Annotated in this window: 53 protein-coding genes (2 of these 53 running past the window's edge); 31 read left to right on the forward strand and 22 right to left on the reverse strand. The window is 70.4% G+C overall.

All coding sequences use genetic code 11. From position 1 onward, the window contains the following. The 4 genes in view from ACFYWS_RS05535 to ACFYWS_RS05550 are tightly spaced (at most 39 nt apart) and all read left to right on the forward strand, a layout consistent with a single transcriptional unit that may run on beyond the window. Window positions 1-540, forward strand: the 3' portion of a protein-coding gene (locus tag ACFYWS_RS05535; RefSeq protein WP_389269852.1) for a DUF1028 domain-containing protein. It extends 138 nt beyond the left edge of the window; 540 of the gene's 678 nt are visible here — the last part of the coding sequence; its start codon lies off the left edge, out of view; the stop codon is at window positions 538-540. Then, the gene (locus tag ACFYWS_RS05540) at window positions 537-1,682 is read left to right on the forward strand and encodes a M20 family metallopeptidase (RefSeq protein ID WP_389269854.1); all 1,146 of its coding nucleotides are present in this window, start codon (window positions 537-539) and stop codon (window positions 1,680-1,682) included. The genes ACFYWS_RS05535 and ACFYWS_RS05540 overlap by 4 nt, the downstream gene beginning before the upstream one ends. Continuing rightward, window positions 1,679-3,025 carry an MFS transporter gene (locus ACFYWS_RS05545; RefSeq protein ID WP_389269856.1) on the forward strand — a complete coding sequence of 449 codons (1,347 nt, stop codon included), beginning with the start codon at window positions 1,679-1,681 and terminating at the stop codon, window positions 3,023-3,025. The genes ACFYWS_RS05540 and ACFYWS_RS05545 overlap by 4 nt, the downstream gene beginning before the upstream one ends. A 39-nt stretch (window positions 3,026-3,064) precedes the next feature. Then, window positions 3,065-3,982, forward strand: coding sequence for a LysR substrate-binding domain-containing protein (locus tag ACFYWS_RS05550; protein WP_389269858.1), 918 nt, complete (start codon window positions 3,065-3,067; stop codon window positions 3,980-3,982). Between the two features lie 24 nt (window positions 3,983-4,006). Here the strand turns inward: ACFYWS_RS05550 and ACFYWS_RS05555 are convergent, their stop codons facing one another. Next, window positions 4,007-4,618: a TetR/AcrR family transcriptional regulator gene (locus ACFYWS_RS05555; protein ID WP_389269860.1), complete on the reverse strand. Its 612-nt coding sequence runs from the start codon at window positions 4,616-4,618 to the stop codon at window positions 4,007-4,009. A gap of 142 nt (window positions 4,619-4,760) precedes the next feature. Here ACFYWS_RS05555 and ACFYWS_RS05560 point away from each other — a divergent pair, with 142 nt between their 5' ends. The 5 genes from ACFYWS_RS05560 (at window position 4,761) to ACFYWS_RS05580 (ending at window position 11,952) form a co-directional block, all read left to right on the forward strand. Continuing rightward, the gene (locus tag ACFYWS_RS05560; RefSeq protein WP_389269862.1) at window positions 4,761-6,200 is read left to right on the forward strand and encodes a purine-cytosine permease family protein; all 1,440 of its coding nucleotides are present in this window, start codon (window positions 4,761-4,763) and stop codon (window positions 6,198-6,200) included. Further along, window positions 6,197-7,672 carry an aldehyde dehydrogenase gene (locus ACFYWS_RS05565; protein ID WP_389269864.1) on the forward strand — a complete coding sequence of 492 codons (1,476 nt, stop codon included), beginning with the start codon at window positions 6,197-6,199 and terminating at the stop codon, window positions 7,670-7,672. Before ACFYWS_RS05560 ends, ACFYWS_RS05565 begins: the two co-directional genes overlap by 4 nt. After that, on the forward strand, window positions 7,665-9,011 hold the full coding sequence (locus ACFYWS_RS05570; protein WP_389269866.1) for an ArgE/DapE family deacylase: 1,347 nt from the start codon (window positions 7,665-7,667) through the stop codon (window positions 9,009-9,011). The genes ACFYWS_RS05565 and ACFYWS_RS05570 overlap by 8 nt, the downstream gene beginning before the upstream one ends. Then, a complete protein-coding gene (locus ACFYWS_RS05575) occupies window positions 9,008-10,363 on the forward strand; it encodes an aspartate aminotransferase family protein (protein WP_389269868.1) in 1,356 nt (451 codons plus the stop codon). Before ACFYWS_RS05570 ends, ACFYWS_RS05575 begins: the two co-directional genes overlap by 4 nt. A 77-nt stretch (window positions 10,364-10,440) precedes the next feature. After that, the gene (locus ACFYWS_RS05580) at window positions 10,441-11,952 is read left to right on the forward strand and encodes an APC family permease (protein ID WP_389269870.1); all 1,512 of its coding nucleotides are present in this window, start codon (window positions 10,441-10,443) and stop codon (window positions 11,950-11,952) included. A gap of 64 nt (window positions 11,953-12,016) precedes the next feature. Here ACFYWS_RS05580 and ychF read toward each other — a convergent pair whose 3' ends face one another. Further along, the gene (gene ychF, locus ACFYWS_RS05585; protein WP_389269872.1) at window positions 12,017-13,105 is read right to left on the reverse strand and encodes a redox-regulated ATPase YchF; all 1,089 of its coding nucleotides are present in this window, start codon (window positions 13,103-13,105) and stop codon (window positions 12,017-12,019) included. A 160-nt stretch (window positions 13,106-13,265) separates the two neighbouring features. On the opposite strand from ychF, the gene ACFYWS_RS05590 reads away from it, so the two are divergent. Then, window positions 13,266-13,895, forward strand: coding sequence for a DUF6542 domain-containing protein (locus tag ACFYWS_RS05590; protein ID WP_389269874.1), 630 nt, complete (start codon window positions 13,266-13,268; stop codon window positions 13,893-13,895). Between the two features lie 19 nt (window positions 13,896-13,914). Here ACFYWS_RS05590 and ppgK read toward each other — a convergent pair whose 3' ends face one another. Then, window positions 13,915-14,664 (reverse strand): polyphosphate--glucose phosphotransferase, encoded by a 750-nt coding sequence (ppgK, locus tag ACFYWS_RS05595; protein ID WP_389269876.1) that lies wholly within the window; start codon window positions 14,662-14,664, stop codon window positions 13,915-13,917. Window positions 14,665-14,693: 29 nt separating this feature from the next. Next, complete coding sequence (locus tag ACFYWS_RS05600) at window positions 14,694-15,710, reverse strand: 4-hydroxy-3-methylbut-2-enyl diphosphate reductase (RefSeq protein WP_389269878.1); 1,017 nt, start codon at window positions 15,708-15,710, stop codon at window positions 14,694-14,696. Window positions 15,711-15,793: 83 nt separating this feature from the next. Here ACFYWS_RS05600 and ACFYWS_RS05605 point away from each other — a divergent pair, with 83 nt between their 5' ends. The 4 genes from ACFYWS_RS05605 to ACFYWS_RS05620 all read left to right on the forward strand — a co-directional run bounded on the left by ACFYWS_RS05605 (window position 15,794) and on the right by ACFYWS_RS05620 (window position 19,446). Continuing rightward, window positions 15,794-17,176, forward strand: coding sequence for an APC family permease (locus ACFYWS_RS05605; protein WP_389269880.1), 1,383 nt, complete (start codon window positions 15,794-15,796; stop codon window positions 17,174-17,176). A 50-nt stretch (window positions 17,177-17,226) separates the two neighbouring features. Next, a complete protein-coding gene (xseA, locus tag ACFYWS_RS05610; RefSeq protein WP_389269882.1) occupies window positions 17,227-18,444 on the forward strand; it encodes an exodeoxyribonuclease VII large subunit in 1,218 nt (405 codons plus the stop codon). 14 nt (window positions 18,445-18,458) lie between these two features. Beyond that, window positions 18,459-18,716, forward strand: coding sequence for an exodeoxyribonuclease VII small subunit (locus tag ACFYWS_RS05615; RefSeq protein WP_389269884.1), 258 nt, complete (start codon window positions 18,459-18,461; stop codon window positions 18,714-18,716). 139 nt (window positions 18,717-18,855) lie between these two features. Then, window positions 18,856-19,446, forward strand: coding sequence for a malonic semialdehyde reductase (locus tag ACFYWS_RS05620; protein WP_389269886.1), 591 nt, complete (start codon window positions 18,856-18,858; stop codon window positions 19,444-19,446). Between the two features lie 87 nt (window positions 19,447-19,533). Here the strand turns inward: ACFYWS_RS05620 and ACFYWS_RS05625 are convergent, their stop codons facing one another. After that, entirely contained in the window at window positions 19,534-20,076 is a 543-nt protein-coding gene (locus tag ACFYWS_RS05625; RefSeq protein WP_389269887.1) for a DUF4245 domain-containing protein, read from the reverse strand. A gap of 256 nt (window positions 20,077-20,332) precedes the next feature. On the opposite strand from ACFYWS_RS05625, the gene glpX reads away from it, so the two are divergent. Further along, window positions 20,333-21,367: a class II fructose-bisphosphatase gene (gene glpX, locus ACFYWS_RS05630; RefSeq protein WP_389269889.1), complete on the forward strand. Its 1,035-nt coding sequence runs from the start codon at window positions 20,333-20,335 to the stop codon at window positions 21,365-21,367. Window positions 21,368-21,440: 73 nt separating this feature from the next. Here glpX and ACFYWS_RS05635 read toward each other — a convergent pair whose 3' ends face one another. Then, a complete protein-coding gene (locus ACFYWS_RS05635) occupies window positions 21,441-21,806 on the reverse strand; it encodes a WhiB family transcriptional regulator (protein ID WP_389269891.1) in 366 nt (121 codons plus the stop codon). 158 nt (window positions 21,807-21,964) lie between these two features. Then, window positions 21,965-22,651 carry a DUF1707 domain-containing protein gene (locus tag ACFYWS_RS05640; protein WP_389269893.1) on the reverse strand — a complete coding sequence of 229 codons (687 nt, stop codon included), beginning with the start codon at window positions 22,649-22,651 and terminating at the stop codon, window positions 21,965-21,967. A 164-nt stretch (window positions 22,652-22,815) separates the two neighbouring features. Here ACFYWS_RS05640 and ACFYWS_RS05645 point away from each other — a divergent pair, with 164 nt between their 5' ends. The 5 genes from ACFYWS_RS05645 to ACFYWS_RS05665 all read left to right on the forward strand — a co-directional run bounded on the left by ACFYWS_RS05645 (window position 22,816) and on the right by ACFYWS_RS05665 (window position 29,621). Continuing rightward, on the forward strand, window positions 22,816-24,486 hold the full coding sequence (locus ACFYWS_RS05645; protein ID WP_389269895.1) for a fumarate hydratase: 1,671 nt from the start codon (window positions 22,816-22,818) through the stop codon (window positions 24,484-24,486). Window positions 24,487-24,569: 83 nt separating this feature from the next. Beyond that, the gene (locus ACFYWS_RS05650; protein ID WP_389269897.1) at window positions 24,570-25,967 is read left to right on the forward strand and encodes a class II fumarate hydratase; all 1,398 of its coding nucleotides are present in this window, start codon (window positions 24,570-24,572) and stop codon (window positions 25,965-25,967) included. Window positions 25,968-26,040: 73 nt separating this feature from the next. Further along, window positions 26,041-26,718, forward strand: a complete 678-nt coding sequence (locus ACFYWS_RS05655) for a DUF402 domain-containing protein (RefSeq protein ID WP_389269899.1) — start codon at window positions 26,041-26,043, stop codon at window positions 26,716-26,718. Between the two features lie 418 nt (window positions 26,719-27,136). Next, complete coding sequence (locus tag ACFYWS_RS05660; protein WP_389269901.1) at window positions 27,137-29,149, forward strand: SpoIIE family protein phosphatase; 2,013 nt, start codon at window positions 27,137-27,139, stop codon at window positions 29,147-29,149. A gap of 10 nt (window positions 29,150-29,159) precedes the next feature. Next, window positions 29,160-29,621, forward strand: a complete 462-nt coding sequence (locus ACFYWS_RS05665; protein WP_389269903.1) for a hemerythrin domain-containing protein — start codon at window positions 29,160-29,162, stop codon at window positions 29,619-29,621. Window positions 29,622-29,631: 10 nt separating this feature from the next. Here the strand turns inward: ACFYWS_RS05665 and ACFYWS_RS05670 are convergent, their stop codons facing one another. Continuing rightward, a complete protein-coding gene (locus ACFYWS_RS05670) occupies window positions 29,632-31,878 on the reverse strand; it encodes a transglycosylase domain-containing protein (RefSeq protein WP_389269905.1) in 2,247 nt (748 codons plus the stop codon). A gap of 287 nt (window positions 31,879-32,165) precedes the next feature. Between ACFYWS_RS05670 and ACFYWS_RS05675 the strand changes: the two genes are divergently transcribed. Genes ACFYWS_RS05675 through ACFYWS_RS05695 form a run of 5 tightly spaced genes read left to right on the forward strand, consistent with a single transcriptional unit; the run spans window position 32,166 to window position 36,995 of the window. Further along, the gene (locus ACFYWS_RS05675) at window positions 32,166-33,104 is read left to right on the forward strand and encodes an SPFH domain-containing protein (protein WP_389269907.1); all 939 of its coding nucleotides are present in this window, start codon (window positions 32,166-32,168) and stop codon (window positions 33,102-33,104) included. Continuing rightward, entirely contained in the window at window positions 33,101-33,331 is a 231-nt protein-coding gene (locus ACFYWS_RS05680) for a hypothetical protein (protein WP_389269909.1), read from the forward strand. The genes ACFYWS_RS05675 and ACFYWS_RS05680 overlap by 4 nt, the downstream gene beginning before the upstream one ends. Window positions 33,332-33,379: 48 nt before the next feature. After that, on the forward strand, window positions 33,380-33,907 hold the full coding sequence (locus ACFYWS_RS05685; protein ID WP_389269911.1) for a PadR family transcriptional regulator: 528 nt from the start codon (window positions 33,380-33,382) through the stop codon (window positions 33,905-33,907). Then, a complete protein-coding gene (locus ACFYWS_RS05690; RefSeq protein ID WP_389269913.1) occupies window positions 33,904-34,602 on the forward strand; it encodes an ABC transporter ATP-binding protein in 699 nt (232 codons plus the stop codon). The genes ACFYWS_RS05685 and ACFYWS_RS05690 overlap by 4 nt, the downstream gene beginning before the upstream one ends. Then, entirely contained in the window at window positions 34,599-36,995 is a 2,397-nt protein-coding gene (locus ACFYWS_RS05695; RefSeq protein WP_389269915.1) for an FtsX-like permease family protein, read from the forward strand. Before ACFYWS_RS05690 ends, ACFYWS_RS05695 begins: the two co-directional genes overlap by 4 nt. Window positions 36,996-36,998: 3 nt before the next feature. On the opposite strand, the gene ACFYWS_RS05700 is transcribed toward ACFYWS_RS05695, so the two are convergent. Next, complete coding sequence (locus ACFYWS_RS05700; RefSeq protein WP_389269917.1) at window positions 36,999-37,979, reverse strand: LysR substrate-binding domain-containing protein; 981 nt, start codon at window positions 37,977-37,979, stop codon at window positions 36,999-37,001. Window positions 37,980-38,111: 132 nt separating this feature from the next. On the opposite strand from ACFYWS_RS05700, the gene ACFYWS_RS05705 reads away from it, so the two are divergent. Next, window positions 38,112-38,666, forward strand: coding sequence for a peroxiredoxin (locus ACFYWS_RS05705; RefSeq protein WP_389269919.1), 555 nt, complete (start codon window positions 38,112-38,114; stop codon window positions 38,664-38,666). 2 nt (window positions 38,667-38,668) lie between these two features. Next, window positions 38,669-39,199 carry an alkyl hydroperoxide reductase gene (locus ACFYWS_RS05710; protein WP_389269921.1) on the forward strand — a complete coding sequence of 177 codons (531 nt, stop codon included), beginning with the start codon at window positions 38,669-38,671 and terminating at the stop codon, window positions 39,197-39,199. Window positions 39,200-39,296: 97 nt separating this feature from the next. On the opposite strand, the gene ACFYWS_RS05715 is transcribed toward ACFYWS_RS05710, so the two are convergent. The 4 genes from ACFYWS_RS05715 to ACFYWS_RS05730 form a co-directional block, all read right to left on the reverse strand. Next, the gene (locus tag ACFYWS_RS05715) at window positions 39,297-40,619 is read right to left on the reverse strand and encodes an AI-2E family transporter (RefSeq protein ID WP_389269923.1); all 1,323 of its coding nucleotides are present in this window, start codon (window positions 40,617-40,619) and stop codon (window positions 39,297-39,299) included. Window positions 40,620-40,726: 107 nt separating this feature from the next. Continuing rightward, entirely contained in the window at window positions 40,727-41,467 is a 741-nt protein-coding gene (locus tag ACFYWS_RS05720) for a lytic transglycosylase domain-containing protein (protein ID WP_389269925.1), read from the reverse strand. Between the two features lie 399 nt (window positions 41,468-41,866). Further along, a complete protein-coding gene (locus ACFYWS_RS05725; RefSeq protein WP_389269927.1) occupies window positions 41,867-43,192 on the reverse strand; it encodes a PhoH family protein in 1,326 nt (441 codons plus the stop codon). A gap of 304 nt (window positions 43,193-43,496) precedes the next feature. Next, entirely contained in the window at window positions 43,497-44,270 is a 774-nt protein-coding gene (locus tag ACFYWS_RS05730) for an isoprenyl transferase (protein WP_389269929.1), read from the reverse strand. Between the two features lie 108 nt (window positions 44,271-44,378). Here ACFYWS_RS05730 and mgrA point away from each other — a divergent pair, with 108 nt between their 5' ends. Beyond that, a complete protein-coding gene (gene mgrA / locus ACFYWS_RS05735) occupies window positions 44,379-45,416 on the forward strand; it encodes an L-glyceraldehyde 3-phosphate reductase (RefSeq protein WP_389269931.1) in 1,038 nt (345 codons plus the stop codon). A gap of 474 nt (window positions 45,417-45,890) precedes the next feature. Here mgrA and ACFYWS_RS05740 read toward each other — a convergent pair whose 3' ends face one another. Next, window positions 45,891-47,903, reverse strand: coding sequence for a heavy metal translocating P-type ATPase (locus ACFYWS_RS05740; protein ID WP_389269933.1), 2,013 nt, complete (start codon window positions 47,901-47,903; stop codon window positions 45,891-45,893). Between the two features lie 80 nt (window positions 47,904-47,983). Between ACFYWS_RS05740 and ACFYWS_RS05745 the strand changes: the two genes are divergently transcribed. Next, window positions 47,984-48,334 (forward strand): ArsR/SmtB family transcription factor, encoded by a 351-nt coding sequence (locus ACFYWS_RS05745; protein ID WP_389269935.1) that lies wholly within the window; start codon window positions 47,984-47,986, stop codon window positions 48,332-48,334. A 21-nt stretch (window positions 48,335-48,355) separates the two neighbouring features. Here the strand turns inward: ACFYWS_RS05745 and ACFYWS_RS05750 are convergent, their stop codons facing one another. Both ACFYWS_RS05750 and ACFYWS_RS05755 read right to left on the reverse strand, forming a co-directional pair. Beyond that, on the reverse strand, window positions 48,356-49,048 hold the full coding sequence (locus ACFYWS_RS05750) for a DUF6882 domain-containing protein (RefSeq protein ID WP_389269937.1): 693 nt from the start codon (window positions 49,046-49,048) through the stop codon (window positions 48,356-48,358). A 64-nt stretch (window positions 49,049-49,112) separates the two neighbouring features. After that, on the reverse strand, window positions 49,113-49,904 hold the full coding sequence (locus ACFYWS_RS05755) for a methyltransferase domain-containing protein (protein WP_389269939.1): 792 nt from the start codon (window positions 49,902-49,904) through the stop codon (window positions 49,113-49,115). 206 nt (window positions 49,905-50,110) lie between these two features. Between ACFYWS_RS05755 and ACFYWS_RS05760 the strand changes: the two genes are divergently transcribed. Beyond that, entirely contained in the window at window positions 50,111-51,421 is a 1,311-nt protein-coding gene (locus ACFYWS_RS05760) for a cytochrome P450 (protein WP_389269941.1), read from the forward strand. 96 nt (window positions 51,422-51,517) lie between these two features. Further along, window positions 51,518-51,712, forward strand: a complete 195-nt coding sequence (locus ACFYWS_RS05765; protein ID WP_389269943.1) for a hypothetical protein — start codon at window positions 51,518-51,520, stop codon at window positions 51,710-51,712. A 100-nt stretch (window positions 51,713-51,812) separates the two neighbouring features. Here the strand turns inward: ACFYWS_RS05765 and ACFYWS_RS05770 are convergent, their stop codons facing one another. The 6 genes from ACFYWS_RS05770 to ACFYWS_RS05795 form a co-directional block, all read right to left on the reverse strand. Further along, the gene (locus tag ACFYWS_RS05770) at window positions 51,813-52,430 is read right to left on the reverse strand and encodes an OmpA family protein (protein ID WP_389269945.1); all 618 of its coding nucleotides are present in this window, start codon (window positions 52,428-52,430) and stop codon (window positions 51,813-51,815) included. Between the two features lies 1 nt (window position 52,431). Then, on the reverse strand, window positions 52,432-53,019 hold the full coding sequence (locus ACFYWS_RS05775; protein ID WP_389269947.1) for a hypothetical protein: 588 nt from the start codon (window positions 53,017-53,019) through the stop codon (window positions 52,432-52,434). Window positions 53,020-53,040: 21 nt separating this feature from the next. After that, window positions 53,041-53,652 carry a pilus assembly protein TadG-related protein gene (locus ACFYWS_RS05780; RefSeq protein WP_389269949.1) on the reverse strand — a complete coding sequence of 204 codons (612 nt, stop codon included), beginning with the start codon at window positions 53,650-53,652 and terminating at the stop codon, window positions 53,041-53,043. Then, window positions 53,649-53,867 carry a hypothetical protein gene (locus tag ACFYWS_RS05785; RefSeq protein ID WP_389269951.1) on the reverse strand — a complete coding sequence of 73 codons (219 nt, stop codon included), beginning with the start codon at window positions 53,865-53,867 and terminating at the stop codon, window positions 53,649-53,651. Before ACFYWS_RS05785 ends, ACFYWS_RS05780 begins: the two co-directional genes overlap by 4 nt. Window positions 53,868-54,015: 148 nt before the next feature. After that, window positions 54,016-54,918, reverse strand: coding sequence for a DUF5936 domain-containing protein (locus ACFYWS_RS05790; protein WP_389269953.1), 903 nt, complete (start codon window positions 54,916-54,918; stop codon window positions 54,016-54,018). 7 nt (window positions 54,919-54,925) lie between these two features. Next, window positions 54,926-55,575: the 3' portion of a type II secretion system F family protein gene (locus ACFYWS_RS05795; RefSeq protein ID WP_389271714.1), read on the reverse strand. Its footprint extends 301 nt past the window's final position; the window shows 650 of its 951 coding nt (coding positions 302-951); its start codon lies off the right edge, out of view — the gene reads right to left on this strand; the stop codon is at window positions 54,926-54,928.

The raw sequence follows: 55,575 nt of genomic DNA on the forward strand, positions 1-55,575 counted from the left end.
ACGCTCGGCACCAGCCTGCTCGACGCCCTCGCCGGGCACGGTGACGCGGAGCGCGCGCTGGCCGAGGTCACGGGCGCGGCGCGCAACGAAAAGACCATCGCCTACCGGCAGTTGACGGTCCTCGGCCGCGAGGGTCCGGGCTTCGCTTACAGCGGCCCGCACACCCTCGGCACGTACGCGACGGCCACCGCCGAAGGCGCCGTCGCGGCCGGCAACATGCTGTGCGGGACGCACATCCCCGGCGTGCTCCTGGAGGCGTACCGGGAAGCCACCGGTGAGCTGGAGGAGCGGCTGCTCGCCGCCATGAAGGCCGCCGTCGCGGCGGGCGGCGAGGAGGGCCCCGTGTACTCGGCGGGGATGTCGGTCGTCGCCGACGTCGACTGGCGGGTCACCGACCTGCGCATCGACTGGGCGGACGACCCGATCGACCGGCTCGGCGAGCTCCTCGACGTCTGGCTGCCGCAGCGCGACAACTACGTGACGCGCGGCCTCGACCCCGCGAGCTCGCCCTCGTACGGCGTCCCGGGAGACGACCGATGAGTGCCCTCAAGGAGGCCGCCCGCAAGGAGGTCGACCGGCACGCCGAGCAACTGATCGCCCTGTCCGAGCAGTTGCACGCCGACCCGGAGACCGCCTGGGAGGAGCACCGGGCGGCCGCCGCCGTGCCGCAACTCCTCGACCGGGCCGGGTTCACCGTCACCTCGTCGTACCTGGGCCTGGACACCGCGTTCCACGCCTCCTTCGGCAGCGGGCCGCGGCGGATCGCGCTGTGCGCCGAGTACGACGCGCTGCCCGGCCTCGGCCACGCCTGCGGGCACAACCTCATCGCGGCCTCGTCCATCGGCGCCGCCCTCGGGCTCGCCGCGGTCGCCGACGACCTGGGGCTCACCGTGGAGGTCTACGGCACTCCGGCCGAGGAGGGCGGCGGCGGCAAGATCGAGCTGCTCGACCGGGGCGCCTTCGCCGGGGTCGACCTCGCGATGATGGCGCACCCGGCGCCGGTCGACGTCGCCGAGGCACAGCCGTTCGCGGTCAGCCACTCCAAGGTCGCCTACACGGGCAAGTCCGCGCACGCCGCCGCCTACCCGGAGGCCGGGATCAACGCGGCCGACGCCTTCACCATCGCCCAGGTCGCCATCGGCCTGCTGCGCCAGCAACTACCGTCCTCCGCACGGGTGCACGGCGTCGTGACACATGCCGGCGACGCGCCCAACGCCATCCCGGAGCGCACGACGGGCCGCTGGTACGTACGGGCCGAAACGCTCGCCGAACTCGCCGAGTTGGAACCACGCGTCATGCGCGCCTTCGAGGCGGGCGCCCTCGCGACCGGCTGCGACCTGGAGATCGAACCGGAGAGCAAGCCGTACGCGGAGTTCCGCGCGGACGAGACAGCGCTCGCGCACTACCGCGCCAACGCCCTGGACCTCGGGCGGGAGTTCGCGCCGCCCGGACAGGCAGCGCGCATGAACCGCGCCTCCACCGACATGGGCAACGTGTCGCAGGTGGTGCCCGCCATCCACCCCTACATCGGCATCGGTTCCCTGCCCGCCACCAACCACCAGCACGAGTTCGCCGCGTACTGCGTGGGAGCGACCGCGGAGCGGGCGCTGCTCGACGCGGCGGTCGCGCTCGCGTGGACGGGTGTGGACCGCGCAGGACCATCCGAGGAGGCGACGACATGACGGTGACCGATCCCCAGGACCTCGCGACCGACGTGCCCACCGATGTCGCGACGCTGCGCAGGAGCGTCGCGGCCGGGGCCGTCGGCGTCTTCGTGCACTGGTTCGACTGGGCGGCGTACGCGTATCTCGCGGGCACCGTCGCGACCGTGTTCTTCCCCGCCGGTGACGCCACGACCGGACTGCTCGCCGTGTTCGGCGTGTTCGCGGTCTCCTTCGGCGTCCGGCCGATCGGCGCCCTCGTCTTCGGGCCGCTCGGCGACAAGATCGGCCGCAAGCGCACGCTGACCCTGGTCATCTTCATGATGTCCGGCGCGACCCTGGCGATCGGCCTGCTCCCCGGCTACGACTCGATCGGTATCGCGGCCCCGATCCTCCTGGTGGTGCTCCGCCTCGTCCAGGGGTTCGCGGCGGGCGGCGAGTTCGGCAGCGCGGCGAGCTTCCTCGCCGAGAGCGCGCCGCGCCGCCGCCGCGGTTTCGGTGTGAGCTGGCTGGAGGTCGGCTCGCTGCTCGGCTTCCTGGCCGGCTCGTTCGTCTTCCTGCTGCTGTCCTCGGGGCTCGACGAGGCGCAGCTCACCTCCTGGGGCTGGCGGATCCCGTTCCTGATCGCGGCGCCGCTCGGCATCATCGGCGTCGTCATCCGCAACAAGATCGAGGACACCCCGGAGTACCGGGCCCTCGAAGCCAACGACACGGTTCCGCGCAGCCCCGCCCGCGAACTGCTGCGCACCCACAAGCGCCAGCTGCTCCAGGCGGCGGGCCTGATGACGGCCATGCACGTGCCGTTCTACGCGGTCCTCACCTACCTGGTCACGTACGAGACCGACCACCTCGGTCACTCCGCCGACAGCGCCGCCCTGTTGTCCACCGTGATCTCCCTGGTCGGCCTGGTGCTCGTGCCGCTGTTCGGCGCGCTGTCCGACCGGGTGGGGCGCAAGCCGGTGTTCATCGGCGCGACGGCGGCCCTCCTGGTCTTCTCCACTCCGGCGTTCTGGCTGATGCGGACCGGGATGACCGGCACCTGGATCGGCGGGCTCACGCTCGGCGCGATCCTGGCGGCGATCCTCGGCACGTACGCGGTGTGGTCCGCGGAGGTCTTCCCCACGCGCACCCGGCAGAGCGGGCTCTCCATCTCGTACAACGTGACGGCGGCGCTGTTCGCGGGCACCGTGCCGTACCTGATGACGCTGCTCATCTCGGCGACCGGGAGCACGCTGGTGCCGGGGCCGTACCTGATGGTGTTCGCCGTGGGCGGTCTTGTCGCGGCACTGTCCCTGAAGGAGACGGCGGGCTCCGCGCTGCTGCACGCGGAGGACGTGGGCGAGAACCCTTCGAAGGCGGCATAAGGTCGGGCCCGTAACCGGATCACCTGGCAAGGGCCCCGTATGACGTCACCGCTCGGTTTCACCCTCGTTCAGCTGCGCTACTTCCTGGTCGCCGCCGAGCGCGGCTCGATGACGGAGGCGTCGGCGGAGCTGCACATCGCGCAGTCCGCCGTGTCCGCCGCCATCCACAACCTGGAGCGCGACCTCCAGGTGCAGCTGTTCATCCGCCGCAGGGGCCGGGGCCTGACGCTGACCCCCGCAGGGGAGCGGCTGCGGGCGCAGGGCCGGGATCTGCTCGCCCGCGCGCGCGAGGTCGAGCGGGAGGCGCGCGGGGACGGGGCCGAGCTGTCCGGTCCCGTGACGGTCGGCTGTTTCGTGACCCTGGCGCCGTACTACCTGCCGCGGCTGTTCAGCGAGTGCACGCGCCGCCACCCGGGCATCGAGATCGACGTGGTGGAGGCGGAGGCCGACGAGCTCGTCGGGGCCCTGACGACGGGCCGCATCGACTTCGCCCTCACCTACGACCTGGGCCTGTCCACCGAGCCGGAACTGCGCAGCGAGACGATCGCCCGCGCCCCCGCCTATGTGATCGTCGCGGCCGACCACCCGCTGGCCGGCCGGGGCAGCGTGTCCCTCACCGACCTGTCCGCGGAACCGCTCGTCCTCCTCGACCTCCCGCACAGCCGCGACTACTTCCGCTCCCTCGTCGCCGCCACCGGCACCGCCCCCGACGTCCGCTACCGCACGCGCAGCTACGAGACGGTGCGCTCCATGGTGGCCCGCGGCCTCGGCTACTCCGTGCTCAACCAGCGCCCCGCGACGGGCCTGACCTACGGCGGGGGCGAGATCGCGGAGCTCGAACTCCGGGACGCCGGGCGCCCGTTGGAGGTCAGGATCGCCTCGCTGGGCGGCATGACGCAGTCGGCGCGCGCCCGAGCGGTGATGGACGTACTCCGGGAGGTCGCCGGCGGGCGCTGACCGAGGTGTGGTGCCCGGAAACCGTTACAGTTCCGCGCAATCTGTAACGCTCCGCGCGTGCACACGTATCAGGCGCTGCGCCTCGACCCGCGTCAGGGCGGCGTTGCGGCTCACGATGTGCAGTCCGTAGCCGTCCTCCAGCGCGACCAGGTTCCTGGCCAGGTCCCCCACGGACGCCGCCAGCGTGAACTTCCCTGTCGCGGCGCCGACTTCGAGCACGGTGGCGTAGAGGCCCACCTCGCCGGCGAACAGGGAGGCCATCAGCTCCGCGTGCCCAGGGCTGCGGTCGGCCCTGCCGTGCAGTTCGTAGAGCAGCCCGTGCGTCGCGTCGTCGGGGGCGGTGGGCAGCCCGGAGGCGATCAGCGCGCGCAGCCGCGCCACCGGGTCGGCCACCTCGTCGGTGACCTCGTGCCGCGCGGCCAGGAAGCGCTCGACGGCGCCCCGGTGCACCTCGAGGACCAGCTCGTCCAGCTCCGGGTAGTAGTACAGGACAGACCCCGCGGACATGCCGGCCTCCGCCGCGATGTCCTTGATGCGCAGGCCTTCGAGCCCGCGCTCCGTGATGGCCCGCCCCGCGGCGTCCACGAGCGCCTCGCGCCGCGCGGTCTGGTTCTTCGGTCTCCCCGGTTTACCCATGCGGTTAATTCTCTGTTACCGGCTTCAAAGAAATCAACCCGATCGCGCCGAACCCATTGACGGGCCTCTGACGCATTGTTTGAATCCTGGCTCAAAGAACTCGCGCAGCCGGGGCGGTCCCGCCCGGCGTCACGGAGGCGACATGGACGGCCAGCCAGCGCGTACGCCCGGCGACACGGCGTCCCCGGCGCCCGAGCGCATCGAACACCGCACGATCGACGTGGTCCCCGCGGACGAACGCCACGGCCGCACCCGGGACCTGTTCACCATCTGGTTCAGCGCCAACCTCGGCCCGCTCACCGTCGTCACCGGCGCCCTGGCACCCACCGCGTTCGGGCTCTCCTTCTTCTGGAGCCTGGCCGCACTGCTCGTGGGGCACCTGGGCGGCGGCTTCCTGATGGCGCTGCACTCGGCGCAGGGCCCGCAGCTCGGCGTGCCCCAAATGATCCAGAGCCGCGGCCAGTTCGGCAGCGTCGGCGCCCTCGCCGTGGTCCTCGTGGTGATCGTCATGTACCAGGGCTTCTTCGCGTCGAACCTGGTCGTGGGCGCGCAGTCGCTCGGCCAGGTCACTCCCATCGGGGAGAGCACGGGCGTGCTGCTGTGCGCGGCGGTCAGCCTCGTCGTCGCGGTCGTCGGCTACCGCCTGATGCACCGCATCGGCGCGTGGACGACGTGGGCGTTCGGCGCGATCCAGGTCATCGGCGCCGTCCACCTGTTCACGGGCGGACTGCCCTCGGACTTCCTGACCACGGGCGGCTTCAGCCTCGCCGGGTTCCTCGGGATGGTGTCCGTCGGCGCGCTCTGGCAGATCGCGTACGCGCCGTACGTCTCGGACTACTCCCGCTACATGCCCGCCCACCGGGCCGGCATCCGCTCCACCCTCTGGTGCACGTACGCGGGGTGTGTTCTCGGCAGCGTCATCCCGATGGTGGTCGGCGCGGCGATCGGCATCGCGGGCGACGGCGACCCGATCGCGGCGCTCAACCACCTCCTGGGTTCCACCCTCGGCCAACTCACGCTCTGGAGCTTCGCGTTGGTCACGATGCTGACCAACGCGATGAACCTGTACGGCGCGGTGCTCTGCGCCGTCACCGCGGTGCAGACCTTCGCCCACCGCTGGCTGCCGCGCGCGACCGGGCGGGCGGTGATCGGCGCGGCCCTGACGGCCCTCTCGGTCGCCCTCGCCCTGGCGCTCGCCGACAGCTTCATGACGAACTACCTGAACCTGATCTACGTACTGCAGTACGTCCTGATCCCCTGGACGGCGATCAACCTCGTCGACTTCTATCTGATCCGCCACGGCGAGTACGACGTCCCGTCCTTCTTCGCCCGCGACGGCGGGGTCTACGGCCGCTGGAACACCACCGCCCTCATGGTCTACGCGATCGGCATCCTCGCCGAGATCCCGTTCATGGCGCAGTCCCTCTACACGGGACCGCTGGCCCACGCCCTCGGGGACACCGACCTCGGCTGGATCGCCGGCCTGGTCGCCACCGTCCCCCTCTACTGGCTGCTCGCAGCCCGTGGCACGAGCCGCCGCACGCCCGCCCCCGCACCGACCACAGGAGTGCCCGCAGCATGACGTACACGCACCAGGACTGGGCAAATCTCGCCGCTCAACTCGCCCCGCACACCCGGGCGTTCATCGACGGCGAGTGGCGCGACGCGGTCTCAGGCGCCACCTTCGCCACCGTCGACCCCGCCACCGGCCGCACCGTCGCCGAGGTCGCCTCCTGCGACACCGCGGACGTCGACGCCGCCGTCTCGGCCGCGCGCCGCAGCTTCGAGGCCGGCGACTGGTCACGGGCGGACGCCGCGACCCGCAAGCGCGTCCTCCTCCGGCTCGCCGCGCTCATCGAGGAGCACGGCCGCGAGCTGGCCCTCCTCGACACCCTCGACATGGGCAAGCCGATCGCCGAGACGTACGGCACCGATGTGCCCGGCGCGGCCGGTGTCTTCGCCTGGTACGCCGAGGCCGCCGACAAGCTGTACGACGAGGTGGCCCCGGCGCCGCCCGGCAACCTGGCGCTCGTGCGGCGCGTCCCGCTCGGTGTCGTCGGCGCGGTCGTGCCATGGAACTTCCCGCTGGACATGGCGACGTGGAAGCTCGCGCCCGCCCTCGCGGCAGGCAACAGCGTCGTCCTCAAGCCCGCCGAGCAGTCCCCGCTGTCCGCCCTGCGCCTGGCCGAACTCGCGGTGGAGGCCGGGCTCCCGGCCGGTGTCCTCAACGTCGTCCCCGGCCTCGGCGAGCGCGCGGGCCAGGCCCTCGGCCGCCACGACGACGTGGACACCCTCGCCTTCACCGGATCCACAGCGACCGCCCGCCGCTTCCTCGCCTACGCCGCCGAGTCCAACCTCAAGCAGGTGTGGCCGGAAGCGGGCGGCAAGAGCCCGAACATCGTGTTCGCCGACGCCGACCTGGACGCGGCCGCCGAGGCCGCCGCCGCGGGCTTCGCCTACAACTCGGGCCAGGTCTGCTCGGCCAACACCCGCCTCCTGGTGGAGAGTTCGGTGGCGGAGGAGTTCACGGCGCGCGTCGCCGAGCACGCAGCGGCGTTCGCTCCCGGCGACCCGCTCGACCCCGCCACCACGTTCGGCCCGCTCGTCGACGAGGCGCAGGCGGTCCGTGTGATCAAGGCGGTCGCCGAGTCCGGCGGCACCGTGGTGTGCGGCGGCACCCGCCCCGAGCGCCCCGGCGCCTACGTCCACCCGACGATCGTCACAGGCCTCGCCCCGGGCGCCCCGCTGGCCCGCGAGGAGGTCTTCGGCCCGGTCCTCACCGTGCACTCCTTCGACTCCGAGGCGGAGGCGGTCCGCCTCGCCAACGACTCCCCGTACGGGCTCGCGGCCTCCGTCTGGACCCGGGACCTGTCCCGCGCCCACCGCACCGCGGAGGCCCTCCAGGCGGGCACCGTCTCGGTCAACACCGTCGACGCCCTCTCCCCCGCCACCCCCTTCGGCGGCTTCAAGCAGTCCGGCTACGGCCGCGACCTCTCGCTGCACGCCTTCGACAAGTACACGGGGCTGAAGACGACATGGGTGACGTATGGCTGACGTACAGATGACGGGTCCTGACACCGAGAAAGTACTCGCCGAACTCGACCGCCGCCGCGACGACCTGGTGACCCTCACGGCGGAGCTCGTCGCCTTCGACACCACGGTGCGCGGCTCCGCCGACGAACGGCACCGGTCCGAGCACGACCTCCAGGACCACCTCGCCGGCCGACTGCGCGCGGCGGGCGCCACCGTCGACGTCTTCACGCCGAAGCCGTCCGACCTGCCGCGCTCCCCGCAGACCCCTCAGGGCGTCGGCTTCGACGGCCGGCCGCAGCTGATCGCCCGTTTCCCCGGCACGGGCGGCGGCCGTTCCCTGCTCTTCAACGGGCACATCGACGTCGTGTCGGCGGAGCCGAAGAAGGCGTGGAGCAGCGACCCGTTCCGCGCCGAGGTCCGCGAGGGCCGCCTCTACGGGCGCGGCACCTGCGACATGAAGGGCGGCATCGCCGCCATGGTGATCGCGGCCGAGACCCTCGCGGCCCTCGGCATCCGGCTCCCCGGCGACCTGCTGATCAACACCGCCACCGACGAGGAGTGGAACGGCGCGGGCACCCTCGCCTCCCTCGCGTACGGGGTGAAGGCGGACGCGGCGATCGTCCCCGAGCCCACCGACCTGGACGTGGTGACCGCCCAACGGGGCATCCTGGGCGGCACGTTGACCGTCGACGGGCGACCGGGGCACGCCGAGTACCCGCCAGGCGACTGGCGCACCGGCGGCGCGGTCAACGCCATCGAGAAGACCCTCCCGGCGCTCACCGCGCTCCAGGCCCTGCGCGAGCGCTGGGCCGACGACCCGGCCCACACCCATCCACTGCTGCCCCCGCCGTCGATCGTGCCGACCACCATCAAGGGCGGCGAGTGGTGGGTGACCTACCCCGCCTCGTGCGAGGTCTGCCTGGACGTCACGTACCTCCCGGTGCAGGCGGACGCCGGCGGCTGGGCGAGCGGGGTGCGGGCCGAGATCGAGGCGGCCGTACGGGACGCGTGCGCCGCCGACGGCTGGCTCACCGCGCACCCGCCCCGCCTGACCTGGGACACCGAACTGCCGCCCGCCGAAGTCGACCGAACCCACCGCGTCGTCACGGCACTTGAAGGCGCGGCCGGAGCCCTCGGCCGTACGCCCCGCATCCTCGGCGAACCGTCCTGGACGGACGCGGCCACCCTGACCCGCCTCGCCGACACCCCCGCCGTCTGCCTGGGCCCGACCGCGACCCGGCCCGACGGCTCCCCGACCCTCCACACCATCGACGAGTACATCGAGATCGACGACCTGCTGGCCACGGCGAAGGCGCTGGCCCTCGCCGCCCTCGACCTCACGGAAGGACTTCCCTCATGAAGCACCAGAACCACCAGGGCCTGCTGGCGGCCGACCGCGCCCACATCATCCACCCCTACCTCCCCGGCAGCGCCGAGGAGCGGGTGATCATGACGTCCGGTGAGGGCTGCCGCCTGACCGACTCCGAGGGCCGCGGCTACCTCGACGCCACCGGCGGCCTGTGGCTCGCCCAGGTCGGCCACGGCCGCGAGGACCTGGCGGACGTCGCCCACGAGCAGATGAAGAAGCTGGAGTACTTCACCAGCTTCTGGGAGTTCTCCAACGACCGCGCGATCGAACTCGCCACGCGGCTCGCCGAGTTGGCCCCGGACCCGCTGAACCACGTCTACTTCACGTCCGGCGGCTCGGAGGGCAACGAGGCGGCCATCAAGATGGCCCGCTACTACCACCACCGCCGCGGCGACACCGACCGCACCTGGATCCTGGCGCGCGACAAGGCGTACCACGGCATCGGCTACGGCGGCGGCTCGGCCACCGGCTTCCCGCTGTACCACGAGGGCTTCGCCCCGATGATGCCGCACGTCTCGCACCTGACGCCGCCGTGGCCGTACCGCACGGAGCTGTACGGCGGCGAAGACCCGACCGACTTCCTCATCCGCGAACTGGAGGAGCGCATCGCGGAGATCGGCCCCGGCAACATCGCCGCGATGATCGGCGAGCCCATCATGGGCGTCGGCGGCATGCTCGTCCCGCCGGCCGACTACTGGCCGCGCGTGCGCGAGACCCTGGACCGCCACGGCATCCTGCTCATCTTCGACGAGGTCGTCACCGCGTACGGCCGCGTGGGCGAGTGGTTCGCCGCCCAGTACTTCGGCGTCACCCCGGACATCATCGTCACGGCCAAGGGCATCACCTCCGGCTACGTACCGCTGGGCGCGCTGATGGTCGCCGACCAGGTCGCGGAGGTCCTGCTCCGCGACCACGGCTTCCCGATGGGCTACACGTACAACGGCCACCCGGTCGCGACCGCCGTCGCCCTCGCCAACCTCGACGTCATCGAGAAGGAGGGCCTGCTGGCCCGGGCGAAGACAATCGGCGCGACACTGCACGCCGAACTCGCTTCCCAGCTCGGCGACTTGCCCATCGTCGGCGAGATCCGCTCGGTGGGCATGATGCTCGCGGTGGAACTGGTGGCGGACCGCACCACCCGTACGCCCCTGCCCCTGAACCCCGACCGCATGCCGCACGACGTGATCCGCCGCGAGACCGGCGTCATCGTCCGCGACTCCGCGCACAGCCTGGTCCTGTCCCCGCCGCTGATCATGACGGAGGGCGAGACCAAGGAGGTGGCCTCGGCGCTGCGCGGCGTTCTGGAACGCACGGACGCCTCCGGCGAGATCCGGGAGGCGTGACAGTACGGGGCCCGGCGGTGCGCACCGCCGGGCCCCGGCCCACTCGCAGTCCCCAACTCCCTCCCTAGGAACTGCCCGTGCCAACGAACCACCCCTCAGCAGAGCCACAGACACCACGGACGGCGCACGCCACCACATCCGACTCCAACTCGAACCTGAAGCGCAGCCTGAGACGCTTCGACATCACGGCCATGGCCGTGGCCGCGGTGATCTCCTTCGACACCATCGGCCAGATCGCCACCGGCGGCGGCGAGGCGGCCACCTGGACCGCCGCCATCGCCCTGTTCTTCCTGCTGCCCTACGCCCTGCTGTTCGCGGAGACCGGCGCCGCGTTCCCGCAGGAGGGCGGCCCGTACGTCTGGGTAAAACTGGCCCTCGGCCGCCCGGCGGCGGCCCTCACCACACTCTTCTACTGGGTCACGAACCCGATCTGGCTGGGCGGCTCGCTGGTCTTCCTGGCCGCCGAGACCTGGGACGGCTTCGTCTTCCACCTGGGCTCGGGGACGTATCTCGACTACACGTTCAAGCTGCTCTTCGTGTGGATCGCCATCCTCACCGCGATCGTCTCGCTCAGCCGCGGCAAGTGGATCACGACGGCGGGCGCGGCGGTGAAGGTCCTCTCGCTGGCCCTCTTCACGGTCACAGCGGTCCTGTACGGGGCGGAGCACGGCTTCCAGGGCCTGGCGACCGCCCACTTCGCGCCCACGACGGCCGGCTTCCTCGCTCTCGTCCCCATCCTGCTCTTCGCCTACGTGGGGTTCGAGGCGCCGAACGCGGCGGGCGAGGAGATGCACGACCCGCAGCGCGACGTCCCCGCGGCGCTCGGCCGTTCGGCGACGGTCGCGGCGGCCTGCTACCTGCTCCCGGTCCTGGCCCTGCTGGCCGTGGTCCCGGCGAGCAAGGTCACCGGCATCGGCGGCTTCATGGAGGGCGTCCGCCTGGTCTTCGGCGTCTACGGCCCCGCGGCAGGACCCCTCCTGACGCTCACCGCGGTCATGTTCGTCTTCGCGCTCCTCACGCAGGGCAGCGCGTGGATGATCGTCAGCGACCGTATGCAGGCGATGGCGGCGGCCGACGGCGGCTTCTTCAGCCGCGCGCTCGGCGCCTTCCACCCGAAGCTCGGCACCCCGGTCCGCACGAACCTGCTCTCCGGCGCGGTGGCCACGGTGTTCATGCTCGCGGCGATGCAACTGGTGAAGGGCGACACGGGCGCGATCTTCAGCGTGGTCCTGACGGTGGCGGTGACGACACTCCTCCTGTCGTACCTCCTGGTCGTCCCCTCACTGGTGGTCCTGCGCCTGCGCCGCCCGGAGGTCCCCCGCCCCTTCCAAGTCCCCTTCGGCAACCGGGGGTTCATGGCCTGCGCGATCCTCGTCTACGCCTGGATCCTGGTCGGCTCCTGGGCGGCGCTCTTCCCCGGCGTCCTGGAATCCGCCTTCGGCATCGACTACGACTTCATGGCCGTCTGGGGCGTCTCCCGCACCACATTCGAGACGTTCACCCTCGGCACGATCGTGGTGCTGCTCCTCGTGGGAGCGGCAGGCCTCGCGGCGGCCCGCCGCTCGGTCCGCGACAGGCCCGCCACCTGAGCCCCCGTGGTGAGGGGACTGTGACGCAGGACTACGGCCAGGTCGAAGTCAGCCGTCACAGTCCTCAGACGTTGAAGCGGAACTCCACGACGTCCCCGTCCTGCATCACATAGTCCTTGCCCTCCATGCGCGCCTTGCCGGCCGCGCGGGCGTCGGCGACCGAGCCCGTCTCGACCAGGTCGGCGAAGGAGATGACCTCGGCCTTGATGAAGCCCTTCTGGAAGTCGGTGTGGATGACACCGGCCGCCTCGGGAGCCGTGGCGCCCTTCTTGATCGTCCAGGCGCGGGACTCCTTGGGGCCTGCCGTCAGGTACGTCTGCAGGCCCAGGGTGTCGAAGCCGACGCGGGCGAGCGTCGCGAGGCCCGGCTCGTCCTGGCCGACGGACTGGAGGAGTTCGAGGGCCTCCTCCTCGTCGAGCTCGGCGAGGTCCGCCTCCAGCTTGGCGTTGAGGAAGATCGCCTCGGCGGGGGCGACGAGGGCGCGCTGCTCGTCCTTGAAGGCCTCGTCCGTGAGCTCGTCCTCGTCGACGTTGAAGACGTAGAGGAAGGGCTTCGTCGTGAGGAGGTGCAGGTCGTGAAGGAGTTCCTCGGCGTCGGAGTTCTGGACGATGCCCGCGGAGGACAGCGTCTCGCCCTTCTCCAGGATCTCCTTGGCCGCCTCGACCGCCTTGACCTTCGGGCCGATGTCCTTCTTGATGCGCGACTCCTTCTGGAGGCGCGGCAGGACCTTCTCGATGGTCTGGAGGTCGGCGAGGATCAGCTCGGTGTTGATCGTCTCGATGTCGCTCTTGGGCGCGACCTTGCCGTCGACGTGCACGACGTTCTCGTCCTGGAAGGCGCGGATGACCTGGCAGATCGCGTCGGACTCGCGGATGTTCGCCAGGAACTTGTTGCCCAGGCCCTCACCCTCGCTCGCGCCGCGCACGATGCCCGCGATGTCGACGAAGTCGACGGTGGCCGGGAGCGTCTTCTGCGAGGAGAAGATCTCCGACAGCTTGGTGAGGCGGGGGTCCGGGACACCGACCACACCGACGTTCGGCTCGATCGTGGCGAACGGGTAGTTGGCCGCGAGCACGTCGTTCTTGGTCAGGGCGTTGAACAGGGTCGACTTGCCGACATTCGGCAGACCGACGATTCCGATCGTGAGCGACACGTTGCGACTTCCCGTACGTGATGGGGTGGGTGTGGGGTTGGGCGATCCACCAGTCTACGGCCTCGTCCGACCCGCCCGACTTCCGCCAAGCGCGGTCAAGCTCTGCCAAAGTGCGTGTCCCTTGGGCTATTGGGCACATAAGCGCATCTATGTTGGGCTTGTGGAGCAACCCAGGACGCGTCCCCCGCAGGCCCGGCCCCGCCGCACGGCCCCGCTACCGCCTCAGGCGCAGGGCGGCCAGGACGGCACAGTGCCGTCCGGTGAGTCCGCCACCGTGTACCGCGCGGCCCGTGGGGTCCGGTCGACTCCCGGGCGCCGGCCCCCGCGCTTCCCGAACCCACGGCTCACGGGACGGGGCAGCGCCCTGTTCTGCCTCACCGCGATGCTGGTCTTCGGGTCCGTCGACCGGCTGTTGTTCGCGGGCTCCCCCGCTGTCTACGGAGTGCTGTTCCTGCTCGTCAGCGGGCTCACGGCGGTGTGGGTGCGCGGCGCGGACCTGGTGACGGCGCCGGTCGTGGTGCCGATCGCGTTCGCCGTCGGCATGGTGCCGATCTCCGAGGGCACGGGCGGCTTCGGGCAGCAGGTCATGGGGCTCGCGACGACGCTCGCCATGAACGCGATCTGGCTGTACGTCGGGACGCTCGTCACCGGTGTGCTCGTGACCGTACGGAAGGTGCGGCTCATGGCCCGGCGGGCCGCGGTGCGCCGGGCGGGCGGCCGTCAGTCCGCCGCCCAGTCCACCGCCCAGCCCTCGTCCCAGGCGCCGGGCCCACGGCGCCGTACCGCGTAGCCCCCCGGCCCCGGAAGCACTACGCGCGCGATGCCGCCATCGCCGCGCCCACGATCCCCGCGTTGTTCTGCAGCTCGGCCGGGACGATCTCGGCCTTGATGCCCTTGATCAGCGGCAGGAACTTGTGCGCCTTGCGGCTGATGCCGCCGCCGATGATGAACAGCTCGGGCGAGCAGAGCATCTCCACGTGCGCCAGGTACTTCTGCACGCGGTGCGCCCACTGCTCCCAGCTGAGGTCGTGGTCCTCGCGCGCCTTCGTGGAGGCGTGCTTCTCCGCGTCGTGCCCGTTCAGCTCCAGGTGGCCCAGTTCCGTGTTCGGCACGAGGACGCCTTCGGAGAACAGGGCGCTGCCGATGCCCGTACCGAAGGTGAGCAGCAGCACCGTGCCCTTGTGGCCGCGGCCCGCGCCGAAGTGCATCTCGGCGACGCCCGCGGCGTCCGCGTCATTGAGCACCGTGACCGGGAGCCCGCCGAGCTTCTCGCTCAGCAGGGCCCGCGCGTCCACGTCGATCCAGCTCTTGTCGACGTTGGCCGCCGTACGCACCGTGGCGCCGCCGGTGACGACACCGGGGAACGTGATGCCGACCCGGTCGGGCCGCACGTCGGCGAAGTGGTCGATGACCTGCTTGACCCCGTCGGCCACGCCCTCGGGCGTGGCCGGGTGCGGGGTCAGCACCTTGTGCCGCTCCTGGGCGAGATCGCCGCGCTCCAGATCGACCGGGGCGCCCTTGATCCCGGATCCGCCGATGTCCACACCGAAGATCTGCATGACTCCACGTTACGACGAGGGGCCGACAGTCACTCCTTGGAAGCGGACTCCCCGGCCTCCCCGGCCTCGCCGACCAGCGACCGAGCCTCCTCGCGCAGGTCGCGGCGGAGCTCCTTGGGCAGCGAGAACGTGATCGATTCCTCGGCCGCCTTCACGATCTCCACGTCCGCGTAGTCGCGCTTCGACAGGTACTCAAGGACCTCCTCGACGAGCACGTCCGGCACGGAGGCACCGGAGGTGACGCCGATGGTCGTGACGCCGTCCAGCCACGACTCGTCGATCTCGGAGGCGTAGTCCACGAGGTACGCCTCGCGCGCGCCGGCCTGCTTGGCGACCTCGACGAGCCGCACGGAGTTCGAGGAGTTGCGCGAGCCGACGACGATGACGAGGTCGGACTCGGCGCCCATCTGCTTCACGGCGAGCTGGCGGTTCTGGGTCGCGTAGCAGATGTCGTCGCTGGGCGGCGAGATGAGGTTCGGGAACTTGCCCTTGATGGCGTCGACGGTCTCCATCGTCTCGTCGACGGAGAGCGTGGTCTGGGACAGCCAGACGACCTTCTCCGGGTCGCGGACCTCGACGTTGGCGACGTCCTCGGGGCCGTCGACGAGCGTGATGTGCTCGGGGGCCTCGCCGGACGTGCCGATGACCTCTTCGTGGCCCTCGTGCCCGATCAGGAGGATGTCGAAGTCGTCCTGGGCGTAGCGGATCGCCTCCTTGTGGACCTTGGTCACCAGGGGGCAGGTGGCGTCGATGGTGGCGAGCTTGCCGCGCTCGGCCTCCGCGTGGACGGTCGGTGCGACACCGTGCGCCGAGAACATCACGATGGAGCCCTCGGGCACCTCCTCCGTCTGCTCGACGAAGACGGCGCCCTTCCGCTCCAGGGTCTGCACGACGTACTTGTTGTGCACGATCTCGTGGCGGACATAGATGGGGGCCCCGTACTGCTCGAGGGCCTTCTCGACGGCGATCACGGCACGGTCCACACCGGCGCAGTAACCCCGGGGGGCGGCGAGCAGGACGCGGCGGGAGCCAGGCGTAGCAGTCATGCCCCCATCGTAAGGGCGACCCCGGGGAGCCAAAGATCGTCCCGGTGGGGAGACTGGGAGTCTGCAAGCACTACGGAGGCACGATGTCCGCCGACACCCCCCACGTCACACATGAAGAGGCGTCACTGCGGCGCAGTCTCACCTTCCGGGACCTCGTGGTCTACGGGCTCCTCTTCATCGCCCCCATGGCGCCCGTCGGCGTCTTCGGCACCCTGGACGCGAAGTCGCACGGCGCGGTCGCCCTCGTCTACATCGTCGCGACGATCGCGATGGCGTTCACCGCTTTCAGCTACGCACAGATGGTGCAGGTGGCCCCGCAGGCGGGCTCGGTCTTCGCCTACGCGCGCGCGGGTCTCGGAAAGGGCCCCGGGTTCATCGCGGGCTGGATGGCACTGCTCGACTACGTACTGATCCCCGCGGTCGCGTATCTCTTCGCCGGCATCGCGATGAACGCGCTCGTCCCCTCGGTCTCCCAGTGGGTGTGGACGGCGCTCGCGGTAGTGATCACGACGCTGCTCAACCTGTGGGGTGTGCGGGCCGCGGCGCGGGTCGGGTTCGCGGTCCTGGCGCTTGAGATCGTGGTGCTGCTGGTCTTCGTGGTCTCGGCGGTCGTGGTCCTGGCCACGGACGGGCCGCAGCGCGACTGGCTGTCGCCGCTGACCGGCGACGGCACGCAGGGCGCGTTCGCGCTGTCGGCGGTGATCGGCGCGGTGTCCGTGGCGGTCCTGTCGTACCTGGGCTTCGACGCCATCGCGTCGTTCGCCGAAGAGGTCACCGGGGGCTCGGCGAAGGTCGCGCGGGCGGTGCTGTTCTGCCTCGTCTTCACCGGTGTGCTGTTCGTCGCGCAGACCTACTTGGTCGCACTGCTCGAACCCACCACGTCGGCGCAGCTCGCCGCCGACCCCGGAAAGCAGGGCAGCGCCTTCTACGACGCGGTGGACGCGTCCGTGGGCTCGTGGCTGCACGACCTGGTGGCGGTGAGCAAGGCGATCGGCGCGGCGTTCGCGGCGCTCGCCGGGCAGGCGGCGGCCGGGCGGCTGCTCTTCGCGATGGCCCGCGACCGGCGCCTGCCGAAGGCGCTCTCGCGGACGTACGCCGGGGTGCCGCGGGTGGCGCTGCTGTTCGCCGCGGTCGTCACGCTCGTCGCGGCGGTGTGGGCGGCCAGCCGGGACGACGGCATGGACCACCTGGTCTCGGTCGTCGACATCGGCGCCCTGACGGCCTTCACGCTGCTGCACGCGAGCGTGGTGGGGTATTTCGCGGTACGCCGCCGTGGTGGCGCGGTGAGCTGGTGGCGCCACATCGTGATCCCGGTCCTCGGCGCGGCGATCACCGTCGCGGTGATCGTGGAGGCGTCGGGGACGGCGCAGGTGGTCGGCGCGATCTGGCTGGTCATCGGGCTCGTGGTGCTCGCGGCGCAGCGGGGCAGGGAGCCGTCCGTGCCATCGCCGCACGCAGCGCCGTGACCATCTGAGTGACCACCTGAGTTGTCAGTGTCTGCGACTACGCTCACGGCATGGCTGTCAACACGTCCGCGGACGCCCCGCTGCCCGTGGGGCAGGTGTCGCGGCTCATCGGGGGATGGATCGACCGGCTCGGCGCCGTGTGGGTCGAGGGGCAGATCACGCAGCTGTCCCGCAGACCGGGCGCGGGCGTCGTGTTCCTGACGCTGCGCGACCCTTCGCACGAGATCTCGGTGTCGGTGACCTGCTACCGGCAGGTGTTCGACGCGGTGGCGGACGTGGTGCGCGAGGGCTCCCGCGTGGTCGTGCACGCGAAGCCGGAGTGGTACGCGCCGCGCGGCCAGCTCTCGCTGCGGGCCGCCGAGATCCGCCCGGTCGGTGTCGGTGAACTGCTCGCGCGCCTGGAACAGTTGAAGAAGGCGCTGGGCGCGGAGGGCCTCTTCGCGGACGACCGCAAGAAGCCGCTGCCGTTCCTGCCGCAGCTCATCGGCCTGGTCTGCGGCCGTGCGTCGGCCGCGGAGCGCGACGTGCTGGAGAACGCGCGGCACCGCTGGCCCGCCGTCCGCTTCGAGGTGCGCAACGTACCGGTGCAGGGCGTGCACGCGGTGCCGCAAGTGGTCCAGGCCGTCAAGGAACTGGACGCGATCGACGACGTCGACGTGATCATCGTGGCGCGCGGCGGCGGCAGCGTGGAGGACCTGCTCCCGTTCTCCGACGAACAGCTGGTGCGGACGGTGTCCTCCTGCCGTACGCCCGTCGTCTCCGCGATCGGCCACGAGCCGGACAATCCGCTGCTCGACTACGTGGCCGACCTGCGCGCCTCGACGCCGACGGACGCGGCGAAGAAGGTCGTGCCGGACGTCGGCGAGGAGTACGAGCGGGTGCGCTGGCTGCGGGACCGGGCCAGGCGCAGCGTCGAGGCGTTCCTGGAGCGGGAGGAGCGGGGCCTGGCCGCGGCGCTCAGCCGGCCCTCGATAGAGGACCCGCACCGCATGGTCGACGAGCGCGAGGAGCAGATCGCGGCGCTGACCGAGCGCTCCCGCCGCACCCTCGGCCATCTCCTCGACCGCGCCGAGTCGGAGCTGACGCACACGCACGCGCGCGTGGTGGCGCTCTCCCCCGCGGCCACCCTGAAGCGGGGTTACGCGGTGCTGCAGAAGCCGGACGGGCACGTGGTGCGCGCGCCGGACCAGGTGGCGGGGGGCGAGGAGCTGCGGGCCCGCGTCGCCGAGGGCGAATTCACCGTACGAGTATCGGAAGACGAAGCGTGAGGACGGGCAACAGCATGACGACGAAGGCGGCCGACGAGGCGCTCGGCTACGAGCAGGCGCGGGACGAACTGATCGATGTCGTACGGCGGCTGGAGGCCGGTGGCACGTCGCTGGAGGAGTCCCTCGCGCTGTGGGAGCGCGGCGAGGAGCTGGCGAAGGTGTGCCGCCGCTGGCTGGACGGCGCGCGTGCCCGCCTGGACGCGGCGCTCGCGGAGGAGGGCGAGGAAGGGGCCGGGGAGGCCGGAGACACCGAGGGCGCCGAAGAGGAGTGACGCCCGTGGCTCCTTGTGAACAGCGTCACGAAGCGTTTGGTTGAAGGTTGAACCTCATCGGCGTACGGTCTTTCATGCGGGCCGATCCGGACAGAACGGATCGCCGCAGCCGTGACCGTCGCACCGAGAAGGTTGATCCATGTCTCTCGTTCTTGACCCCGCCGCGCAGGACCTGCTGTTCCGCGAGGCCCGCACCGCGAACACGTTCTCGTCGGAGCCCGTGACCGACGAGCAGATCGCGGCGATCTACGACCTGGTCAAGTACGGCCCGACCGCCTTCAACCAGTCGCCGCTGCGCATCACGCTGGTCCGCTCCCCCGAGGCCCGCGAGCGCCTCGTCAAGCACATGGCCGAGGGCAACCAGCCGAAGACCGCCGCCGCACCGCTGGTCGCGATCCTCTCCACGGACCACGAGTTCCACGAGGAGCTGCCGCAGCTCTTCCCGCACGCCCCGGGGATCGCGGACATGTTCTTCTCCGAGCGCCCGGTCCGCGAGCAGGCCGGCACGCTGAACGCGACGCTGCAGGCCGCCTACTTCATCATCGGCGTCCGCGCCGCGGGCCTCGCCGCGGGCCCGATGACCGGCCTCGACTTCGCCGGCGTCCAGAAGGAGTTCCTGGACGACGACCACACCCCGCTGATGGTCATCAACATCGGCAAGCCGGGCGAGGACGCCTGGTTCCCGCGCTCCCCGCGCTTGGAGCAGGAGCAGGTCATCACGACCGTCTGAGTGTCACGCATCGCGCACATCGCGTACGAGGAAGGGCCCCGGCTTCGGCCGGGGCCCTTCCTCGTACGTTCGGGGTGAACCGAGCGGTCACAACTTCTCGCGCTTCATCTCCAGCGCCTCGGCCATCTTCCTCAGCTGGGCGAAGTCGGCCGTGCCGGTCACCACCGTGGTGGAACCCTTCTGCTTCAGCACCAGGGCGTCGTACTTCTCACCCTTGTAGCGCTCCCAGGTCTCGCCGCCGATCCGCTCCGTGCGACCGGTCGCCGAGGCACCCTGGCTCACCTTGTTGATGAACCCCTTCGCCCGCCCCGTCGCCTGCTCGACGGCGACGTACTGCCCCTCCGGGTCGAGGTACCCGAGGTGCCACCCGTCGTTCGCGGTGCCCTGGTAGCGCACGGACGTCGGCTTCCAGTCATGCGAAAGGCCCGTGGGCGCGGCCACCGGGTACGGCGCCGCACGGCGGGCCGTCGACAGCTCGACCTTGTAATCGACGCGCTTGACCTGCGACCCCCCGGAATCGTCGTGGGGGACGAAGAGGTAGATCACGCCGGCCGCGACAACGCAGACACCGAGCGAGAGGACCAGACTGCCGACCGATTTCTTACCGTTTCCTGCTGCCACGCGCCCCATCGTCGCAGGTCGCCGGATGATCTCTGCCGGGAGGTCCGAAACCGCGCGGTCCGACATCGACCGACCCGCTCATCCGTAGGGCGGTCTGCTCAGATTGTCGGACTGACGATAGAGTCCTCCCCATACAAACCCCTCGTCCGCCCGCCCGTCGCCCGCCACCGCCCTTCCAACGAGCCCTTCGGGCGCCCCTCCTTATTGTCGTATCCCGGTGAAGCCGAACAACCCGGTGAACCCCGGAACAGAAAGGTGCGTCTCGATGACCGAGCATCACCAGCTTCCTTCCGAACTCGAGGTCCCCTCCGAGGCCCCCGACCGCAACCTCGCCCTGGAACTCGTCCGGGTCACCGAAGCCGCGGCGATGGCCGCGGGCCGCTGGGTGGGCCGCGGCGACAAGAACGGCGCGGACGGCGCGGCCGTACGCGCCATGCGCGCCCTCGTCTCCACCGTCTCGATGAACGGCGTGGTCGTCATCGGTGAGGGCGAGAAGGACGAGGCCCCGATGCTCTTCAACGGGGAGCGCATCGGCGACGGCACGGGCGCCGAGGTCGACATCGCCGTCGACCCGATCGACGGCACCTCGCTCTGCGCGAAGGGCATGCCCAACGCGATCGCCGTGCTCGCCGCCGCCGACCGCGGCACGATGTTCGACCCGTCCGCCGTGTTCTACATGGACAAGCTCGTCACCGGCCCCGAGGCCGCCGACTACGTGGACATCAACGCCCCGGTGTCGGTGAACATCCGCCGCGTCGCCAAGGCGAAGAAGCGCGCGCCCGAGGACATCACCGTGGTCATCCTCGACCGGCCGCGGCACGAGGGGATCATCAAGGAGGTCCGGGAGACCGGCGCCCGCATCAAGCTGATCTCGGACGGCGACGTCGCGGGTTCGATCCTCGCCGTGCGCGAGGGCAGCGGCGTCGACCTGCTGCTCGGCATCGGCGGTACGCCCGAGGGCATCATCTCGGCCTGCGCGATCAAGTGCCTGGGCGGCGTGATCCAGGGCAAGCTGTGGCCGAAGGACGACGCGGAGCGCCAGCGGGCGATCGACGCGGGGCACGACCTGGACCGCGTGCTGTCCACGGACGACCTGGTCTCCGGCGAGAACATCTTCTTCGTCGCCACCGGGATCACCGATGGTGAGCTGCTGCGGGGCGTCCGGTACGACTCCCAGCGGGCACACACGTCGTCGCTCGTGATGCGGTCCAAGTCCGGGACGATTCGGCAGATCGACTCGACGCATCGGCTGAGCAAGCTGCGTGCCTACAGTGCGATTGACTTCGACCGGGCCAAGTAGGTTGCGGGGGTCCGTGGTTGACGCCTCGGGGCGCTGCCCCGGACCCCGCGCCTCAATCGCCGGCGGGGCTTGATCAGCCGGCCAGGGCCGTCCGCGGGGCCTTCTTCAGCTCCACCTCGCGGCGGCGCCTGCGCGCCAGCACCACTCGGCGTTCCGCAGCCGTAAGGCCGCCCCACACGCCGTACGGCTCCGGCTGGAGCAGTGCGTGCTCTCGGCACTGGACCATGACGGGGCAGCGGGCACAGACCCGCTTGGCCGCCTCCTCGCGGGCGAGGCGCGCGGCGGTGGGTTCCTTGGATGGGGCGAAGAAGAGTCCCGCCTCGTCGCGCCTGCACACCGCCTCCGTGTGCCATGGCGCGTCCTGATCCCTGCCCCTGACTGGCTCGCGCTGCTGCGGTACGGCGGTGACCTGCAGGGACTGATGCGGCGGGTGCAGCACGGTCTACTCCTGACGACGGCTGACGACGGCTTTCGCGAGCGGGCGACGATGCAGCAAGCTCTACCCGCTGTGTCGGCTCCTAAGCACTGAGTTCCGAAGCTCGGAACTTCCGACGCGCATACGGGAGTTCACCGCCCAAAAGCCATCGGGCGCGGTCGTCAGCCGAGGTGCTTGCGCAGGTGCTTCTCCAGGTTCTGGATGAGCTTGCCGCGCTTCGGCTTCGCCTCGATGTTCCCGAGGACCGCGAAACCGTCGACGTACACGACGGGCGCCTCGGGCTCACGCGCGTCCAGCGTGTCCACCTCGAAGTTGCCGAGGACGCCCGCGCCGCTGCCGCGCAGCGAGATGTTCTCGGGGACGCGGATCTCGACGTTGCCGAACACGGAGACCGCCTTGATGTACACCTGCGGGTACTCGAAGATCGCCTCGCTGAGGTCGATCTCGACGTTGCCGAAGATCGCGTACGCGTGCGTGCGGCGGCCCACTCGCCAACGGCCCTTGCGTGTCGTGGAGCTGAGGACCGCCACCAGGTTCTCGTCGGGCACCGCCGGGATCGTGCCGGGCGCCGGGCGGCTCGGGGCGGGGCCGGGCTCGGGCGCCGGGCGGGGCGCGGCGTGGGTGCCCGGCAAGTCGCGGACCAGCGGCTCCAGTTCGCCGACCGTCTTGGCGCGGTAGACCCCGTCGATCCGCTCGGCGTGCTCCTCCGCGTCGAGCCGGCCCTCCGCGAGCGCCTCGCGCAGGATGTCCGCGATCCGGTCTCGGTCGGCGTCGGACGCGCGCAGGTCGGTCGGCTCCGCCACGGGAGCGCTGGGCGCGGGCTGCGAGGGGCGCTTTTGAAGGTCCACGGCAGCAGACTACCGAAACGCGATAGATCGCGACACCCCCCGTCACGGGGCTCCCGGGGCGAACTGAGCCTTACCTCACAGGCTCGGCCGCCCGACCAGGTTCTACGCTGGTTGGCGCTGCCAACGGATGCCAGCTGCTGTCTGTCGAGTGAGGAAAAGGCGAGATGCCGGAGTTCGCGTACACCGATCTGCTTCCCCAGGGTGAGGACCCCACCACGTACCGGTTGGTGACCTCGGAGGGTGTCTCCACCGCCGAGGGGCCGGACGGCCGTACGTTCCTGAAGGTCGAGCCGGAGGCGCTGCGCAAGCTCGCCGAAGAGGCGATCCACGACATCCAGCACTACCTCCGCCCGACCCACCTCGCGCAGCTGCGCCGCATCATCGACGACCCCGAGGCGTCCGGCAACGACAAGTTCGTCGCGCTCGACCTGCTGAAGAACGCCAACATCGCGGCGGCGGGCGTGCTCCCCATGTGCCAGGACACCGGCACCGCCATCGTCATGGGCAAGCGCGGGCAGAACGTCCTCACCGAAGGTGAGGACGAGAAGTCCCTCAGCAAGGGCATCTACGACGCCTACCAGAACCTGAACCTGCGCTACTCGCAGATGGCCCCGCTGAACATGTGGGACGAGAAGAACACCGGCTCCAACCTCCCCGCGCAGATCGAGCTCTACGCGACGGACGGCGGCGCCTACAAGTTCCTCTTCATGGCCAAGGGCGGCGGCTCCGCCAACAAGTCGTTCCTGTACCAGGAGACGAAGGCCGTACTGAACGAGTCCTCCATGATGAAGTTCCTGGAGGAGAAGATCCGCTCCCTGGGCACGGCCGCCTGCCCGCCGTACCACCTCGCGATCGTCGTCGGCGGCACCTCCGCCGAGTACGCCCTGAAGACCGCCAAGTACGCCTCCGCGCACTACCTGGACGAGATCCCGGCCGAGGGCTCCGAGCTCGGGCACGGCTTCCGCGACAAGGAGCTCGAGGACAAGGTCTTCGAGCTGACGCAGAAGATCGGCATCGGCGCGCAGTTCGGCGGCAAGTACTTCTGTCACGACGTGCGCGTGGTGCGCCTGCCGCGGCACGGCGCCTCCTGCCCGGTCGCCATCGCCGTGTCCTGCTCCGCCGACCGCCAGGCCACCGCGAAGATCACCGCGGAGGGCGTCTTCCTCGAGCAGCTGGAGACGGACCCGGCGCGCTTCCTGCCGGAGACGACCGACGAGCATCTGGAGCAGGACAGCGACGTCGTCAAGGTCGACCTGAACCAGCCGATGGACGCGATCCTCGCCGAGCTGGCCAAGCACCCGGTGAAGACCCGCCTCTCCCTGACCGGCCCGCTCGTCGTCGCCCGCGACATCGCGCACGCCAAGATCAAGGAGCGCCTGGACGCCGGCGAGGAGATGCCGCAGTACCTGAAGGACCACCCCGTGTACTACGCGGGCCCGGCGAAGACCCCCGAGGGTTACGCGTCCGGCTCGTTCGGCCCGACCACGGCAGGCCGCATGGACTCCTACGTGGAGCAGTTCCAGGCCGCGGGCGGCTCCAAGGTCATGCTCGCCAAGGGCAACCGCTCCAAGCAGGTCACCGACGCGTGCGACACGCACGGCGGCTTCTACCTCGGCTCCATCGGCGGCCCGGCCGCGCGCCTCGCGCAGGACTGCATCAAGAAGGTCGAGGTCGTCGAGTACGAGGAGCTCGGCATGGAGGCCGTCTGGAAGATCGAGGTCGAGGACTTCCCGGCGTTCATCGTCGTCGACGACAAGGGCAACGACTTCTTCCAGAACCCGGCGCCCGAGCCGACCTTCACGCACATCCCGGTCCGCGGCCCCGGCCTCTCGTAACCGGCAGGCAGTAGGCATCACACGATGGTGGGGTTGTTCCGGCGTTCCGGAACAACCCCACCGTCGTACACGCTGTACCTGGTATGAGCGACAACGCCGGCGAATACCGCATCGAGCACGACTCCATGGGCGAGGTCCGTGTGCCCGCCGCCGCGAAGTGGCGGGCCCAGACCCAGCGCGCCGTGGAGAACTTCCCCATCTCCGGGCAGCGCATCGAGCGCGCCCACATCGAGGCGCTGGCCCGCATCAAGGGCGCGGCGGCCACGGTGAACGCCGAACTCGGAGTGGTCGACAAGGACATCGCCGAGGCCATCGCCTCGGCGGCCGCCGAGGTCGCCGAGGGCCGCTGGGACGCCGAGTTCCCCATCGACGTGTTCCAGACCGGCTCCGGTACGTCGTCGAACATGAACACCAACGAGGTGCTGGCCACGCTCGCCACCGAGCGCCTGGGCCGCGACGTGCACCCGAACGACCACGTGAACGCCTCGCAGTCGTCCAATGACGTGTTCCCCTCCTCCATCCACATCGCGGCCACCGCCGCCGTCACCCACGATCTGATCCCGGCCCTCGATCACCTGGCCGCGTCCCTGGAGCGGAAGTCGGCCGAGTTCGCCGATGTCGTGAAGTCGGGGCGTACGCACCTGATGGACGCGACGCCGGTGACGCTCGGCCAGGAGTTCGGCGGCTACGCGGCGCAGGTCCGCTACGGCGTCGAGCGGCTGACGGCCTCGCTCCCCCGCCTCGCCGAACTCCCCCTGGGCGGCACCGCGGTCGGCACGGGCATCAACACCCCGCCCGGCTTCTCGCCGGCCGTCATCGCCGAGGTCGCGCGCGCGACGGGGCTGCCGCTGACCGAGGCCCGCGACCACTTCGAGGCGCAGGGCGCGCGGGACGGGATCGTGGAGACGAGCGGGCAGTTGCGCACCATCGCCGTCGGCCTGACGAAGATCGCCAACGATCTGCGGTGGGCGGCCTCCGGTCCGCGTACCGGCCTCGCCGAGATCAACCTGCCCGACCTGCAACCCGGTTCGTCGATCATGCCGGGCAAGGTGAACCCGGTCATCCCCGAGGCGACGCTGATGGTCGCGGCCCAGGTGACCGGGAACGACGCGACGGTCGCCACGGCCGGCGCCGCGGGCAACTTCGAGCTGAACGTGATGCTTCCGGTCATCGCCAAGAACGTCCTGGAGTCGATCCGGCTGCTCGCCAACGTGTCCCGGCTGCTCGCCGACCGCACCGTCGACGGCATCACCGCCAACCGCGAGCGCGCCCGCGAGTACGCCGAGTCCTCCCCGTCCGTCGTCACGCCGCTCAACAAGTACATCGGCTACGAGGAGGCGGCCAAGGTCGCCAAGAAGTCCCTCGCCGAACGGCGGACGATCCGGGAGGTCGTGCTCGACGGCGGCTATGTGGAGCGGGGCGACCTCACGGTGGAACAGCTCGACGAGGCGCTCGATGTCCTTCGCATGACGCGGCCGTGACGATGCGTGGCCAGTTGGCGTATTCGCGATACGCACCGCAGCGTCGTATGCCCTTGGCACCTAATATCTGTGCATGACAGACGACTACCGGACGCACGACAGAGAAGGGCGCTGGGCGCCCGGCGAGCCGATCCTGTGGCGCTACCGCGCCAACGGGGGCGACGGCTTCCACATCTGCCGTCCGGTCACGGTCGTCCAGGACACCGACGAGCTGCTCGCCGTGTGGATGGCGCCCGGCACCGAGTGCGTGAAGCCTGTGATCGCCGACGGCACCCCCGTGCACCGCGAGCCGCTCGCCACCCGCTACACCAAGCCCCGCGCCCTGCAGCGCGACCGCTGGTCCGGCACGGGCGTGCTGAAACTGGCGCGGCCCGGCGACCCCTGGTCGGTGTGGCTGTTCTGGGAGCCGGGCTGGAGGTTCCGCAACTGGTACGTGAACCTGGAGGCGCCGCGCGCCCGTTGGGCCGCGGGCATCGACTCGGAGGACCACTTCCTCGACCTGTCGGTGTACCCGGACGGCAGCTGGCGCTGGCACGACGAGGACGAGTTCGCGCAGGCGCAGGCCGTGGGCCTGATGAGCCCCGCACAGACGTCCGAGGTGCGCTCCGCGGGGCGCCGGGCGGTCGAGGCGATCGAGAACTGGCGGCCTCCGTTCTCGGACGGCTGGCAGCACTGGCGCCCCGACCCGGCGTGGCCGGTTCCCGCCCTCCCGGTTGACTGGGACCGTACGCCCGCGCACGTGTCCTCATGAGACCCTTGATGCGCCCCCATGGGGTAACCGTAGGATCGTCCTCCGCAAGAGAACACCGGTCCGGATGTGCGGGTTCTACGGACAACTCTTGGCACGCACAACTGGTCTGACACGATGTCAACGAGGTCATCGAGGGGCGGCTGGACCGTGAACGTGGGTGAGACGACGCAGTGGGCAGGCCGGGACGAGACGGCCGCCGGGACCGCGAGCAGCGCTGTCCGCGGGTCCCCGGCGTGGTCACCCGTACGGATTCCGTTCCCGGAGCGCGGGTTTCGGGTATCCGCCTCCCTACGGGACACGTCGCAGGTCATCGGCAGCGGCGCCACCCCCGACAGGCCCTGGCCCCAGCTGTTCCCCAACTGCCGGCGCACTGGCCAGTGACGCGGCGCGCAGCCCCGGACGGACGGAATCGACACGCGTGACGGAGTACCCCACCTCCCACGAAGGCCGCCACCACGGCACGGCGGCCCGCCCCGCCGACCCCCGCGGGGCCCTTCGGCACACCCCTGAGACCTCCGCGCCGGGTTCCGGCGAGGCCTCCGCCCCGGCCTCCGGCGGCCTGCCGGAGCAGCCACGGCGCGCCGCGGGCGGCGCCGCGGACGCCGAGCACGCGCAGCCCGCCGCGCCCTCCCCCGAGCCGGTGCGCCCGGGGCCGCCGGACGGCGCGGACCGCCGCACGGGACAGCCGCGCCCCAGCGGGCAGCCTGCGGCGATGCGGCGCGACGGCGACCGGCTGCGCTTCGTCGGCGCCGCGACCCGCCGGATCGCCCGCGGCCTGGACCTCGACGAGATCGTGATGGGCCTGTGCCGGGCGACCGTGCCCACGTTCTCGGACGCGATCCTCGTGTATCTGCGCGAGCCGCTGCCGGTGGGCGACGAGCGGCCGACCGGGCCCATGGTGCTGCGCCTGCGCCGCACCGACCGGATCCCGGACTCCCCCGACACCGCGGGCGACACGGAGACGGACGGCGTCGGCCTCACCGTCCCGCTCACCCCGCAGCTGGAACTGACCGCGGGCAGCGCCGAGTTGTGCGAGGTGCGCTCCGGTGGCGCGCTCGCCGAGGTGCTGCGCGGCGTGCGTCCGGTGTTCGCCGACTCGGCGGCCGCGCTCGCCGCGCTGCCCGAACTCCTCGGCTCCGACCGGGCGTTGCCGGGCGGCCAGCGCGCGATCCTGGCCCCGCTGCGCGGCCGGCGCCGGGTGATCGGTGCCGCGGTGTTCCTGCGCCGCCCCGACCGGCTCGCGTTCGACGCCGACGACCTGCTGGTGGCGGGCCAGTTGGCGACGCACAGCGCGCTCGGCATCGACAAGGCGGTGCTGTACGGGCGCGAGGCGTACATCGCGGACGAACTGCAGCGCACGATGCTGCCGGAGACCCTGCCGCGCCCGACCGGGGTGCGGCTCGCCTCGCGCTATCTGCCGGCGGCGGAGACGGCGCGGGTCGGCGGCGACTGGTACGACGCGATCCCGCTGCCGGGCAGCCGCGTCGCGCTGGTCGTGGGCGACGTCATGGGGCACTCGATGACCTCGGCCGCCATCATGGGCCAGCTCCGTACCACCGCGCAGACCCTCGCCGGTCTCGACCTGCCCCCGCAGGAGGTCCTGCACCACCTCGACGAGCAGGCCCAGCGGCTCGGCACGGACCGCATGGCGACCTGCCTGTACGCCGTGTACGACCCGGTCGCGCACCGCATCACCATCGCCAACGCCGGGCATCCGCCGCCCGTTCTGCTGCATCTGGGCGGGCGTTCCGAGGTGCTGCGGGTGCCGCCGGGCGCCCCGATCGGCGTCGGCGGCGTCGACTTCGAGGCGGTCGAGCTGGACGCCCCGGCGGGCGCGACGCTGCTCCTGTACACGGACGGGCTGGTCGAGTCGCGGCTGCGGGACGTGTGGACCGGGATAGAGCAGCTGCGCGAACGGCTCGCCGCGACCGCGCAGTTGACCGGGCCCGACCATCCGCCGCCCCTTGAGGCACTGTGCGACGACGTCCTCGACATGCTCGGCCCGGGTGACCGGGACGACGACATCGCGCTGCTCGCCGCCCGGTTCGACGGGATCGCGCCGAGCGATGTCGCGTACTGGACCCTGGAGCCGGAGGACGCGGCGCCGGGCCGGGCCCGCAGGCTGGCCCGCAGCGCCCTGGACCGCTGGGGTCTGGAGGAGCTCACGGACTCGGTCGAGCTCCTGGTGAGCGAGGTCGTGACGAACGCGGTGCGCTACGCCACGCGTCCGGTGACCCTGCGCCTGCTGCGGACCGACGTACTGCGCTGCGAAGTGGGCGACGACGTACCGCAGTTGCCGCGCCTTCGGCAGGCGCGGGCGACGGACGAGGGCGGTCGCGGGCTCTACCTGGTGAACCGGCTCGCGCGGCGGTGGGGCGCGACGCGCCTGTCCACCGGCAAGGTCGTCTGGTTCGAGCTGCCGGTGCCGTAGACATGTGGCCATGTGCCACTACTGCGGATGCCGTGAGATCCCGCTGATCAAGGAGTTCATCGCCGAGCACGAGCGCGTCACGGACGCCGCGGGTGACGCGCTGCGGGCGTTGGAGCGTGGTGACGTGGCGGCCGCGCGGACGCTCGTCGACGCGATGGCGCGGGAGCTCGCCTCGCACTGGAAGGGCGAGGAGGACGGCCTGTTCGCGGTGATGCGCGGCGACCCGGAGTACGCCGACTACATCGACGCGCTGGTCGCCGAGCACCGCGAGCTCGGGGTGCTGCTGCCCACCCTCGACCTCACGGACCCCGGCGACGTACAGCGCCTGAGGGACGAGACGGACGAACTGCACCGGCACATCGCCAAGGAGGAGGACGGCCTCTTCCCGGCGTCGCTGACGGCGCTGTCCGGGGACGGGTGGGACGCGTCGATGGTGGCGTGGCGATCGGCGCATCCCCAGCAGGACGCCTGAGTGGCGCGCGTCAGTCTCTGCCGTTCCCGTTCCCGTTCCCGCCGCCGTTCTCCGGTTCGATCGGGTCCTCCGGCCAGCTCTCTGTCGGGCTGTCGGTCGGGACCGGGAGCGTCTGTGTCGGGTCGGTCGTCGGCGTCTCGCTCGTCGGTGTCCCGCTCGGCGACGACTGGGTCGGCGTCGGATCGGTCGTCTCCGACTTGCTCGGCGTCGGGTCGGTCGAGGGCTCCTCGGTCGGGGTGGCCGGGGCGGTCGTCGTGGGCTGGACGGCCTTGCCCATGTCGGTGTCCAGGTCGAACTTCCCGTTCGCGCTGGACGTGTTGAACGTGTACTGCGCCCAGATCTGGGCGGGGAAGCTGCCGCCGTCGACACGCGGCAGGCCGCCCGCGCCCTCCATGGACACGTGCGCGCCCGCCTCGGACGACGTCAGCGCGCCCTCGCCGAACAGGCCCACCGACGTGACCAGGTCCGGCGTGTACCCGGTGAACCAGGCCGACTTGTTGTCGTCGGACGTACCGGTCTTGCCCGCGACCTGCTGACCGGCGCGGGCCGGGTTGTCGCGCACCGAGGCCTTCGCCGTACCGTCGTCGACCACGCCGGTCAGGATCGAGGTCACCGAGTCGGCGGCGCCGCGGCTGATCACCTGCTCACTGACGGGTTCCTCCCGCGGGACCTTCTCGCCCTGCTTGTACACCGTCTTCACGAGCTGCGGGGTGACCTTCTTGCCGTGGTTGTCGAGGGTCGCGTAGACACCGGCCATCTCCATCGGGCTCGCGCCCATGGTGCCGAGGGTCTGCGCGGGGAACGGCTTGAGGTCGCCCGAGTCCATGCCGAGCTTCTTCGCCGTCGCCATCACCTCGTCCATGCCGACGTCGACGCCGAGCTGCGCGAAGACGGAGTTGACGGACTTGTTCATGGCGGTCTGGAGGGTGACCGGGCCGTAGCTCTTCTTGTCCTCGTTCGGCGGGGCGAAGCCGACCTTCTTGCCGTTGTCGACGACCGGGCGCTTGCTGGTGCCGTCGTAGATCGTGTCCGCGGTGATGCTCTGGCCGGACTGCGTCGTCGCCTCGTTCTCCAGGGCGGCCGCGAGGATCAGCGGCTTGAAGGTGGAGGCGGGCTGGTAGTCGGTGCGCGTCGCGTTGTTGACGTAGTGCTCGCTGAGCCCTTCACCGCCGTACATGGCGAGGACCTTGCCGGTCTTCGGGGCGACGGAGACGGCGCCGGCCTGCACGCGCGCGTCGGCCTTCTTGTCCTTGCGGTCGAGCTTGTCGTTGAGCTGCTGGTCGACCGACTTCTCCAGCTGCTTCTGCTTCTTGCGGTCGACGTTGAGGGTGACCGTGTAGCCGCCGGCGTTGAACTGGGCGTCGGTGAGGTTGAGTTCCTTCATGACCTCGCCCTTGGCGGCCTCGGCGAGGTAGCCCTCCTGCCCCTGGAGCCCGGAGGCGGCCTTCGGCGGCTTCGGCACGTCGAACTTCATGCCCTGCCGCTCGCTCGCGCTCAGCCAGTGCATGTCGACCATGTTGTCGAGCACGTAGTTCCAGCGCGCCTGTGCCAGCTTCTTGCCGGTGTCGGAGGCGATCGCCCAGTCGTACTGGTTCGGGGCCTGGAGCAGCGCGGCGAGGTACGCGCCCTGCGACACGCTCAGCTTCGAGGCGTCCTTGCCGTAGTAGGCCTGGGCGGCGGCTTGGACGCCCCAGGCTCCGCGCCCGTAGTAGCTGGTGTTGATGTACCCGGCGAGGATGTCGTCCTTGGACTGCTTCTGGTCCACCTTCAGCGAGATGACCAGTTCCTTGAGCTTGCGGGAGACGGTCTGTTCCTGCGTCAGGTAGTAGTTCTTCACGTACTGCTGGGTGATCGTCGAGCCGCCCTGCTTGCCCTTGCCCATCACGGTGTTGAGCATGCCGCGGGCGGTGCCCTTCATGTCGACGCCCTTGTCCGTGTAGAACGTCTTGTTCTCGGCGGCGACGAAGGTGTGCTGAACGCCCTCGGGTACCTCGGCGAGGTCGACGATCTCCCGGTTCACCTTGCCGGTGCGGGCCATCGTGGAGCCGTCGCTGTACTTGTAGAGGTTGCTCTGCACCTGGGCTTCGGGGTTGCCCTCGGGTACGTCGATCACCAGATACAGCACGACGAACGCGCCCATGCCCAGCAGCACGAGCCCGAAGAACGTGCCCAGGAGCTTCTTCCAGGTGAAGAAGCGGCGTATGCCCGACGGCCGCGCCGCGCGCTTGCGCGCCTTCCTCGCATCCGCTCGGCCCATGACCTCAGTCGCTCCGCTTCTTGTCCTTGTACGCCTACGCCTTCGCGTACGGGTACGAACCCAGTTCTCACGATGGTGCTGAATCGGCTCAAGAACCTAACCCGTCACTTATGTCGAATCTTCGTTGATTCGGCCATATCGGACGTGACAATCAGCACCTGCCCCATGGGAACCGACGAGCGAGACGTGCGGATGGTTGCCGGACGAGATAAAGTGATATCACTTTGCTAGACCACGTTCGCGGCGCTACGGCGACGAACGACCAGCTCAGAGAGACGGGGACAGCCATGTCCGAGACGGACGCCACACCGAATACTCCGGACGTACCGGAGATGCCGAAGGCGCGCGTACGCGAAGTCACGGCCCACAGCATCGGCGGCGGGCTCGCCCTGCTGCTCGGCCTCATCGGCCTCGTCGTCGGCGCGGGCCTGATCGCGATCGCCGGCTCCACCGACTCGTCGGGCGCCAGGGGGGCGCTCATCGCGGTCGGCGTCGTGGTCGCGATCGGCTCGGTCTTCGCCATGGCGGGCCTGAACATGGTGGCGCCGGGCGAGGCCCGCGTCGTCCAGCTCTTCGGCCGCTACCGGGGCACGATCCGCACGGACGGCCTGCGTTGGGTGAACCCGCTCACCTCGCGCACGAAGATCTCGACGCGTGTGCGCAACCACGAGACGGCCGTCCTGAAGGTCAACGACGCGTACGGCAACCCGATCGAGCTCGCCGCGGTCGTCGTCTGGAAGGTCGAGGACACGGCCCAGGCGAGCTTCGAGGTCGACGACTTCCTGGAGTTCGTCTCGACGCAGACCGAGGCGGCGGTCCGGCACATCGCCATCGAGTACCCGTACGACGCGCATGACGAGGAGGGCCTGTCGCTGCGCGGCAACGCCGAGGAGATCACCGAGAAGCTCGCACTCGAACTGCACGCGCGCGTGGAGGCCGCCGGCGTCCAGATCATCGAGTCCCGCTTCACGCACCTCGCGTACGCCCCCGAGATCGCGTCGGCGATGCTCCAGCGCCAGCAGGCCGGGGCGGTCGTGGCGGCCCGCCGCCTGATCGTCGACGGAGCGGTGGGCATGGTCGAGGACGCGCTCGCCCGCATCACCGAGCAGGACTTCGTGGCGCTCGACGAGGAGCGCAAGGCGGCGATGGTCTCCAACCTGCTGGTCGTCCTCTGCGGCGACCGCGCGGCCCAGCCCGTCGTGAACACAGGAACGCTCTACCAGTGACGCCGCCCCCTGACCGCGAGAGCCGCCCGGCACGCAAACAGGTCCTGCTGCGGCTCGACCCCACGGTGTACGACGCGCTCGCGCGCTGGGCGGGCGACGACCTGAGATCGGCGAACGCGCAGATCGAGTTCCTGCTGCGCCGGGCCCTCAAGGACGCGGGGCGCCTGCCGGGTACGGCGGGCCCCCTGCCGAGGCGGGGCCGCCCGCCGTCCAACGAAACCGACTGAACGACCGGCTATACACACCGCGTATACGCGGTGTGTATAGTCCCTCGCATGTCCATCGGCCACACCCTCCTCGGGCTGCTCGAATCCGGGCCCCGCCACGGTTACGACCTCAAGCGCACCTTCGACGAGACGTTCGGGCACGACAAGCCGCTGCACTACGGGCAGGTCTACTCGACCATGTCCCGCCTCCTGAAGAACGGCCTCGTAGAGGTCGACGGGATCGAGGCCGGCGGCGGCCCCGAGCGCAAGCGGTACGCGATCACCGACGCCGGCGTCACCGACGTGAAGCAGTGGCTCGCGACGCCGGAGAAGCCGGAGCCGTACCTCCAGTCGACCCTCTACACCAAGGTCGTCCTCGCCCTCCTGACCCGGCGCGACGCCACCGAACTCCTCGACGCCCAGCGCTCCGAGCACCTGCGCCTGATGCGCATCCTCACGGACCGCAAGCGCAAGGGCGACCTCGCCGATCAGCTCATCTGCGACCACGCCCTGTTCCACCTGGAAGCCGACCTGCGCTGGCTGGAACTGACCGCCGCGCGCCTCGACAAGCTCGCCGCGGAGGTACGTCCTTCATGAGTTCCCCCACCACTCCCGCCGGTTCCCTGCTGGCCGCGACCGGCCTGCACAAGACGTACGGGCCGACCCCGGCCCTCGACGGCGCCTCCTTCTCCGTCCACCCGGGCGAGGTCGTCGCCGTCATGGGCCCCTCCGGCTCGGGCAAGTCGACGCTGCTGCACTGCCTCGCCGGGATCGTCACGCCGGACTCCGGCACCATCACGTACAACGGCCGCGAGCTGACCGCCATGTCCGACGCGGAGCGCAGCGCGCTGCGCCGCGGCGAGTTCGGCTTCGTGTTCCAGTTCGGCCAGCTGGTCCCGGAGTTGACGTGCGTCGAGAACGTCGCGCTCCCGCTGCGCCTGAACGGCGTGAAGCGCAAGGAGGCCGAGGGCCGGGCCGTCGAATGGCTGCGGCGTCTGGAGATCGACGACCTCGCGGGCAAGCGCCCGGGTGAGGTCTCCGGCGGCCAGGGCCAGCGCGTCGCGGTCGCCCGTTCCCTGGTCACGGGGCCGCGCGTGCTGTTCGCCGACGAGCCCACCGGCGCCCTGGACTCGCTCAACGGCGAGCGCGTGATGGAGCTGCTCACGGACGCCGCCCGCAGCACCGGCGCCGCCGTCGTCCTGGTCACCCACGAGACGCGGGTGGCCGCCTACTCCGACCGCGAGATCGTCGTGCGGGACGGCAAGGCCCGGGACATGGAGTTCGCCCGATGACCCTCCTCGACGAGCGCCCCGCCCAGGCCCCGCCCGCACCCACGGATCCCGGCCTCGCGGGCCGCCTGCGCGACCTCGCGCTCGGCGTCCGCTTCGGCTTCTCCGGCGGCCGCGAGGGCTGGATCCGTACGCTGCTCACCGCGCTCGGCGTCGGCCTCGGCGTCGCCGTACTGCTGGGCGCCGCGTCCGTGCCGAACTTCACGAGCAGCCGCGACGCCCGCTACGACGCCCGTTCGATCAGCTTCAGCGAAGAGAGCGTGAAGCCGTCGGACCGCACGCTGCTCACGCTCGACACCTCCTCCTCGTACCGGGACCTCACGGTCGGCGGCTACATGCTGAGCGCCGACGGCGAGCACCCCGTCCTGCCGCCCGGCGTCGACAAGCTGCCGGGCGACGGCGAGATGCTGGTCTCGCCCGCACTGCGCAAGCTCCTCGACTCCCCCGAGGGCGAACTCCTCAAGAAGCGCTACGACTTCCGTGACGTCGGCACCATCCAGGAAGCGGGCCTGAGCGACCCCTTCGACCTGTACATGTACGCGGGCGGCGACAGCCTGAGCACCGACCGCGGTGCCACCCGCGTCGACGGCTTCGGGCGAGCGGGCGACAACACCCCGCTCGACCCGGCCCTGGTGCTGATGATCCTGCTGGGCTGCGTGGTGCTGCTCGCCCCCATCGCCATCTTCATCGCGACCGCCGTACGGTTCGGTGGCGAGCGGCGCGACCGCAGGCTCGCCGCCCTGCGGCTCGTCGGCGCGGACGCGCGGATGACGCGGTGGGTGGCCGCCGGTGAGGCGCTGTTCGGCACGCTCGTCGGCCTCGCGGTCGGCCTGCTCACCTTCTACGCCGGGCGGCAGGTGTTCGCGCACGTCGAGGTGTGGCGCCTGTCGGCGTTCCCCGACGACTTCACACCGGTGCCGGTCCTCGCCGCGGTGGTACTGCTGGCGGTGCCGCTGTCCGCGATCGCCGTCACGGTGTTCGCCCTGCGGTCCGTCTCGATCGAGCCGCTCGGTGTCGTACGGGGCGGGCGTGTGCGCGGCCGCAGGCTGTGGTGGCGGCTGCCCGTCCCCTTCGTCGGCCTCCTGGTCCTGTTCCTGTCCAGCTTCGGCGCGGGCTCGTCCCAGCTGTCCATGGTGGTGATCGCGGGAGGCGTCCTGCTGACCCTCGTCGGCCTGGTGCTCGTACTGCCCTGGCTGGTCGAGGCCGTCGTGGGCCGGCTGCGGGGCGGCTCCGTTCCCTGGCAACTGGCGACCCGCAGGCTCCAGTTGAACAGCAGCGGCGCCACCCGCGCGATCTCCGGCATCACCATCGCGGTGGCCGGCGGCATCGCCCTTCAGATGTTCACCGTCGGCATCAACGACGGCTTCAACAGCTCGACCGGCCAGGACCCCCAGCGAGCCCAGATCGGCGCGAACACCGACTTCCCGAGCGGTGCGCTGGCCGACCGGATGGTCCAGGAGTTCCGGACCACCAAGGGCGTCAAGAAGGTCATCGGTACGGTCAGCAGCTCGGCCGAGCTGGTGGGCGCCAAGCCTGCCGCGGACGGCTACCCCCCGTCGGTCTCGCTGTCCGTCGGCTCCTGCCCCTCGCTGCGCGAGCTGGCCCACCTGCCGTCGTGCTCGGACGGCGACGTCTTCCGGGTCACCCGCTCCCACGACTCGTACTCCGACGACCAGTTGGCGAAGGTCGCGCTGCCCGGCGGGCGACTCCTGGTGGACGACCCCGAAGGCGCGGGCCGCACCGACCTGAAGCCGGTGCACTGGTCGCTGCCCCATGACGTGCGCACCGTCGACTCCCGGAAGGACCCGGCGGGCGAGTTCTACGGCGGCATCCTCGCCACCCCCGGCGCCCTCGACCCGGCGACCCTGCACACCGCGTCGACCAACGCGCAGATCCAGATCGACGAGAACGTGCCGGACGCGGCGGACCAGGTCCGCAACACCGCGTTCGCGGTCGACCCGGGCATGCACGTGTGGACGTACGAGGTGGCGAGCCGCGACAAGGAGTACGCGAGCATCCGCACGGCCCTCTTCACGGCCGCGGCCCTCACCATGGTGATCATCGCGGCATCGATGCTGGTCTCGCAGATCGAGCAACTCCGCGAGCGCAAGCGGCTGTTGTCGGTGCTCGTCGCCTACGGCACGAAGCGTTCGACGCTCGCCTGGTCCGTGCTGTGGCAGACGGCGATCCCGGTGGTCCTCGGCATGGCCGTGGCGGTCACGGGCGGGCTCACGCTCGGCTGGCTGATGCTGCGCCTCGTCGGCAATCCGGTGACCGACTGGCTGGTGTTCCTCCCGCTGGCCGGGGTGGCGGCCGCCCTCGTCGCGGTGGTGACACTCCTGTCGCTGCCTCCGCTGTACCGCATGATGCGGGCGGACGGCCTGCGGACGGAGTGACGCTCAGCCCTGGGGCCCGAGGACGCGAACCGGCAGGCCCCGCAAGGCGGTTCGCAGGGCCTTCGCCAGTTCCTCGTACTCCGCGGAGCGCGCAGCCCCCGTCCGCATGGCGAAGGCCACGCGGCGCGCGGGCGCGGGCTCCGCGAAGTACCCGGTGAGCAGCTGGCTGCTCCGGCTGGTCTCGACGGACACGGCGGTGCGCGGCAGCAGCGTCACCCCGAGGCCACCCGCGACGAGCTGGACCAGTGTGGCGAGCCCGGCGGCGGTCGTGGCGACGGGGGCGTCGTCGCGGCCCGCCTCCCGGCAGATGTCGAGGGCCTGGTCGCGCAGGCAGTGCCCCTCGTCGAGCAGCAGCAGGTTCAGCTCCCGCAGCGCTTCACGCGGAATTCCCTCGCGTCCGCCGAGCCAGTGATCCAGCGGGGTGACCAGCACGAAGTCCTCGTCGAACAAGGGCAGTTCACTCACCCCCGGCACCCCGAGCGGCACGGCGAGCAGCAGCAGGTCGAGCCGCCCCGCCCCCAGGCCCTCGATGAGCGAGGACGTCTGCTCCTCGTGCACCTGGAGGTCCAGGTCGGGATACGTCTCGTGGACGAGCCGCAGCACCGCCGGCAGCAGATACGGCGCCACCGTGGGAATCACCCCGAGCCGCAGCGCCCCGGTGAACGGGGCCCGCACCGCCTCGGCCTCCTCGACGAGCGCGCCGACGCCGTCGAGGACGGCCTTGGCCCGCACCGCGATCCGCTCCCCGGCCGGTGAGAGCAGCACCTTTCTCGTCGTACGCTCGAGAAGGGTCACCCCCAGCGTCTCCTCCAGCGCCGAGACCGCGCCCGACAGTGCGGGCTGGCTCATCCCGATCGCCGCCGCCGCGTCCCGGAAGTGCAGATGCTCCGCGACCGCGGCGAACGCCCGCAGCTGCGCCAGGCTCGGCTGCCTGCGCCGGGCCCCGACCCCGGCGCCGACGGGCTTTCCGTTCTGTACGGCCACTGATAGCCACCTCCGATCAACATGACCGAGTCTAGCTATTTCCGTAATCAATGCACCCTGTGCCACGATCTCAAGTAGTCCAACCCATGGAAACACCCCCAAAAGGGATGTCTCCTACTGCAAGGAGTTCGTGTGCTCACTGTCGGTGACAAGTTCCCCGAGTTCGACCTGACTGCCTGTGTCTCGCTGGAGAAGGGCTCTGAGTTCGAGCAGATCAACCACAAGACCTACGAGGGCAAGTGGAAGATCGTCTTCGCGTGGCCCAAGGACTTCACCTTCGTGTGCCCCACCGAGATCGCCGCGTTCGGCAAGCTGAACGAGGAGTTCGCCGACCGTGACGCCCAGATCCTCGGCTTCTCCGGTGACTCCGAGTTCGTGCACCACGCCTGGCGCAAGGACCACCCGGACCTGACGGACCTGCCGTTCCCGATGATGGCCGACTCGAAGCACGAGCTCATGCGTGACCTCGGCATCGAGGGCGAGGACGGCTTCGCGCAGCGCGCCGTCTTCATCGTCGACCAGAACAACGAGATCCAGTTCACGATGGTGACCGCCGGCTCCGTCGGCCGTAACCCCAAGGAGGTCCTCCGGGTCCTCGACGCCCTCCAGACGGACGAGCTGTGCCCGTGCAACTGGACCCAGGGCGAGAACACCCTGGACCCGGTCGCGCTGCTGGCCGGTGAGTGAGCATGGCCCTCGATGAGCTGAAGTCCGCCGTTCCGGACTACGCCAAGGACCTGAAGCTCAACCTGGGCTCGGTCATCGGCAACTCGGACCTCCCGGCCCAGCAGCTGTGGGGCACGGTCCTGGCGACCGCCATCGCCTCCCGTTCCCCGCGCGTGCTGCGCGAGCTGGAGCCCGAGGCGAAGGCGAACCTGTCGGCGGAGGCGTACACCGCCGCGAAGTCGGCCGCCGCCATCATGGCGATGAACAACGTCTTCTACCGCACGCGTCACCTGCTCTCGGACAACGAGTACGGGACGATGCGCGCGGGTCTGCGGATGAACGTCATCGGCAACCCGGGGGTCGACAAGGTCGACTTCGAGCTGTGGTCCTTCGCGGTCTCGGCGATCAACGGGTGCGGGATGTGCCTCGACTCGCACGAGCAGGTGCTGCGCAAGGCCGGTGTCGACCGTGAGGTCGTCCAGGAGGCCTTCAAGATCGCGTCTGTGATCCAGGCGGTCGGCGTCACGCTGGACGCGGAAGACGCGCTGGCGTAACACCTTTTAGCCCCTGCGGCGATTGAGCAGCGGGGTCCGGGGCAGCGCCCCGAGGCCTCAGCCACGGCACTGCCGGCTCAATCGCCGCAGGGGCTTTTTACGGAGCCAGTCGCGTCTCCCGGGACCACGCCCGCAGATAGACCACCACCGTGTTCGTGACCGCGACGAGTGGCACCGCCACCACCGCTCCGCCGATGCCGGACACCATGCCGCCCGCGGCCACCGCCAGCACGACGGCCAGAGGATGCACCCGTACCGCGCGGCCCAGGATGAAGGGCTGCAGGATGTGGCCCTCGATCTGCTGCACCGCGAGCACCACGCCCAGCGTCATCACCGCGGCGAACACGCCCTGCGTCACCAGCGCGACGACCACCGCGAGCGCGCCGGAGACGACGGCGCCCACCAGCGGGATGAACGCGAACAGGAAGATGAAGACGGCCAGCGGCACCGCCATCGGCACGCCGAGGAAGAAGATTCCGAGGCCGATGAAGATCGCGTCGATCAGCGCCACTATGACCGTCCCGCGGACGTACGCCGTGAGCGTGCGCCAGGCCCTCGGCCCCGCGCCCGCGATACCGGGACGGGCCTGCGCCGGGACGAGCCCCAGGGTCCACTCCCAGATGCGCCGGCCGTCGTAGAGCAGGAACAGCGTCGAGAACATCGTGAGGAGTACGCCCGTCAGCGCCTCGACGATGACGGTGACGCCCTCCAGGCCCGCCGACGTGATCTCGTCCGTGTTCGCGCCGACCGCGTCGCGCAGCGACTTGGCGATGTCGTTGATCTGACCGTCGGTCACATGGAAGGGGCTGTTGAGCAGCCACCGGCGCAGATCGTCGATGCCGTCCTGGACCTGCTCGGAGAGCTGGTCGATGTTCTCCTGGACCTGCCAGACCACGAACCAGCCGACGAGCCCCATGATGACGAAACCGAGAATCGCGGTCAGGGCCGTGGCGAGACCGCGCGGCACCCCCCTGTGCCTCAGGCGCGCCACCGTCGGCTGGAGCAGCGCGGTGATGAGCAGCGCCGCGATGAACGCGAAGATCACCAGCTGCACCGAGCTGATGACCTTCATCAGCACCCACAGCGTCCCGGCGAGCACCAGGAACCGCCAGCCCGCCTCGGCCGCGACCCGAAGGCCCCACGGCACGGCGACGACCGGCTCGGGCCGCGGCGCCACGGCCGGCGCGTACGCGGGCGGGGCGGGCACCCGGCCCGCGTCCTGCTCGGGCGGTGGTTCGTCCGGGCCGCGCCCGCCTGACTCCGGGTCAGGAGCTCTGGGGGCGCCCGCCGGCGGCGCCGACAGCTCGGCCTCCTCGGCCCGCTCGGCCCGCTCCGCCTCCGCGCGGCGCTCGTTCAGGCGCTCGCCCGCCTTGCTGATCCCCGCACCGAACCGGCCGAGCCACCCTGGAACTCGCGACATCATCCGTCCTCTTCGATCTGTGGCACCGACCGTACCGCGTGAAAACGCCGAAGCCCCTCACCGTGAGGACGGTGAGAGGCTTCGCGACGTTGCGAACTGCTGGTTGCTCAGTACCAGTTGTTGGCCTGCCAGAACGACCAGGCCTCGCAGGGGCTGCCATAACGGTCGTTCATGTAACCGAGGCCCCACTTGATCTGCGTGGCCGGGTTCGTCTGCCAGTCCGCGCCGGCCGACGACATCTTGGAGCCGGGCAGCGCCTGGACGAGACCGTAGGCGCCGGACGAGGCGTTGCTGGCCTGGTAGTTCCAGCTGGACTCGTGGTCCACGATGTTGCTGAAGCACTGGAACTGTCCGGACGGCACCATCTGACGAGCCATCGACTGGACCTGGGCGACGCTGTACGAACCCTGGGTGGCGAAGTCGGAGGCGTCGCGGGTGGCCGAGCGGCTGGCGGCCGCCTTCTTGGCTGCCTCCCGCTCCTTGGCCTCCTTCTCGGCCTTCTCCTTGGCCTCCTTGGCGTCCTGTGCGGCCTGCTGCTTGGCGACCGCGTCCTCGGCCGCCTGCTTCCGGGCGGACTCCTCGGCGGTCTTCTGCGCAGCCGTGTCGGCCGCGATGGCCTGGGTCTGCGCCTGCTGCTTCAGCGACGAGGTCTGCACCTGCGCCTGCTGACCGGCAGGGATGTCAGCGAGGAGGGTCGAGTCGCTCGCCGTGGCTTCAGCCTCCTGCGGGGGCTGACCGGTGCTGCCCGAGGCAACACCCACTACGGCGCCGACTGTGGTGACCGCGGTGGCCGAGGCCACTGCGAATCCCCGGACCGAGATCCGGCTCACACGGTTTCCTTCCAGCATCGCCCGCTTGAACGTGACCGTCGCGGACGCAATCGTGCCCCTGGCACTGGTCTCCCAACTGCGGGGTCACGGGAGACACGGGCCCGGTGGGCAACTCCCGCGAGGGGAGCGCCGCGTGGTGCTCGGGCGGCATACGACGGCCTCTATGAAGTTCAGATGCAGCTGATGCTGCGGTGGTTTCGTACCGCTGGGGGCACGCAAGTGTCGTATGCGGGGCCTGACAGGACCGTGACTCTGCCGCATCAGGGCATGGCAAGGCAATTCCCCACCGCGTGGCAAACGTCACACCTCGTTTGCCCCGGGGGTTTTTCGGAAACGAGCACACGCCGCGACGCCGCCCGGCTAGGCTCTCGCGCTTCGCCGAACGGCGCCAAAAGGGACGAACATGCCCTGTACGGGCTAGATCTGACCGTCCTCCAGCATTTCGGTCACCAGGGCCGCGATCTGCGACCTTTCCGAACGGGTGAGCGTGACGTGCGCGAAGAGCGGATGTCCCTTCAGCTTCTCGACGACCGCGACCACGCCGTCGTACCGGCCGACACGCAGGTTGTCGCGCTGCGCGACGTCATGGGTGAGGACGACACGCGAGTTGGCCCCGATGCGCGAGAGGACCGTCAGAAGGACGTTCCGCTCCAGGGACTGCGCCTCGTCCACGATCACGTACGCGTCGTGCAGCGAGCGGCCCCTGATGTGGGTGAGCGGCAGGACCTCCAGCATCCCCCGGGCGGTGACCTCCTCGATCACCTCGCGCGAGGTGACGGCGGACAGCGTGTCGAAGACCGCCTGCGCCCACGGGCCCATCTTCTCGGCCTCGCTGCCCGGCAGATAGCCGAGCTCCTGACCGCCGACCGCATAGAGGGGACGGAAGACCATCACCTTCTTGTGCTGGCGCCGCTCCAGGACGGCCTCCAGGCCCGCGCACAGCGCGAGCGCGGACTTGCCGGTGCCGGCCCGCCCGCCCATCGAGATGATCCCGACGTCCGGGTCGAGCAGCAGATCGAGGGCGATCCGCTGCTCGGCGCTGCGTCCCTTGAGGCCGAAGGCCTCCCGATCGCCGCGCACCAGTCGGACGTTGCCCTCGGGCGTGACGCGGCCGAGCGCCTTGCCGCGCTCGGACTGGATCGTCAGGCCCGTGTGCACGGGAAGGTCGGCGGCCTCGGGAACGTAGAGGGTGTCCTCTTCGAAGAGGAGGTCGACCTGCTCGGCGGGGAGCGTCAGTTCGGACATGCCGGTCCAGCCGGAGTCCGTGATGGCGAGTTCGGCGCGGTACTCCTCGGCGAGGAGGCCCACCGAGGACGCCTTGATGCGCAGCGGCAGGTCCTTCGACACGACGGTGACGTCGTACCCCTCGGCCTGCAGATTGCGGGCGACCGCCAGGATGCGGCTGTCGTTGTCACCCAGGCGGTAGCCCGAGGGCAGGATGCCGGGGTCGGAGTGGTTGAGCTCGACGCGCAGGGTGCCGCCCAGTTCGCCGGTCGGGATCGGCGCGTCCAGGCGTCCGTGGCGGATCCGGTAGTCGTCGAGCAGGCGCAGTGCCTGCCTGGCGAAATAACCCAGCTCCGGATGATGCCGTTTGGCCTCCAGTTCCGTGACCACGACGACAGGAAGAACAACTTCGTGTTCGTCGAATCGGGTCATCGAGTTCGGATCGGCCAGCAGGACGCTGGTGTCGAGAACATAGGTGCGCCTGTCAGGCTTGCGGAGGCGCTTGTTGCTGGTCACCACGGAAGGACGTACCCCCTCGGATGAGGTCGGGGAGCGACGGAGTTTTCGGGACCGGTTCATGGGCCGCGATGCGCGGGCCGAGAACCGGCCCTCCAAGTCGTCTTCCGTACCCACCTGCGTACGGTCGTCCTGGTGCAAAGGGCCTCCCGGGCGGACGGACCCGTGCCGTCCGCTGAGATGCGGTGTCCTCAGGTTCGGGCACCGACTTGGAAGGCTTATTCCCTCGAACAAGCGCCGCCATGCAAAAGCACATGACGGCGCGTTCGTTAACTCCTGATGACGTACGTCCCTCGGTGACCGGGCGTCAGCCGCCGAAACGGCGGTGGCGCACCGCGTAGTCACGCATCGCGCGCAGGAAGTCGACCTTGCGGAAGGCGGGCCAGAAGACGTCACAGAAGTAGTACTCGGAGTGGGCCGTCTGCCAGAGCATGAAGCCGGACAGGCGCTGCTCGCCGCTGGTGCGGATGACCAGGTCCGGGTCGGGCTGCTCCTTGGTGTACAGGTGCTTGCCGATGGCGTCGACGGTGACGGTGTCGGCGACGTCCTCCAGCGAGTGCCCCTGGTCCGAGGCGTCGAGCAGCATCGAGCGGACGGCGTCGGCGATCTCCTGGCGGCCGCCGTAGCCGATCGCGACGTTGACCACTATTCCGTCGCGCCCCGCGGTGGACTCCTCGGCCTCCTTGAGCACGGCCTGCATGCCCGAGGGGAGGATGTCGGTGTTGCCCACGTGCTGCACTCGCCAGCGGCCGTCCTCTGCGAGCGTGCGCACGGTGTCCTCGATGATGCCGAGGAGCGGGACCAGCTCTTCCTGGGGGCGGTCGAAGTTGTCCGTCGAGAGCAGCCAGAGTGTGACGACCTCGACGTCCGTCTCGCTGCACCAGCCGAGGAACTCCTCGATCTTGGCCGCGCCCGCCTGGTGGCCCTGGGCGGTGGTGGATCCGGCGGCCTTGGCCCAGCGGCGGTTGCCATCCATGATGACGCCGATGTGCTTGGGCACCTGGGCGTGGTCCAGGTGACCTTCCACCCGGCGTGCGTACAGCCTGACCAGCAGGCCGCGCAGCCTGTCGCGCAGGTTCACGGTCTTTTTGCCCTCCGTGCAGATGGGAGTCCCCGAAGGCGGAAGCCTACTCGGGCGTAGCCAGGTGTCGGCTATGGGGTGTCAGGGACCTGACGTAGCTTCGTAGCCATGAACGACACCTCTCCTTACGTCGCCTCAGCGGGCCGGTACGGTTCCATGGAGTACCGGCGCACGGGCCGCAGCGGCCTGAAGCTCCCCGCCGTCTCCCTCGGACTGTGGCACAACTTCGGGGACGACCGCACACTTGCGTCCCAGCGCTCGATCCTGCGCCGCGCCTTCGACCTGGGCGTCACACACTTCGACCTCGCGAACAACTACGGGCCGCCGCCCGGCAGCGCCGAGCTGAACTTCGGCAAGATCTTCGCCCAGGACTTCGCGCCGTACCGTGACGAACTCGTCATCTCGACCAAGGCGGGCTACCGCATGCACCCCGGCCCGTACGGGGAGTGGGGCAGCCGCAAGTACCTGATGTCGTCGCTCGACGCCTCCCTGAAGCGGATGGGCGTCGACTACGTGGACATCTTCTACTCGCACCGCTTCGACCCGGACACCCCGCTGGAAGAGACGATGGGCGCGCTCGCCTCCGCCGTCCAGCAGGGCAAGGCGCTGTACGTGGGCGTGTCCTCGTACAGCAGCGAGCAGACGGCCGAAGCGGCGCGCCTGCTCCGGGAGATGGGCGTCCCGGCGATCATCCACCAGCCCTCGTACTCGATGCTCAACCGCTGGACCGAGGACGACAATCTGCTGGACACGCTGGAGGCGGCCGGGATGGGCTGCATCTCCTTCGCGCCGCTCGCGCAGGGCCTGCTGACCGGGAAGTACCTGAAGGAGATCCCGGAGGGTTCGCGCGCGACGCAGGGCAAGTCGCTCGACCCGAACCTGCTGAGCGAGGACGTCGTCCGCCGGCTGAACGGGCTGAACGACATCGCGCAGCGCCGCGGCCAGTCCCTCGCGCAGCTCGCGCTGAGCTGGGTGCTGCGGGACGAGCGCATGACGTCGGCGCTGATCGGCGCCTCCAGCGTCAGGCAGCTGGAGGAGAACCTGGCGGCGCTCGAAGGCCCGAAGCTGACGGACGAGGAGCTGACCGAAATCGACTCGTTCGCCGTCTCCACGTCGGGCACCAACATCTGGAACGGCCGCCGCTGAACTTCCGTACCGGGAGCGGGGGTTCACCCGGAGAAGTCCGGGACATAAAAAACGGGCCGGTCCGTGGGGGGGGGGATACGGACCGGCCCGAGGGGGGGGTTTCCACCATAACCCTTCGTAAGTGCCGGCGCTCGCCAGGCGTGCCACAACTACGCTCCGAAGTCGTCCGGCGACGCCCGGAGGGCGCTTTCAAGCCGCCCCGCAGCAGGTTCGACGGGGTGTGGGGCCCGGATTCGCGGGGCCGGCACCCCGGGCGTGGCGTCCCCCTCCCGTGTCACACGCGGCGTTGACACGCGGGTGGCCCCTCGGGCCCTGCCACGGATGAATGGCGAGATGACGGCCGGGTACCGCGCGGCCCCCTCCACCGCGCGGTACCGACGCGCAGCTTTGCTCACGCGAATTGCCGTTGGTCTGAACTTACGTGAGTTTTACCTGTGGTTCGATCGCGGATCGGTAACGATCCGGATCGGGCACTCAGCGTGTCCAGGCGCGTTCGCGCAGCAGGCGCAGGCCGTTGAGGCCGACCAGGACGGTGGAGCCCTCGTGCCCCGCGACGCCGAGCGGCAGCGGCAGATGCCCCGCCAGGTCCCAGATCACGAGCCCGGTGATGAACACACCGGCGATGACGAGGTTCTGGACGACCAGGCGGCGAGCGCGCCTGGACAGCGCCACCGTGCGCTCCAGGGCGCCCAGCTCGTCCCGTACGAGGACCGCGTCCGCGGTTTCGAGGGCCAGGTCGGAGCCGCCGCGGCCCATGGCCACTCCGGTGTGCGCCGCGGCGAGCGCCGGTGCGTCATTGACTCCGTCGCCGACCAGCAGGACGGTGCGGCCCGCGTCCGCCAGCTCACGTACGGCGTCCGCCTTCTCGTGCGGCAGCAGACCTGCGCGTACGTCCTCCGGGGCGATACCGACCTGTTGGGCCACGGCGGCCGCGGCGTGCTCGTGGTCGCCGGTGAGGAGCAGTGGGGCGGTGCCGGTGCGGGCCTTGAGCGTACGGATCGCCTCCGGCGCGGTGGGGCGGATGGTGTCGGTGAGGGTGATCCGGCCCGCGAGGGTGCCGTCCACCAAGACGGCCACCTCGGTGCCGGGGGTGGTCGTGGCTTCGACGCCGAAGTGGTGCGGGGAGCCCGCGGCGATGGTGATGGGCCTGTCCGCGGGTGCGGCGGAGCCGGGGATCGGTGCGCCCCGCGGCGGAGCCGCTGATCGACACGGCCCCGCGCCCCTGAAGACCTTGCCTGAAACGCCCTTTCCAGGAGCCGACTCGAACGCCTCGACGGGGTGGAGCGGCAAGCCCCTGTCGTGGGCCGCCGTGACGATCGCGCGACCCACCGGGTGTTCGCTCTGCTGCTCCACCGAGGCCGCCAGCGTCAGCAACTCGGCTTCTGCGTAAGGGGGTTCGGGGCGGACCTGCGTCACCTGGGGGACGCCTTCCGTCAGTGTTCCCGTCTTGTCGAAGGCGACCGTGTCGGTGCGGCCGATGCGTTCCATCACCACCGCCGACTTGATGAGCACGCCGTGCCGGCCCGCGTTGGCGATCGCCGAAAGCAGCGGCGGCATCGTCGCGAGCACCACCGCGCACGGCGAGGCCACGATCATGAACGTCATGGCCCGCAGGAGCGCGTCCGTGAGCGCGTCGCCGAAGGCGAGCGGGACCAGGAAGACCGCGAGGGTGGCGGCGACCATGCCGAGCGCGTAGCGCTGCTCGACGCGCTCGATGAACAGCTGGGTCGGCGCCTTGGTGCGGGTGGCCTCCTCGACCAGGGCGACGATGCGGGCGATGACCGTGTCGGAGGGGTCGCGCACGACGCGGACGCGCAGCGCGCCGGTGCCGTTGAGGGTGCCGGCGAACACCTCGTCGCCGACGGCCTTGGGCACGGGCAGGGGTTCGCCGGTGATGGTGGCCTGGTCGACGTCGCTGGCGCCGTCGACGACGCGGGCGTCCGCGCCGACGCGTTCGCCGGGGCGGATCAACAGGACGTCGCCGATGGCGAGTTCGGAGGCCGGGACGGTCTCCTCCGCACCGTCGGCGGCGAGGCGGGTGGCGGTCGCGGGGGCCAGGTCGAGCAGTCCGCGCACGCTGTCCTCGGTGCGGGCGGTGGCGAGGGCCTCCAGGGCGCCGGACGTCGCGAAGATCACGACGAGCAGGGCGCCGTCCATGACCTGCCCGATCGCGGCGGCGCCGAGCGCGGCCACGACCATCAGGAGGTCGACGTCGAGGGTCTTCTCGCGCAGCGCCTTGAGGCCTTCGAGTCCGGGCTCCCAGCCCCCGGCCACGTACGAGACGGTATACAGCGGGCCCCACAACCAGGCGCTGGTGCCGAGGAGTTGGAGCGGGAGGGCGAGGAGGAAGGCGACGGTCGCGAGGGCCGCCCAGCGCGCTTCCGGGAGGGCGAGCAGCGGGGTGCGGGCGCCGTGGGTGGCGCGTGGCGCGGCGGGGGCGGACGCGGCGACCTCGGCCGGCGCGGAGGCGGACACGGGTGCAGGCATGGACGTCACAATACAGGACCACATGAAGACCTCTTCATGTGTGCCCTGGCGGTCGGTCGTCACCTGGATACGATGAGCCCATGGGCCATGGAATCGATCACAAGAGCAGCACCCGCGAGCGGCTCGACGCCGTGGGCGCGGCCGAGGTCGCGGCGACGCTCCAGGCCCTCGCGACCCCGTCGCGGCTGCGCATCCTGGCCCGCCTGCAAGAGGGGCCGTGCGCGGTCGGCGACCTCGCGGAGGCGGCCGGCCTGGAACAGTCCGCGTGCTCGCACCAGCTGCGGCTGCTGCGCAATCTGGGCCTGGTCAACAGTGAGCGCAAGGGGCGCTCGATCGTCTACGCGCTGTATGACGACCACGTCGCGCAACTGCTCGACCAGGCGCTTTTCCATGTGGAGCACCTGCGCCTCGGGCTGCGCGACGAGGCGTAGTTCTCTGCGGCCGGGCCGCCTTCAGTGCAACGCGAGGCGGATGCCGGCGATGCGGCCCCCCTCGTCGAAGCCGATCTCGGCCGGCACGGAACCGGGCAGCTCCGCGGTGATCTGCCCGCCGTTGTCGCGGTACGTCACCCCGTGGTGGTCGAAGAAGCCCGCGACCAGACGCCGGGCGTCGACGCCGAGCAGGCCCTCGGCCTGGACGAGCGTGCGCGGCAGCGTGACCGGGTCGAGCGCGGCACGCGGCACCTGCGGGTCCTCGGGCAGGAAGTAGACCTGGGTCTCGGGGTTCGCGGGCACGCCTATGTAGCCGGGAGCGCCCGTCACGCCCATCCCCGCGAAGGCGAGGGTCTCGGCGGCCCGCCGGGGGTCGGGGAAGCCGGACAGGTCGAGCACCTGGGTCGTGAACTCGGCTATCCCCCGACTCTGGCCGAATCGCCCCACCTGTTCGGAGAGCGCCGCGACGGGCGTGCCGCGCAGTTCGGGGTTGGCCCACCCCCACATCCACGACCGCTGGGCGGCGTCGTACGTGCCGAGGACCCCGACGCGCAGGTCCACGTTGCCCTGCCGGTAGCGGCATGTCGGCAGATCCGCCGTCCACGACGCCCCTTCGGGCAGGAACCCCATGAGAGCTTCGAGCTGAGCGCCACCCCACGCCGCGTGCCGCTCGGTCTCGTAAAGGAAAGCTTGGCTGAATTGCGTGTGGCTCATGGGGCGGGACCTTACGCGAGACGGCTGTACGGGCCAGAGTTACGTAGGTGAACTGCGGCCCCCGCTACGGCTTGCGGGCCTCGATGAGATGGCGGGTGCTGTGGGCCACGAACGCCCCGTCGCTCTTGATCTGCTCATGCAGGGACCGGAGTTGAGGCTCGTAGGCGTCAACGGTGAATCCCGGCACCATCCATACGACCTTACGCAGAAAGTGGACAACGGCCCCGATGTCGTGAAACTCGATGCGCAGCCGCTCAGCACGCAGGTCGACGATCTCAAGCCCCGCGTCCCGCGCCTCCTGAGTCTCGGTCTGCGGGTCACGGCCGCGCCTGACCTGCTCGGGCTGCGGACCCAGGAAGTACTCGACCAGCTCGAACACGCTGCTGGGGCCCACGTGTTGGGCGAAGTACGTACCGCCGGAGCGCAGCACGCGGGCGATCTCAGCGAAGTGCGCCTTGACCGGGTGGCGGGCGGTGACCAGCTCGAAGGCCGCGTCGGCGAAGGGCAGCGGGGCGTCGTCGGGCGAGGCGACGACGACCACGCCACGGGGGCCCAGGAGGCGGGTGGCCTTCTCGACGTTCGGGGGCCAGCCCTCGGTCGCGGCCATCAGCGGCGGCAGCTTCGGGGCCAGGTTCAGCACCTCGCCGCCACCGGTGTGCAGATCGAGGGCGGATTCCACGGCGGCGAGCCGCTCCCCCATGAGGCGGGCGTAGCCCCAGGAGGGCCGCTCCTCGGTGGCCCGGCCGTCGAACCAGGAGAAGTCCCAGCCCTCGGTGGGCGCGGCGACGGCCTCGGCGACGAGCTCTTCGTAGGGGCGGCCGACGTGAGTGGGACGAAAGTTGTCGGAAGTGGTCATGCTGCGCATGATCGCAGTCACACAGGGTCGGATTCATCTCGGTTTCTCCAGCCCTAGGGGTAGCCCCAGGGTCGGGCCGGGGGTTGCCCCTCTTCCGTAGAACAGGGGGATCGCACGTACCCTTGGCGTTCCCCACCGGCATTCTCCAGCCCCACGCCTCCAGCAGGCCCGTCCGTCCTACCGCCTCACCGCAGAAATGCGAGCACATGTCCGTACGTTCCGCGATAGCGACCTGGCTGACCCGCCTCTACTTCTCCCGGCTGCGGAGGAAGGGGGGAAGCCTCGACCTGTCCGTGCTGTCGAGACTGCCCGACGCCGTGCTGCTGCCGCTGCGCCGCGAGGGCGTCGACCCGGTCCCCGAGATCGGTGCGCTGCGCGACCGCGAACCCGTCAGCAAACTGCCGATGCCCGGCATGACGGTGTGGCTGGTGTCCGGCTACGACGAGGCGAAGGAGGTCCTCGGCAACGCGAAGGCGTTCAGCAACGACTTCCGCAACCTGGTGGGGGTGGGCGGCGCCGATGCCGAGCAGCACCCCGGCGGCCTCGGCTTCTGCGACCCGCCGGACCACACGCGGCTGCGCCGCCTCCTGACGCCCGAATTCACGATGCGCCGCCTCTCCAGGCTCACGCCGCGCATCCACGCGATCATCGAGGAGCAGCTGGCGCAGCTGGAGAAGGCCGCCCGCGAGTCGCCGGACGGCACGGCCGACTTCGTCGAGCACTTCGCGATGCCGGTCCCCGCGCTCGTCATCTGCGAGCTGCTCGGCGTCCCGTACGAGGAGCGTGACGCGTTCCAGCAGTTCTCGGTCGCCCGCTTCGACGTGCTGGGCGGCGCGGGAGCCTCCTTCGGCGCGGTCTCCCAGTCGCTCGACTACCTCCGCGGCGTCGTCGCGGAGCAGCGCCGCGACCCCGGCGACGGCCTGCTCGGCATGCTGGTGCGCGAGCACGGCGACAACATCACCGACGAGGAGCTCACGGGCCTCGCGGACGGCGTCCTGACCGGCGGCCTGGAGACGACGGCGAGCATGATCGCCCTCGGCACCATGATCATGCTCAAGGACCGCGAGCACTTCGCGGCGCTGCGCGACGCGGAGGACCCGGCGACGGTCGCGGCCCCCTTCGTCGACGAACTGCTGCGCCACCTCACGGTCGTCCAGACCGCCTTCCCGCGCTTCGCGCGCGAGGACATCGAGATCGGCGGGGTGCCGCTCGCCGCCGGCGACATAGTCATCGTCTCGCTGAGCGCGGCGGACCGCGATCCCCGCCTGGGCGGGGCCGACGACGACATGGACGCCTTCCTCCCCTCCCGCCCGCCCAGCTCCTCGCACCTGGCGTTCGGCTACGGCATCCACCGCTGCATCGGCGCGGAACTCGGCAAGATGGAACTGCGCGCGGCCTTCCCCCAACTGGTGCGTCGCTTCCCGGAGTTGCGGCTCGCGGTGGAGCCCTCGGAACTGGAGTTCCGGAAGCTGTCGATCGTGTACGGGGTGGAGCGGCTGCCGGTGTACGTGGACTGACGGCGCCACATTGTCGGGTTACCTCCAATAACCCTTCGCCCACTTTGGTCAACTCCCGCAATGGGTAAGGGCGTTCGGGGTGGCTAACGTCGCTGTATGAGGCGACGTAAACGTAACGGTACGACGGGGATCACGTCGTTGCAGCGCGTACGGGACCGGGCCCAGCGGCGGCGCGGGGCGCGGCGGGCCCGCAGCCTGAGCAGGCGCATCGGGCGCCGGGCCGAGCGGGTGCGCCCGTGGCTCCAGATCCTGGCGGACGTGGCGGCGCTACTGGCGAGAGCGGTGCGCTGAGGGGCTGAGCCGCTGAGCCGCTGACTGTGACGTCTGGCTACGGTCCATTCGAAGTTTGCCGCCACAGTCGCGGGGTTCGGGTTCCTCATGTACGGGTTCTTCAGTTGGACTTGGGGAGGGAGACCTCCACTCGGCGGTTCTTCTTGCGGCCCTGTTCCGAGTCGTTGTCCGCGATGGGGTAGTCCTCGCTGTAGCCCCGGACCTGGAACGTGATGTTTCCGCCCTGCGCGCCGAGCGCCGCGGTGAGGGCGTCGTGGACGGCTTCCGCGCGGTTCTTGGAGAGCTTGAGGCCGTGGGCGTACGAGCCGAGGTCGTCGGTGAACCCGAAGACGCGTACGGAGCTTGCCTTCTGGTTCTCGATCTCGTCGGCGATCGCCTGGATCCGGGAGTTTCCGTCGGGGTTCAGCTTCGCGCTGTCCTTGGGGAAGAGGACCTCGGCCTGGAGGGCGAACGTCACGTCTTCGTTGGTGTCCGTGCGGCGCTCGTCGCCGGAGAGGTCCTCCACGACCGACTTGATGTCCAGGACCTTGGCGGGGGCGAGCGTCGCGCCGTCGGCGAGCTTGAGCCCGGGGCTGTTCGCGTCCACCTTCGGCGCGGGGGAGGTGTTGGTGCTGCCGGGTGGGGCGCCGGTGGGTTCGTCGTCGGCGTGGGCCACCACTCCTCCGGTGGTGAGCAGGAGGGCCGTGAGCACAGCCGCGGTCAGGTGACGTCGGGGCATGTCAATCGCCCTCGGTGATCTCGATGGAGGCGGGAGGCATGCCGCCGACCTGAAAGCTGACGTTGGTGGTGCCCTCGGGCGGGGCCGGGAATTGGGCGTACCAGTCCTTCGCCTCACCGTTGAGTACACCGCCCGTGAAGCGGGTGCACAGGCAGCGCCCCTGGGTGTCCCTCAAGACGAGGTACTTCTTCTTGCCGGCCTCATCAACGAGCGCAGCACCGGCCATCGAGCCCCCGTTTGACGCCAGCTCCTTCTCGTCGCCACGCCAGTCGACGACCGCCCATGGCTTGCCCGTGTTGTTCGTGACGGCTCCCTCAACGGTGAGGAAGCCTCCCCCGTCCCGCTTCGCCGATGTGACGGACAGCGCGATGCCGCCCTGTCCTTTCACCTCGGCCAGCGGTTCCGCGGACGGCGACTGCGCCCCCTTCGACTTGCCGCCGCTCTCCTGCTGCGCCGGAGCGGAGGATTTGGGGGCGTCGTCCGCCTTGTCGCCATCGCCTCCGCAGCCGGCCACGGAGAGGACCAGGCCGATCGTGATCGCCACCGCGGCCAGCGCCCGGCGGGTCGTCGTAGTGCGCCGAAGATTCATCGCTGCGGCTTCCCTCTCTCGTCAGTCGGCAAGGTGGACGGCAAACAGGTCGGACGCGTCCGGCAGATCGTCCAGGTCGAAGTCCTCGGGGTCAAAGTCCAACAAGTCACCGCCACAGGTGAGTTGCAGGGGCTTCTTCGGGTCGGCGTCCAGCGGAACGTCGCAGCGTGGCTGTACGACCGCTGTGGCGTGCGCCTTCGCCCGCTGGTTCTCCGTGCCGGGGATGATCGTGTCGCCCACCGCGTGGAGGGTCTCCACACCTACCTCGTAACCCGGGTGGCCGTTGACCTCTCTGAAGGCTGGGCCGTTCACGACTTTGGCATCATTGGCCGCAGCCAGACGACCTGCTGCGGCCCCCGGCGCCCCGTCGTCCTTGGGGTCCATGCCATCCAGCCAGTCCAACCAGTTGTCGCCGCCCTCGAGCGCGTCACCCAGCCCCAGCATCAACTCGTCGCGCGCGGATTGGGCAGCCGCCAACGCCGCTGCATCCGCCGCTGATTGGGCGCCGTTGCGCGCAGACGCGGCCTGGGCGAAGGCGAAGAATGCGAAGGCAGCGAAGAGCAGGATGGCGGTCATCCAGATGTAGATCGGGAGGGTCGACCCCCGGTCACCACGAAGGTGCGACGAACTCAACCACCGATTACGTTGTTGATGGCGCCCAGGATCGCGTTGGAAATCATCCCGTCGAGCCCCAGGCCATCGATCGCGACGAAAATCCCCGCGATCAGAATCATCAGCCCCGCATACTCCACGAAACCGGCCCCAGAATCCCGCCGCTCTCCGCGAACCCGCTCTCCCAACGTATTGGTCCACGTCAACCACGCCCCGAGCAGTCTGTCCCTGATCACGGGATCCCCCTTCCGTCGCCTCCATCGAAGCAACCAAATCAACACACGCAACGTACGTGAACTGCGACCCTCTGCACCCGCTTTCGCGAATTAAGAGGTCGTTCTTGACCGGAAGTTGTCGCCTTGTTGCCGGACTCGCCATGGTGCGTCAGCGCCCCAAGATCGAACCGAAGTTGGTGCCCGAGCCGAGGAACATACCCGTCCCGATCAGGATCATCGTCGCCGGCAACATGAACACCAACGTCACCATCGTCGCCTTCGGGATCGTCTTCGCCGCCCGGCGCCGGGAGTTCTGGGCGTCCGTGCGGCGCATGTCCGTGGCGAGTTGGATGAGGGTGTCCGCGATCGGGGAGCCGAGTTCCTCGCCCTGTTGCAGCGCCGAGACGAACTGGGCGACCTGCTCGGAGGCATTGCGGCGGCGGAGTTCGTCGAAGGCCTGGCGGCGGGGGACGCCCATGTCCATCTGGCGCAGGGTGATGCGCAGTTCGTCGGCCCACGGGCCCTCGTACTTCTCCGAGACGCGGTCCAGCGCCTGGCGGAAGCCGAGGCCCGCCGAGACCACCACCGCGAGGACGTCCAGGAAGTCGGGGAGCGTGCGGTCGATGACTTCCTTGCGGTCGCGGACCGCCTGCCAGATCAGCGCGTCCGCCGCCAGGGCGCCGAAGGCGAGGGTCAGGAGGCCGAAGAGGGGGCTGTCGGCGGAGAGGAAGATCAGGCCCATGACCAGGCCGAACGCTCCGTAGACCGCCCGCCGCGCCGCGTAGCGGTCGATGGTCAGGCCGCCAGGGTTGCCCGCCATGTCGATCTTCCGGCGTTTCGCGTCGACGCGGCGCGGGCCCATGAGGCGCAGGACGAGGGGCGCGAAGCGCATGCCCATGCGGTCGACCGCGGAGCCGGTGGTGGAGACCCGGCCGGCGCCGACCTCCAGGGCCAGGGCCAGGTCGCTGGGGACCTTGGCGTCCGCCCGGTACATACGGATGCCCAGGAAGATGCCCAGGGTCGCCGCCCCCGCCAGGGCTGCGAGGAGTACGCCCGCTGTCGTTGTCGACATCGTCTTCTCACACCTCGATTCGGCCGAGGCGGCGGATCGCGAAGAAGCCGATGCCGTAGAGGGCGAGGGAGATGAGGATCAATGTGCGGCCGACTCCTGAGTCGGTGACGCGTGCCAGTGCGCCGTCGTTCGAGGAGTTGATCAGGAGGAGGGAGCCGAGGCCGAGGAGCGGGACCGTGAAGGCGGTCGCGTTGACCTCGGAGAGCATCGTGCGGATCTCGCGGCGGGTCTCTTTCCTGTCCTCCAGGGTCTTTGTGAGGTTTCGGAGGGAGGAGACCACGGTGCCGCCCGCCTTGTTGGACAGGACCAGGGTCGTGACGAGGACGACCAGTTCGCGGGAGGGCAGGCGGGTCGCCAGTTCGTCCAGGGCGTCGTCCACCGAGCGGCCCATCGCCAACTGGTCTGCCACGCGTGACAGTTCCTCGCCCGCGGGGGCTTCCAGTTCCTCCGCCGCCATCGCGAGCGAGGTGCGCAGGGCCAGGCCCGCCGCTGTCGCGTTAGCCAGGAGGCGTGCCACGTCGGGGAGTTGGTTGATGAAGGCCTCGATACGCTTCTGGCGTTGCCAGTTGAGGAAGATGAGCGCGCTGTAGATGGTCACCAGTGCCGCTATCGGGCCGAAGAACGGTGCGAGGGCCGAGGCCGCCAGGAGCCACAGGG

This window comes from Streptomyces sp. NPDC002795 (assembly GCF_042888725.1).
Lineage (GTDB): Bacteria > Actinomycetota > Actinomycetes > Streptomycetales > Streptomycetaceae > Streptomyces.

Bases quoted from the DNA above. Each gene is read 5' to 3' on its own strand.
- ACFYWS_RS05675 (WP_389269907.1), top strand. From the start codon at position 32,166: ATGTCCGAGACGGACGCCACACCGAATACTCCGGACGTACCGGAGATG.
- ACFYWS_RS05540 (WP_389269854.1), top strand. From the start codon at position 537: ATGAGTGCCCTCAAGGAGGCCGCCCGCAAGGAGGTCGACCGGCACGCC.
- ACFYWS_RS05620 (WP_389269886.1), top strand. From the start codon at position 18,856: ATGTCTCTCGTTCTTGACCCCGCCGCGCAGGACCTGCTGTTCCGCGAG.
- ppgK (WP_389269876.1), bottom strand. From the start codon at position 14,664: ATGCAGATCTTCGGTGTGGACATCGGCGGATCCGGGATCAAGGGCGCC.
- ACFYWS_RS05625 (WP_389269887.1), bottom strand. From the start codon at position 20,076: ATGGGGCGCGTGGCAGCAGGAAACGGTAAGAAATCGGTCGGCAGTCTG.
- ACFYWS_RS05770 (WP_389269945.1), bottom strand. From the start codon at position 52,430: ATGCCCCGACGTCACCTGACCGCGGCTGTGCTCACGGCCCTCCTGCTC.
- ACFYWS_RS05655 (WP_389269899.1), top strand. From the start codon at position 26,041: ATGACAGACGACTACCGGACGCACGACAGAGAAGGGCGCTGGGCGCCC.
- ACFYWS_RS05600 (WP_389269878.1), bottom strand. From the start codon at position 15,710: ATGACTGCTACGCCTGGCTCCCGCCGCGTCCTGCTCGCCGCCCCCCGG.
- ACFYWS_RS05545 (WP_389269856.1), top strand. From the start codon at position 1,679: ATGACGGTGACCGATCCCCAGGACCTCGCGACCGACGTGCCCACCGAT.
- glpX (WP_389269889.1), top strand. From the start codon at position 20,333: ATGACCGAGCATCACCAGCTTCCTTCCGAACTCGAGGTCCCCTCCGAG.
- ACFYWS_RS05750 (WP_389269937.1), bottom strand. From the start codon at position 49,048: ATGAGCCACACGCAATTCAGCCAAGCTTTCCTTTACGAGACCGAGCGG.
- ACFYWS_RS05745 (WP_389269935.1), top strand. From the start codon at position 47,984: ATGGGCCATGGAATCGATCACAAGAGCAGCACCCGCGAGCGGCTCGAC.
- ACFYWS_RS05740 (WP_389269933.1), bottom strand. From the start codon at position 47,903: ATGCCTGCACCCGTGTCCGCCTCCGCGCCGGCCGAGGTCGCCGCGTCC.
- ACFYWS_RS05715 (WP_389269923.1), bottom strand. From the start codon at position 40,619: ATGTCGCGAGTTCCAGGGTGGCTCGGCCGGTTCGGTGCGGGGATCAGC.
- ACFYWS_RS05685 (WP_389269911.1), top strand. From the start codon at position 33,380: ATGTCCATCGGCCACACCCTCCTCGGGCTGCTCGAATCCGGGCCCCGC.
- ACFYWS_RS05555 (WP_389269860.1), bottom strand. From the start codon at position 4,618: ATGGGTAAACCGGGGAGACCGAAGAACCAGACCGCGCGGCGCGAGGCG.
- mgrA (WP_389269931.1), top strand. From the start codon at position 44,379: ATGAACGACACCTCTCCTTACGTCGCCTCAGCGGGCCGGTACGGTTCC.
- ACFYWS_RS05710 (WP_389269921.1), top strand. From the start codon at position 38,669: ATGGCCCTCGATGAGCTGAAGTCCGCCGTTCCGGACTACGCCAAGGAC.
- ACFYWS_RS05570 (WP_389269866.1), top strand. From the start codon at position 7,665: ATGGCTGACGTACAGATGACGGGTCCTGACACCGAGAAAGTACTCGCC.
- ACFYWS_RS05665 (WP_389269903.1), top strand. From the start codon at position 29,160: ATGTGCCACTACTGCGGATGCCGTGAGATCCCGCTGATCAAGGAGTTC.
- ACFYWS_RS05550 (WP_389269858.1), top strand. From the start codon at position 3,065: ATGACGTCACCGCTCGGTTTCACCCTCGTTCAGCTGCGCTACTTCCTG.
- ACFYWS_RS05560 (WP_389269862.1), top strand. From the start codon at position 4,761: ATGGACGGCCAGCCAGCGCGTACGCCCGGCGACACGGCGTCCCCGGCG.
- ACFYWS_RS05605 (WP_389269880.1), top strand. From the start codon at position 15,794: ATGTCCGCCGACACCCCCCACGTCACACATGAAGAGGCGTCACTGCGG.
- ACFYWS_RS05765 (WP_389269943.1), top strand. From the start codon at position 51,518: ATGAGGCGACGTAAACGTAACGGTACGACGGGGATCACGTCGTTGCAG.
- ACFYWS_RS05565 (WP_389269864.1), top strand. From the start codon at position 6,197: ATGACGTACACGCACCAGGACTGGGCAAATCTCGCCGCTCAACTCGCC.
- ACFYWS_RS05720 (WP_389269925.1), bottom strand. From the start codon at position 41,467: ATGCTGGAAGGAAACCGTGTGAGCCGGATCTCGGTCCGGGGATTCGCA.
- ACFYWS_RS05650 (WP_389269897.1), top strand. From the start codon at position 24,570: ATGAGCGACAACGCCGGCGAATACCGCATCGAGCACGACTCCATGGGC.
- ACFYWS_RS05755 (WP_389269939.1), bottom strand. From the start codon at position 49,904: ATGACCACTTCCGACAACTTTCGTCCCACTCACGTCGGCCGCCCCTAC.
- ACFYWS_RS05695 (WP_389269915.1), top strand. From the start codon at position 34,599: ATGACCCTCCTCGACGAGCGCCCCGCCCAGGCCCCGCCCGCACCCACG.
- ACFYWS_RS05690 (WP_389269913.1), top strand. From the start codon at position 33,904: ATGAGTTCCCCCACCACTCCCGCCGGTTCCCTGCTGGCCGCGACCGGC.
- ACFYWS_RS05670 (WP_389269905.1), bottom strand. From the start codon at position 31,878: ATGGGCCGAGCGGATGCGAGGAAGGCGCGCAAGCGCGCGGCGCGGCCG.
- ACFYWS_RS05575 (WP_389269868.1), top strand. From the start codon at position 9,008: ATGAAGCACCAGAACCACCAGGGCCTGCTGGCGGCCGACCGCGCCCAC.
- ACFYWS_RS05760 (WP_389269941.1), top strand. From the start codon at position 50,111: ATGTCCGTACGTTCCGCGATAGCGACCTGGCTGACCCGCCTCTACTTC.
- ACFYWS_RS05790 (WP_389269953.1), bottom strand. From the start codon at position 54,918: ATGTCGACAACGACAGCGGGCGTACTCCTCGCAGCCCTGGCGGGGGCG.
- ACFYWS_RS05615 (WP_389269884.1), top strand. From the start codon at position 18,459: ATGACGACGAAGGCGGCCGACGAGGCGCTCGGCTACGAGCAGGCGCGG.
- ACFYWS_RS05645 (WP_389269895.1), top strand. From the start codon at position 22,816: ATGCCGGAGTTCGCGTACACCGATCTGCTTCCCCAGGGTGAGGACCCC.
- ACFYWS_RS05775 (WP_389269947.1), bottom strand. From the start codon at position 53,019: ATGAATCTTCGGCGCACTACGACGACCCGCCGGGCGCTGGCCGCGGTG.
- xseA (WP_389269882.1), top strand. From the start codon at position 17,227: ATGGCTGTCAACACGTCCGCGGACGCCCCGCTGCCCGTGGGGCAGGTG.